Source organism: Streptomyces yamdrokensis (assembly GCF_053890455.1).
In genome coordinates this window covers 2,060,430-2,118,100 of the sequence record NZ_CM132679.1, presented here as the reverse complement: position 1 = coordinate 2,118,100, position 57,671 = coordinate 2,060,430, and the positions used below count along the sequence as shown (strand labels likewise).

Below are 57,671 nucleotides of genomic sequence, written 5' to 3'. Positions count from 1 at the left end.
GGCTCGCTCGTGGACAAGTCCCTGGTGGTGGCGGCCCCTTCGGGGGCAGGCGCCGGCAGGGGCGGTGACGAGATGCGCTACCGGCTGCTGGAGACGGTCGCCGAGTACGCGTCCGAACGGCTCGACGAGGCCGGAGCGCGGCCCGGCGCCGAACGCGCCCACCTCACGTACTTCCGCGAACTCGCCCGCACCACCGACCCCTTGCTGCGCGGCCCGGACCAGTTGGTGGCCATCGAGCGGCTGGAGCGGGAGTACGAGAACCTGCGTACCGCGCTGCGCCACGCCCTCGCCGCCCGCGACGAGCAGGAGGCGCTGTGCCTGACGCTGTCGCTGGCCTGGTACTGGCAGATGCGCGACCAGCGGACCGAGGCCCGCACCTGGTGCCGTGAGGTGATGGCGCTGGGGCCGGACCCGTTCGCCGAACCGGCCCGGCCCGTCCCGTCGTTGTGGCAGAGCTGCATCGCCGCCCCGCCGCCGATGACCGACGAGGTGCTCGCCGAGGCCCGGCGCGGAGTGCATCTGGCCCACATGGCCTGCATAGACACCGAGCTCGACGACTGGATGACACCGCAGGCGCAACACAGGCTGCGGGTCATCGCCGCGGCCTACGAACCCGGTCAGCCGCAGATCTGCCGCCCGCCCGGCGCCTTCTGGGCGTTCGCCCTGCTGCTGAACGGCGAGATGAACACCCTGCACAAGGTCGTCGACGCGGCCGTCCGCACCTGCCGGCAGACACCCGGCTTCGACTGGGAACTGGCCTCCAATCTGCATATGAGGGCCAACTTCCTCGCCAACCGCAGCGACTGGGCCGGCGACGCGCTGCGCGACGCCGACGAGGCCCTGGAGATCTACCGGCGGATCGGCGACGCCTGGGGTGCCGCCGAGGGCCTTGCCGCCCGCGCCGAGGCACGCGAACGCCGCGGCGAGTACGCGCTCGCCGCCGCCGACTACGAGGAGGCGATCCGGTACGCAGAACGCCTCGGCGCCCACGCCCAGACCACGGTGCTCACCGCCCGGCTGGGCGGCGTGCTGCTGGAGGCGGGCCAGGAGGAGCGCGGGGAGCGGCTGCTGCGCGGCATCATCGACCGGCGTGGCGGCGACGGACACGAACCGGCGCTGCCCGCCGCCCGGCTCTTTTTGACCGGATGCCTCGGCATGACCGGGCGCGTCGCCGAGGCGCGCGAGCAACTGCGCGCGCTGCGTGAGGAGTTCCGTATCGCGCACTATGCCGTCTTCGACGCCTTCATCCTCGGCGCCGAGGGCTGGCTCGACATCGCCGACGGACACGACGAACGGGCGCTGGGCACGATCCGCGCGGCGCTCGCACAGTCCAACAACCCGCTGACCCTGGCGATCGCCGTCCATATGCGGGCCTCGCACCTGACCATGGCCGCCATGGCCCTGGCCGGCGTGGACGGCGGACGGCACGCCCGCGACGCGGCCCGTTGCCTCGGTGCCGCCGACGCCTCCCTGCCGCCCCGTCACATCGCCGGGCGCATGGAGCGCGAGGTACGTGAACGGGCCGAGCGGCGGATCCGGGAGGTCCTCGGCGCCGCCGCGTACGCCGCCGCGTACGCGGAGGGCGGCCGCCTCTCCCCGGAGGAGGCCGCCGCCCTGGTCTGACCCGGCACACGGAGCCGGAAGACCGGCTTCCCGGTCAGCTCTTCGTACGGAACTTGTGGATCGCGACCGGTGCCATCACCGCCGTGATCCCCACCGACCAGGCCACCGTCAGCCACAGGTCGTGCGAGACCGGGCCGCCCACCATCAGGCCGCGCGCGGCGTCGGCCAGCGAGGACAGCGGGTTGACGTCGGTGAAGGTCTGCAGCCAGCCCGGCATCGACTGGGTCGGCGCGAAGATCGACGAACCGAACTGCAGCGGCATCAGCACCAGGAAGCCCATCGCCTGCACCGACTGCGCGCTCTTCATCGTCACACCCAGCGTGATGAAGATCCACATGAGGGCCGAGCCGAACAGCACGGACAGCCCCACGGCGGCGAACAGCCCCGGCCAGTGGGTGATGTCGAAGCCGACCAGGACACCGACGACCATGAGGATCGCGGTGGCGATCAGCATGCGCAGTATCTCGACCACGATCTTGGCGAACAGCACCGAGCCCCGGCCGATGGGCAGCGACCGGAAACGGTCCATGACACCCGTGTTGAAGTCCTGGTTGAAGCCGGTACCCACCCCCATGGCCATGTTCATGCCCATCATGGCCATCAGGCCGGGCACGATGTACTGCACGTACGCCTCCTGCCCGCCGCCCAGCGACTGCCCGATCGAGCCGCCGAAGACGTACACGAACAGCAGGGTGAACACGATCGGGAACAGCACGGCGTCGAACATCGACTCCGGGTCCTGCCGGATCCACAGCAGATTGCGGCGGACCAGCGCGCTGGTGTGCCGCAGATGGGAACGCAGCGGGATCCGGCCGTCCCCGGCGGCCACCCGAGCCGTACCGGCCCCATGGGCGGCACCGGCGGCACCGGCCGCCGCGGTCCCGCCGGCCGGGGTGACGTCGGTCTTCGGAGTCGTCGCGGCCGGCGCGGTCTTCGGGGACGTCGCGGAGCTCATGCGGCGGCCTCCTCGTGGGTCTCGGCGGGCACGGTGTCCTGCGGGGCACTGGCACGGTGGCCGGTGAGCGAGAGGAACACCTCGTCCAGGCTGGGCAGTTCGGTGGTGATGGAGGCGAGGGTCAGACCCCGCGCGGTGACGGCGCCGACCACCGCGGTCAGCTGCTCGTCGCTGAGGATCGGGACCAGGACGGCACCCCGCTCGGAGTCCACGGTGGTGGTGGCGAGCCCGGTGATGCCCAGCTCGTCGAGCGCGGCGGCGAGCGGACGCAGCTGGAGCGGATCGGCCGGGCGGATCCGCAGGGTACGGCCGCCGACCTTGGCCTTCAGCTCCTCGATGCCGCCGTTCGCGATGACCTTGCCGCGGTCCACGACGGTCAGCTCGGAGGCGAGCTGCTCGGCCTCCTCCATGTACTGGGTGGTCAGCAGCACGGTCACCCCGTCCCCGACCAGCCGCCTGACCTCCACCCACACCTCGTTGCGGGTGCGCGGGTCCAGGCCCGTGGTCGGCTCGTCGAGGAACAGCACCGCGGGCCGGCCGATCATCGACGCGGCCAGGTCCAGCCGGCGCCGCATGCCGCCGGAGTACGTGGCCGCCGGACGCCGGGCCGCCTCGGTGAGCGAGAACCGCTCCAGCAGCTCGTCGGCGCGGCCACGGGCCTCCTTGCGGGACAGGTCGAGCAGCCGGCCGATCAGATACAGGTTCTCCCAGCCGGCGAGCTTCTCGTCCACGGAGGCGTACTGCCCGGTCAGCCCGATCACCCTGCGCAGCTGCCGGGGCTGGCGGAGCACGTCGTACCCGGCAACGGTGGCCCCGCCGGAGGTCGGGGCGAGCAGGGTGGAAAGAACGCGCACGAGGGTGGTCTTGCCGGCGCCGTTCGGCCCGAGGACCCCCATCACGGTGCCCTCGCGCACATCCAGGTCGACACCGTCCAGTGCCCTGGTCTCGCCGTAGTGCTTGACCAGCCCCCGCACGGTGACGGCGTTGCCCGCGCCACCGGAGTCGTTGTCGTTTCGCGTCATGCCCCGACCCTGTCACCCCCCACCGACAAACCCCCGACAGCCGTCCGACAGAGGGCTGTCGGGCAACCGACACCTCCAACAACCCCGCGACGGCCACCGCAACCATCGATTGAGCAACCACGACGGTGAGTACCACTTCCGCGAAAGCGGCGCCGGTTCAGGCGCAGAAAGGGGACGGGCCCGCCGATTGGGGGAAGACCGGCGGGCCCGTCGGTGTGCGGCGATGGCTCAGCGGCAGCGCCACGGCAGCGTGGTTCAGTGAACGGAGTGCTCCTCCTGCGGGAACGTTCCGCCCACGACGTCCTCGGCGAACGCCTTCGCCGCGCCGCCCATGACCTCACGCAGGTTCGCGTACTGCTTCACGAACTTCGGCACCCTGCCCCCGGTCAGCCCGAGCATGTCGGTCCACACCAGCACCTGCGCGTCCGTCCCGGACCCCGCGCCGATCCCGACCGTGGGGATGTGCAGCGTCCGGGTCACCTCGGTGGCCAGCTCGGCCGGCACCAGCTCCAGGACGACGGCGAAGGCGCCCGCGTCCTGCACGGCCTTGGCGTCCCGCAGCAGCCGCTGCGCGGCCTCCTCGCCGCGCCCCTGGACGCGGTAGCCCATGGCGTTCACGGACTGGGGGGTGAGGCCGATGTGCGCCATGACCGGGATGCCGGACTCGACCAGCAGCTCGATCTGCCGGTGCGAGCGCTCGCCGCCCTCCAGCTTCACGGCGCCGGCCCCGGCCTCCTTGATCAGCCGGGTCGCCGAGCGCAGCGCCTGCACCGGGCCCTCCTGGTACGAGCCGAAGGGCAGGTCGGCGACGATCAGGGCGCGGCTCGTGCCGCGCACCACGGCCGCGGACAGCATGGTCATCTCGTCGAGGGTGACGGGGACGGTCGTCTCGTACCCGAGGTGGCAGTTGCCCGCGGAGTCGCCGACGAGCATGACCGGGATGCCGGCCTCGTCGAAGACGGACGCGGTCATCGCGTCGTAGGCGGTGAGCATGGGCCACTTCTCGCCGCGTTCCTTGGCGAGGGTGATGTCACGAACGGTGATACGGCGTGTGCCCTTCCCCCCGTACAGCGCCTTGCCGCCGTCGGAGGGGCGTGACCCTGAGGTCGGGGCAGCCGAAAGCTGCGTCATGGCACGGCTCCTAACACGTCATCTCGAGGCGCCCTGACGGCGTCCCCGGATCCTCTCCATGGTGGCACTTCGTGAGAGCCGGTGCCAGGGGTGGTCTCCGGCGGAAGGGCCGCCGCCGGAACGGTCACGGGCAGCTCCCCCTCGACAGGCCCGCCCCGTACGCCCCGCCCGCCGCAATGTGCGCGTTCCGTCACAGAGCGCGCTTTCCCCGATCCCACCCGGAACTCCCGGGACGGTTCCGCTCGTCCTCGCCTCCGTACGGCCGTCGACAGACGGCGGGAAGGACGCCGATCATCCCCTAGGGTCTACGCACACAGGGGGAGTCGGTGTGCACGGCAAGGTGTGAGGCGACGGTATGGCGCAGCAGGCGTACGTGACGGAGACGGACGACGGTGGCTCGGGGCCCGAGCAGCGCCGGACAACCGGGCTTCGGCGCCTGTGGGACCGCCTGACCAGAGGCTGGCGCGGGGACCCCCGCATCTGGCGCCGGGGCGTGGTCCTCGCCGTCTGCGCGGTGCTGCTCGCCCTCGTCATGGCGGCCCACGCCCGGATCCCCAACGTGGTCGGCAACCTGGGCAGTCTGCTCGAGACGTTCCTGCCGTGGCTGGGGCTGGCCATCCCGGTGCTCCTGGTACTGGCCCTGGTCCGCAGGTCCGCCACGGCGCTGATCGCGGTGCTGCTGCCGGCCGTCGTCTGGCTGAACCTCTTCGGCGGCCTGCTCGTCGACCGGACCGGTCCCGGCGGCGACCTCACGGTGGTCACGCACAACGTCAACGCCCAGAACCCCGACCCGTCCGGCACCGCCCGTGACGTCGCCGCCTCGGGGGCGGACGTGCTGGCCCTGGAGGAACTGAAGGCGTCGGCGGTCCCGACGTACGAGACGGCGCTGGCCTCGACGTACGAGTACCACGCGGTGGTCGGCACCGTCGGGCTGTGGAGCAAGTACCCGCTGAGCGACGTGGCGGCCGTCGACATCCGCCTCGGCTGGAAGCGCGCGATGCGGGCCACGGTGACGACTCCCGAGGCGCAGGTCGCCGTGTACGTCGCCCATCTCCCGTCCGTACGCGTGAAGCTGGAGGCCGGCTTCACCGCCCGCCAGCGCGACAAGAGCGCCGACGCCCTGGGCACGGCCATCGCGAGGGAGCCCCTGGAGAACGTCGTCCTGCTCGGCGACCTGAACGGCACGATGAACGACCGCGCCCTGAACGCCGTGACCTCACAGATGCGTTCCACCCAGGGAGCGGCGGGCAGCGGTTTCGGCTTCAGCTGGCCGGCGGCGTTCCCGATGGCGCGGATCGACCAGATCATGGTCAAGGGGGCCGAACCGGAGAGCTCGTGGTCGCTTCCCGAAACGGCGAGCGACCACCTCCCCGTCGCGGCCCGGGTGAGGATCGCGACGCCGGACGGCTGAGACCGCGGGGCGGCCCCGGGCGGCCCCGGGGCGCGAGTCCGTGGGGCCGCCCCGTGCGTGGGGCCGTCTACTCCCGCCAGCCGCTCGTGATCGGCAGCCGGCGGTCCTTGCCGAAGCCCTTCGGGGAGATCTTCGTCCCCGGCGGGTACTGCTGCCGCTTGTACTCGGCCCGGTCGACCATCCGCAGTGTCCTCTTCACCAGTTCCACGTCGAACCCGGCCGCGACGATCTCGTCCGCGCCCCGGTCCCGGTCCACGTACAGGTCGAGGATCGCGTCGAGGACGGGATAGTCCGGCAGCGAGTCCGTGTCGACCTGGCCCGGCCGCAGTTCCGCACTCGGCGGCTTCACGATCGAGTTCTCCGGGACGGGCGGGGTCTCGCCGCGCGCCGCCGCCGACCGGTTGCGCCATTGGGCGAGCCGGAACACCGACGTCTTGTAGACGTCCTTGATGGGCCCGTACGCCCCCACCGAGTCGCCGTACAGCGTCGAATACCCGACCGCCAGCTCCGACTTGTTGCCCGGCGCCAGGACGAGGTGGCCCTCCTGGTTGGAGATCGCCATGAGCATCGTGCCGCGAAGCCGGGACTGCAGGTTCTCCTCCGCCAGCCCGGAGAGTCCCAACGCCCCCATGTACGCGTCGAACATCGGCTCGATGGAGACGGTCCGGAGGTTCAGCCCCGTCCGCCGCGCCAGTTCCGCCGCGTCGCCCCGGGAGTGGTCCGAGGAGTACTTCGAGGGCATGGACACGCCGTAGACGTTCTCCGCGCCCACCGCGTCGCAGGCGATCGCGGCGACGAGCGCCGAGTCGATCCCGCCGGACAGACCGATCAGCACCGACTCGAAGCCGTTCTTCACGACGTACGCCCGGAGCCCCACGACCAGCGCCGAGTACACCTCCTCGTCGTCGTCGAGCGGCTGCGCGGACGACCCGTGCAGCTCGGGCGCGTACGCGGGCAGCGGTGCCTCGGACAGGACGACGCGGTCGATCCGCAGCCCGTCGTCGACGACCTCACCGGCCGGCGGCGCGTCCGCGGCCGCCCGCGGGAGGTCGAGGTCGAGCACCATGCACGCCTCGGTGAACTGCGGCGCGCGCGCCACGACGTCGCCGTCACGGCCGACGACGATCGAGTCCCCGTCGAAGACCAGTTCGTCCTGCCCGCCGGTCATCGCGAGGTAGGCGGTCGTGCAACCGGCCTCCTGGGCCCGCTTGCGGACCAGTTCGAGCCGGGTGTCGTCCTTCTCCCGCTCGTACGGCGAGGCGTTGACGGAGAGCAGCAGCCCGGCCTTCGCCGACCGCGCGGCCGGGACCCGGCCGCCGTCCTGCCACAGGTCCTCGCAGATGGCGAGGGCGACGTCCACGCCGTGCAGCCGCAGGACGGGCAGGGTCTCGCCCGGCACGAAGTACCGGAACTCGTCGAAGACCCCGTAGTTCGGCAGATGGTGCTTGGCGAAGCTCAGTACGACCTCGCCGCCGTACAGCACGGCCGCGGCGTTGCGCGGCGCACCGGCCGGCTGGCCGTACTTCGGCTGGGCGGCGGCGCTGCGGTCGAGGTAACCGACGAGCACGGGCAGCTCCCCGAAGCCCTCCTCGGCGAGGCGCGCGGCGAGGGAACGCAGGGCCTCGCGGGAGGCCTCCACGAAGGACGATCTCAGCGCGAGGTCCTCGACGGGATACCCGGTCAGCGCCATCTCCGGGAACGCCACGAGGTGGGCTCCCTGTTCGGCACACTGCCGGGTCCGGCGGACGATCGTGTCGGCGTTGCCGGCGAGGTCGCCGACACGCGAGTCGATCTGATTCAGAGCGAGACGAAGTTGAGGCACGCGGCCCAGTGTAATCGTCAACTCGACGCTATGGGGTGGGGCGGGCGGGGGGTGAGCCGTGGATCACCCTGAGCCGGGCCGCCGGGCCGCCGGGCCGTCGCACGGGGCGGCTTACGGCTTACGGCGGATAATTTGAAGACGAGATGCGCATTACCTACCCTCCCCGGTATGAGGCTGCTGCGCTCCACCGACCTGGCCCTGCGGGTCCTGATGCGCCTCGCCGTGGCCGCAAAGGACTCCCAGCCGACGACGCGTGATGTCGCCGGGGCCATGGGCGTGCCGTACACCCATGCCGCGAAGGTCGTCGCCGAACTCCAGCACATGGACCTGCTCACCGCCCGGCGCGGCCGGGGCGGCGGCCTCACCCTCACCGAGCGGGGCCGTACCGCCTCGGTCGGCGCCCTGGTGCGGGCCTTCGAGGGCGAGGGTGACGTCGTCGACTGCGAGGGCGCGGCCGCGTCCGGCACGGGCACGCCCTGCCCGCTCCGGTCCGCCTGCCGGCTGCGCGGCGCGCTGCGGCGGGCCCAGGAGGCGTTCTTCGCCTCGCTGGACCCGCTCACCGTGTCGGACATCGCCGCGAGCCCGACGGGCCCGCTGCTGCTGGAGATCTCCCGCGCCCCTCGGCCGTAGTCCGCGGCCGTGCGGGGCGAGCTCGGCCCTGCTCGGCCAGCCAGAGGTCCGGGCCGAACACCTCGTAGTGGATGTCGGCCGGCGCGACGCCCTTGCCGATCAGCTGCTCCCGCACCGTCCGCGTGAACGGCAGCGGACCGCACAGGTACGCCCGCGTACCCGCCGCGACCGGTACGCCGGTGAGGTCGACGTAGCCGGTGGAGGCGCCGGCCGGGACGTCCTGCTCGTACCAGAGGTGCACCGCCGCGTCCGGCAGCTTCGCCGCGTACGCCTCGTGGTCGGCGCGCAGGGCGTGGTCGGCGGGGGAGCGGTCGCCGTGCACGACGGTGACCGGGGCGTCGTAGCCGTGGTCGCGGATCGCATACGGGCCCCTCCGTGACGAACCCGGGCCCGAGCGGGCAGGATGGGCCGCAGGGTGATACGCCTGGCGCGGACGGGCCCTTCGCACCGCTGTGGAAGCCCGTGGGACGATCAAGGTCGGCAACACGCGCGAAACCCGGATGTGGTGGGATGGCCGAAGTGCCCGACCGCCGCCCGAGGAGGCCACCCGGTGCGGGAGAGACTGGCGGCCTGACCGGCGAGGATGGGGAAGCGGAAGATGGACAAGCAGCAGGAGTTCGTGCTCCGGACGTTGGAGGAGCGCGACATCCGGTTCGTACGGCTGTGGTTCACGGACGTGCTGGGCTTCCTGAAGTCCGTGGCCGTGGCCCCGGCCGAGCTGGAGCAGGCGTTCGACGAGGGCATCGGCTTCGACGGCTCCGCCATCGAGGGCTTCGCCCGGGTGTACGAGTCCGACATGATCGCCAAGCCCGACCCGTCGACGTTCCAGGTCCTGCCGTGGCGCGCCGAGGCCCCCGGCACGGCCCGCATGTTCTGCGACATCCTGATGCCGGACGGCTCCCCGTCCTTCGCCGACCCGCGCTACGTCCTCAAGCGCGCGCTGGCCCGCGCCTCCGACCAGGGTTTCACCTTCTACACCCACCCGGAGATCGAGTTCTTCCTGCTGAAGGACAAGCCGGTCGACGGCAGCCGCCCGACCCCGGCGGACAGCTCCGGCTACTTCGACCACACCCCGCACAACGTGGGCATGGACTTCCGCCGGCAGGCGATCACCATGCTGGAGTCGATGGGCATCTCGGTGGAGTTCTCCCACCACGAGGGCGCCCCCGGCCAGCAGGAGATCGACCTCCGCTACGCGGACGCGCTGTCCACGGCCGACAACATCATGACGTTCCGTCTGGTCATGAAGCAGGTGGCGCTGGAGCAGGGCGTGCAGGCCACGTTCATGCCGAAGCCGTTCTCGGAATACCCGGGCAGCGGCATGCACACGCACCTGTCCCTCTTCGAGGGCGACCGCAACGCGTTCTACGAGTCGGGCGCCGAGTACCAGCTCTCCAAGGTCGGCCGCTCCTTCATCGCGGGCCTGCTGCGGCACGCGGCGGAGGTCTCCGCCGTCACCAACCAGTGGGTCAACTCCTACAAGCGCATCTGGGGCGGCTCCGAGCGCACCGCCGGCGCCGGCGGCGAGGCCCCCTCGTACATCTGCTGGGGCCACAACAACCGCTCGGCCCTGGTCCGCGTCCCGATGTACAAGCCCGGCAAGACCGGCTCGGCCCGCGTCGAGGTCCGCTCGATCGACTCCGGCGCCAACCCGTACCTGACGTACGCGCTCCTCCTGGCCGCCGGCCTGAAGGGTGTGGAGGAGGGCTACGAACTCCCGCCCGGCGCCGAGGACGACGTCTGGGCGCTCTCCGACGCCGAACGCCGCGCCCTCGGCATCGAGCCCCTCCCGCAGAACCTCGGCGAGTCCCTCACCCTGATGGAACGCAGCGACCTGGTCGCCGAGACCCTCGGCGAACACGTCTTCGACTTCTTCCTGCGCAACAAGCGCCAGGAGTGGGAGGAGTACCGCTCCGAGGTCACGGCCTTCGAACTGCGCAAGAACCTGCCGGTGCTGTAACGCGCGCAGGGAGCCCTGGTCCCGGCCCGTACGCGGTCCGCGGAACAGGGCTCCCTGCGGCCTTTGGCGGGGCCGGGGCGTTGCCGGTCCTACCCCTTGAGGTTCCGGCCGGAGTCACGTGCCTGCTCGGTGACCTCACCGGTCCGGCCGCGTGCCTCGTCCTGGGTGGTGCGTGCGGCCTGCGCCGCGGTGTCCTTCACCTCCGCGGCCGCGCTCTGCGTCACCTCCCGGGCGCCTTCCTTGAGGTGCTGCGCGGACTCCGCGGCGGCCTCCTTCACCGGCTGCAGGGCCTCGCCGCCGCGCTCCATCAGCTCGGTGGCCTTCTGCTGCTCGGTCCGGGACGCGGGCACCATCGAGGACGCCAGCAGACCGACGCCGAAGGCGACCAGGCCGGCGGCCAGCGGGTTGCCCCGGGTCTGCCGGCGGGCCATGTCGGGCGCCTGCTGCACGGCGTCTCCCGCCTGTCCGGCCGCGGCGCGAGCCGAATCGGTCGCCTTCCCGGCGCCTTCCTGCACCGAGCCGGCCGCCGACTGCGCGGTGCTCGTCACACCGTGCGCGGACTGCGACGCGGTGCCCATGACCCGGTCGCGGACGCCCGACACCCTGTCGCGCATCCGGTCCGCGCGGCGGCGCACCACCCGGCCGGGGCTGGTCCGATCGGCCAGCTGGTCCACGTTCGTGGAGAGTTGTTCGCGAGTGGCCTCTATCTCGGCCCTCACCTGGTCGGGTGACGTGCCCATTCCGCGTTCTCCTTCATGGTCTCGACGGTCTGCTCGGGCTTCGGGGAGACGGTGCGCATCCGCGCGCGGCCCTTCTGGTACAGCACGGCCGCGACGACGGCCCACACCGCGGCGACGATCAGTGCGGCCCAGCCCCCGTCCATCACATTGGCCAGCCCCAGTACGGCGGCCAGCGACAGGAACAGCAGCACCAGGTAACCGGCGAAGCCGGCGCCGCCGTACATCCCGGCGGCCTTGCCCGCCCTGGCCCCCTCCTCCTTGATCTCGGCCTTCGCCAGCTCGACCTCCTGCCGGAACAGGGTCTGGAGGTCGGAGGTCACGCCGGCGAGAAGCTCGCCCACGGACTGCTCCTGCTCCGGCTCCTGCGGCTCGGTCGAGCCGGGCACGGGTGACATGGAGGACATCTCACACCTCCGGGTACGCGCGACCCGGTGCACCGGCCGGCGGGGGACCCGGGGGCAGCGGCTGGGTGGGGGGCGCGCCCCGCCCGTCCCACCCCTGCGACCCGGAGGTCTGCTCCTGCCCGGACCCGTCGGATTGCGACGGGGTCCGGGAGGCGGCGCCCGACGCCTTCGCCAGCCGCCCGACGGCCAGTCCGGCCAGCAGCGCGCCGCCGAGGAAGGCCCCGGGGCGCCGGCGGGCGAAGCTCTGGAGGTCGGAGACGAGACCCTGGGCGCCCTGCTCCTCCAGGTAGTCGGCGGCACGGCGGCCCCGGTCGGCCGCCTGGGCCGCGAAACCACGGGCGGCGGAGTCGTTCTCGGCGTGGTCGGCGAGGTCGGCGAGGTCGCCCGCCCATCCCCGCAGTGTTTCGGCCGCGCGCCTGCTCTGCCCCTCGGCCTCCTCCATCGCCCGGCTCCGCAGGTCGTGGACGGCGCTCCCGGCCTGCTGCCGGGCCTCGCCCGCCACAGTCCGGGCCTGCTCCGCCGCGGTGTCCGCGACCTGGCCCGCGGCCTGCTTGGCCTGACCGGCCGTCGCGGAGGCCTCTGTCCTGACCTTTTCTCCGGTATCCCTGGTTCCGGTGTGTACGGACTCACTCATCGGCGGCTTCTCCTCATCGGATGTCCTGCGTGAGGTCCCGTGTCCCGGACGCCCCGGCGCCTGCCGGAAGTCGTACACCGGGCATCCCACGTGACCGTCCGTCCCGTCACGAGTGGCCATTCGTGGGCATTTGACACGTTTCGCCCGTATGGAATTTCGGCTGGAGGCCGCCGGGCCGACCCCGGCCGGTCGGCCTCGAGGACGTCCGCCCGGGCGGACGACGGCGCGATGACTCCATCGCGGGCCCGCCTCGGCACGCGGCGGAGGTCTCCGCGGTCACCGACCGGGAAGGGGCGACCCCTACCAGCTCGTCCGGGGCGGCTCGGCCCGCGTGGAGGAGGGCCACGGCCTCCCGCCCGGCGCCGAGGACGACGTCCGGACCCGCTCCGACGCCGACTCCGAACGACGTGCCCCCGGCATGGAACCCCTCCCGCGGAACCTCGGCGAGCACGTCCTCGACCTCCTCCCGCGCGACAAGCGCCAGGAGTGGGAGGAGTACCGCAGCGAGGCCACGGCCTTCGCACCGTGGAAGAACCTGCCGGTGCTGTGCCGCTCCGCCGCGGCGCCCGGGGGTGGGAGCACCGGCTCCCACCCCCGGCCCGCCCTCCGAGGACGTCCGCCCACGCGGCCGGGGCGAGGACGACGGCGGGGGGACGGCCGCCCCGACGCAGTCGTTCGGGACTTGCGGGCTGCGCGTCCGGCAGGCGGGCGGTACGGCTGCTCGCGCATCCTTTCCGACGATCCCCGATCGTGTCACCGGCGCCGGCGGGTGCCCCCGCCGTGCCCTACTCCTGACGTCCCGCCGCCTCCGCCAGCAGCTTGTGCAGGGGCTCCGTCGCGCGGCGGCGGTACTCCTGGACCGCCCAGCCGTTGCCGTCCGGGTCCTTGAAGTACATGAACGTCGCGCCGTCGTCCGGGGTGTACACGACCGGTTCGGAGATCTCCAGGCCGCGGGCGGTCAGCTCCGCGTGGGCCGCCTTGATGTCGGCGACGCACAGCTGCAGGCCCTGGTACGAGCCCGGGGCCGGGCGGGCGTCGCCCGCCATCTCCCAGATGCCGTCGCCCAGTGCGATCGAACAGCCGGAGCCCGGAGGCGTCAGCTGGACGATGCGCATGCCCGGCATGACCTCCTGGTCGATGTCGACGTGGAAGCCGACCTTGTCCCGGTAGAAGTCCCTGGCCCGGTCGATGTCGCTGACGGGCAGCGGAAGCACTTCGAGGGTCATGGCCATGTTCATCGGGGTTCCTCCGGCTGAGTCGGTGCGTTCGGTGCGTTCGGTGCGTTCGGTTCGGGCTCCCGGCGTCACGCGAACCGCCATCTGGTCTGGCTGAACGGCTCGCCCTTACCGAAGCCGAAAACCGTGCGCGGCGCCACCGAGAACACGACGGCGTGTCCCGGCCCGTGGTGGAAGAGGCCGTCCCGCACTTCGAAGTGCCAGAAGCTGCCGTACTTCGCCTCCCAGGCCGCCGCCAGTTCGCGCAGCCGGCCGTCGTCGGCGACCCGTACGGCCTCGCCCTCCACCGTCAGGTCGTAGCCCTCGTTCCACGTGTTGGTGCCGGTGGTCAGGACGACGTGCGGGTTCGCCTCCAGGTTGCGGGCCTTGCGCTCCTGTGGCCCGGTGCAGAAGTGCAGCGCGCCGTCCGACCAGACGGCGGGGAGCGGGGTGACGTGGGGACGGCCGTCGGGGCGGACCGTCGAGATCCAGAAGAGCTCCGCCGCGGCGAGCCGCCCCTGCGCCTCGGCCCAGGGGAGCGCGGTCGCCTCCGGGTCGCTGTAGCGCGGGTCGAGACGGGCCTCGGGGGAGGCGGGAGAGTCGGAAGTCCCGTTCGTCGGGGGTGGTGGTGTGTCGGTCATGACGGCCTCACCGGTCGGGGTCGGGGTGACGGGGGAGTTCCTCCCCGGAGGGTTTGACCCCGCCCGCCCCCGGAACTCATCGCGCACCGCACGGCCGTCGCGCCCACCGTCCCGGGCCGGGTCGTGGCGGGGCGGATAGGCTCGTCGCCTGTACGGGCCGGTGACGGGCCGGTGATGGGCCCGAGGCGGGCCGAGGACCGAGGGAGACCGGGATGACGTCGGTGCCGGGGCGCAGGAGCAGTACCTTCACACGGCTGCTGCGGCACGGCTTCACCGACCCGTCGGCGGCCGAGCGGCTGCTGGAGGGCCCCGAGCTGGCCGCGGTGCGCAACGACCCGGTACTCCTCGAGGCGCTCGGCGGCACCGCCGACCCCGACCTCGCGCTGCTGGGACTGGTCCGGCTGCTGGAGGCGCAGACCGGCGCCACCGGCCGGCAGGAGCTGCTGGACACGCTGATCGCCGCCAAGCCGCTGCGCGACCGGCTGCTCGGCGTGCTCGGCGCCTCCGAGGCCCTGGCCGACCATCTCGCCCGGCACGCCGACGACTGGCAGGCGCTCGTCACGTACGAGGCGCGGGACCTGCACCCCGGCGTGACCGAGTTCGAGCACGGTCTCGCCGCCGCCACCGACGCCGTGTCGCTGCGCGTCGCCTACCGGCGGTGCCTGCTGTCCATCGCCGCCCGCGACGTCTGCGGCACCACCGAGGTGTCCGAGTCCGCCGCCGAACTCGCCGACCTCGCCACCGCCACCCTGCGCGCCGCCCTCGCGCTCGCCGAGGCCGCCGCGCCCGAGGACACCGCCCTGTGCCGGCTCGCGGTGATCGCGATGGGCAAGTGCGGCGGACACGAGCTGAACTACGTGTCGGACGTCGACGTCATCTTCGTCGGCGAGGCGGTGAACGGCGCCGACGAGGACAAGGCACTGCGCGCCGCCACCCGGCTGGCCTCCCACATGATGCGGATCTGCTCCGAGAACAACGTCGAGGGCACCATCTGGCCCGTCGACGCCAACCTGCGGCCCGAGGGCCGCAACGGCCCCCTCGTCCGCACCCTCGCCTCGCACCGCGCGTACTACCAGCGCTGGGCCAAGACCTGGGAGTTCCAGGCGTTGCTCAAGGCCCGCCCGGTGGCCGGCGACCCCGCCCTCGGCGAGGAGTACGTCGCAGCCCTCCGCCCCCTGGTGTGGCAGGTCGCCGAACGGGAGAACTTCGTCGCCGACGTGCAGAAGATGCGCCGCCGGGTCATCGACACCATCCCCACCGCCGAGGTCGACCGCCAGCTCAAGCTCGGCCCCGGCGGGCTGCGCGACGTCGAGTTCGCCGTACAGCTGCTCCAGCTGGTGCACGGCCGCACCGACAGCTCCCTGCGCAGCGGCACCACGCTCGACGCGCTGGGGGCCCTCGCCGCCGGCGGTTACGTCGGCCGCGCCGACGCCGCCCAGCTCGACGGCGCCTACCGCTTCCTGCGCTCCCTGGAACACCGCATCCAGCTCTTCAAGCTGCGCCGCACCCATCTGGTCCCGGAGGACGACGCGGACCTGCGCCGCATCGGCCGCTCCCTGGGCCTGCGCACCGACCCGGTGACGAGCCTGGTCCGCGAGTGGCGGCGGCACGCCTCCGCCGTACGGCGGCTGCACGAGAAGCTGTTCTACCGGCCGCTGCTCGACGCGGTCGCCCAGCTCGCCCCCGGCGAGGCCCGGCTCAGCGCCGTGGCCGCCCGCGAACGGCTGGTCGCCCTCGGCTACGCCGACCCGGGCGCCGCCCTGCGCCACCTGGAGGCGCTGGCGTCCGGCGTGACCCGCAAGGCGGCCATCCAGCGGACCCTGCTGCCCGTACTGCTCGGCTGGTTCGCCGACTCCGCCGACCCGGACGCCGGCCTGCTGAACTTCCGCAAGGTCTCCGACGCGCTCGGCAAGACCCCCTGGTACCTGAGGCTGCTGCGCGACGAGGGCGCCGCCGCCGAGAACCTCGCCCGGGTCCTGTCCGCCGGACGGCTCGCCCCCGACCTGCTGATGCGCGCCCCCGAGGCGGTGGCCCTGCTCGGCGACGGTGAGGCCGGCGGCCTCAGTCCCCGCTCCCGTGCCCACCTGGAACAGGAGATCCTCGCCGCCGTCCGCCGCGCCGACGGCGCCGTCCAGGCGGTCACCGCCGCCCGCGGGGTCCGCCGCCGCGAGCTGTTCCGCACCGCCGCCGCCGACATCGTCGGCTCCTACGGCACCGAGTCCCAGCCCGCCGAGGCCGACCAGGGCGCCCTGGTCGACCTGGTCGGCGGCGCCGTGTCGGACCTGACCGCGGCCACCCTCGCCGGTACGCTGCGCGCGGTCGTCCGGGAGGGGTGGGGGGACACCCTCCCCACCCGCTTCGCGATCATCGGCATGGGCCGCTTCGGCGGCCACGAGCTGGGCTACGGCTCCGACGCGGACGTTCTGTTCGTCCACGAACCGCGCGACGGCGTGGACGAACGGGAAGCGGCCGACGCCGCCGGCAAGGTCGTCTCCGAGATGCGCCGCCTGCTCCAGATCCCCAGCGCCGACCCGCCCCTGCTCATCGACGCCGACCTGCGCCCCGAGGGCCGGTCCGGGCCGATGGTCCGCACCCTGAAGTCGTACGAGGCGTACTACCGGCGCTGGTCCCTGGTGTGGGAGCGGCACGCGCTGCTGCGCGCCGATCCGGTCGCCGGTGACGAGGACCTCGGCCGTCGCTTCGTCGAGCTGATCGACCCGCTGCGCTACCCGCCCGCCGGAATCGGCGAGGACGACGCGCGCGAGATCCGGCGTCTGAAGGCCCGCATGGAGTCCGAGCGGCTGCCGCGGGGCACCGACCCCAAGCTGAACGCCAAGCTCGGTCCCGGCGGCCTGTCCGACGTGGAGTGGACCGTGCAGCTGACCCAGCTGCGGCACGCCGCGCACGAGCCGGGGCTGCGTACCACCCGCACCCGTGAGGCGCTGGCGGCCGCCCAGGCGGCCGGGCTGATCCCCGCGGACGAGGCGGCCGTCCTCGACGAGGCCTGGGTGCTGGCCACCGGCGTGCGCAACGCGGTCATGCTGGTCCGGGGCCGGGCCGGGGACACCTTCCCCACCGACCCGCGGGAACTGGCCGCCGTCGGCCGCTACCTCGGTCACGGTCCCGGCCATGTGGGCGACATGCTCGACGCGTACCGGCGCACGGCCCGCAGGGCACGGGGCGTGATGGAGGAGCTGTTCTACAGCGGGTCGTAGACCCCGCGGTGCGGGACGCCTCAGTGGCGCGGGGCCGCCTTTGGCGCCTGCGTGCGGGCGGACGCGCCCGCGGTGGGGGGACCGTCCGGTGCCTTAGGGGTACGAGGGCCCACCACGCCCGTGCTCCCGCCGCCCGTGCCCCGGCTGCCGCCGTCCGCCACCACGACGGCCCCGCCCGTGCCGGGCCGGCCCGGGAAACCACTGAGCCGGCCGCCCCCGTCCCGGCCGTCCGGTACCCCTCGCGGCAGCGCGTACGGCCTGCTCCCGTACCAGAGGGTCGCCAGCGCGTAGCCGAAGGCGAGGCAGAGCAGGCCGCCCACCGCGTCCAGCCAGAAGTGGTTGGCGGTGGCGACGATGACCACCAGCGTGCCCGCCGGGTAGAGCAGACCCAGGACCCTCGCCCACGGGACCGTCGCCAGCGCGAACACGGTCAGCCCGCACCACATCGACCAGCCGATGTGCATCGAGGGCATCGCGGCGTACTGGTTGGACATGTTCTTCAGATCGCCGGAGGCCATCGAGCCCCAGGTCTCGTGGACCACCACGGTGTCGACGAAGCCGCCCCCGGGCATCAGGCGCGGCGGGGCGAGCGGGAACAGGTAGTAACCGGCCAGGGCGACGGCGGTGGTCGAGAACAGCACCAGCCTGGTCGCCGCGTAACGCCCGGGATGACGACGGTAGAGCCACACCAGGACACCCAGCGTGACCACGAAGTGCAGGGTGGCGTAGTAGTAGTTCATGCCGACGACCAGCCAGGTCACCGAGTTCACCGCGTGGTTGACCGACTGCTCGAAGGCGAGACCGAGTTGCCGCTCCAGGTCCCAGAGCCAGTCCGCGTTGCGCAGCGCCTTCGACCTCTGCTCCGGCACCGCGTTGCGGACGAGCGAGTACGTCCAGTAACTCACCGCGATCAGCAGGATCTCGAACCACAGCCGCGGACGGCGGGGGGTGCGCAGACGACGCAGGAGTCCTTGCCCCGTCCCGTCCTCGACGGGGTGCGCTGCGGCCTGGTCCCGGCCATCCAGCGTGGTCACCCTCGTTTTCCCCATGGGCACAGAGTCTGCCAGAAAAGCCCCACCCGCAGATCATCCTACGGTCGGGGCGGCCCCGCACGTTCTCTCCGGGAAGGAGCACCGCCGCCTCATCCTGGAGCAGGGTGCGAGGACCGGCCGCCTGCGACCTGGGAAGGACACGGCGCCCCGGACGGGCTCCGGGCGGATGCGCGGCGTCACGGCTCCCCGGGCGCGGCCGGAGCCTGCTCCCGGGGAAGCCGTGGCGCCGGACCGGTTCAGGGGCGGGGACGGGTGGCGGTGTCGAGGTAGAAGGCGTCGATGCTCTGGACGGCCTGCTCGAACTCCTCCAGGTTGACGGGCTTGGTCACGTAGGCGTTGGCGTGACTGCTGTACGCGCCCGTGACGTCGTCCGGTGCGGTGGACGTGGTCAGGACGACCACCGGGATCGTCTGCAGGTCGTCGTCGTTCTTCAGGACCTTGAGCAGATCGCGGCCGTTCATCCGGGGCATGTTCAGGTCGAGGACGATGAGGTCGGGTCGCGGGCTGTCCGGGGCCCGCAGGTGTTCCAGCGCGGCGACCCCGTCGGTGACCTGGACGAGGTTGCGGGCTCCGCGCTCGGAGAGGGCTTCCTCGATGAGCATGGCGTCGGCAATGTCGTCTTCGACCAGCAGGACGTCGAAGGGGCGGGCGGGGGTGGTCATTGTCGGATGCTCCGTGGGTTTCTCGGGGGAATGGTGGAAAAGCCCCGGCCAGCGGCGCCGGGCGCCCTGCCGGGTCATACCGCAGGCGGCACCGATCTGCGGGTAACCGGCACCGGCGCGGGCGGCAGCCACGGCCGCTTCCTGCTGGAGCCGTTCAGCGGCCTGCTTGAGGTGATCCAGCACGTGGAGCAGAGCCAGGGCCTGTGCCGGGTCGTCCGGCGCCGGGTGCGAGGGGGCTCCCAGAAACCGGCGGGCGAGGCGCTGCGCGAGATCACCGACGGCCGCGTCCGTGAGGGAGGCGGCCTCCTGCGGGGTGATCCACGGTACGAAGTCCTTGCCAGGCATGTCCGGAACTCTAGGACCCGGAGCCGCTCCGCGACAACAAGGGTTGTCACCCTCTAAAGTGTGCTGGCCCAACTTTCACACGACTGCCACACCGAGGAGCCCCCCACGATGACCGTCGACGAGAGGCGATCGCACACGCGAGGCTTTTCCACGTGGACGACCAAGCGGTGGCTTCGCGTGGGGACGGCCCTTTCCCTCGTGGTCCTCACCCTGCTCGGAGCAGCGGGCGCATGGGTCCTGGGGCGGACCGAGTCGATCAGTGACGAACTGGTGGACGTGCGCGCCTCCGCGCTGACCGTCGCGATCCGTCTGGAATCGGCCGTGCTCAACCAGGAGACCGGAATCCGCGGCTACGGGCTCACCGGCATACCGGAGTTCCTCACTCCCTATGAGGAGGGTCTCACCGAGCAGGAGGCGACCGTCGCGCAACTCACCGAGCTGCTCGAGGACGATCCCACGGGCCTGGACGACCTGAGGACCGTGCAGGACACCGTGGCGACGTGGCAGGAGAAAGTCGCCCGGCCCGTCGCCACCGCGCCCGCCGGCTCACCCTCGCCGACGGCCACCCAGCGGGCGACGGAGGGCAAGGCGGCCTTCGACGACGTACGTGCCGCCCTGAGCGGCCAGCAGGAACAGCTGCGCGCGGACCTCGCACGGGTGAGGGACGACCTGGTGAGGACGATGGCCCTGAGGAACGGGGTGTTCAGCGCCATCGCGGTGCTCATCGTCGTCCTCACGGCTCTGATCTTCGAGGGACTGCGCAGGGGCATCAACACGCCGCTGGAGCGGCTCGGCGCGGACGCCCGCGCCGTCACCGGCGGCGACTTCGAGCATCCCATCAGCCCGACCGGTCCCGCCGACCTGCGGCGCCTCAGCCGTGAGATCGACTTCATGCGAAAGCGTCTCGTACGGGAACTGGCCCTCAGCGAGGACACACGGCAGCGTCTGGACGCGCAGGCCGCGGACCTCCAGCGCTCCAACGCCGAGCTGGAGCAGTTCGCGTACGTGGCCTCCCACGACCTGCAGGAGCCGCTGCGCAAGGTCTCCAGCTTCACCCAGCTCCTCCAGCGGCGCTACGGAGGGCAGCTCGACAGCCGGGCCGACCAGTACATCGACTTCGCGGTCGACGGGGCGAACCGCATGCAGACCCTCATCAACGACCTGCTCGACTTCTCCCGGGTCGGGCGGCTGCACAACGCCCACGAGAGCGTCGATCTGGGCGAGGTGCTGGAACGGACCCTGTCCGCGCTGAGCGTCGGCATCGAGGAGGCCGGAGCGGAGATCACCCACGACCCGCTGCCGACCCTGGTCGCCGACCCCACCCAGCTGGGCATGCTCTGGCAGAACCTGGTGGGCAACGCCGTCAAGTTCCGCCGCCCGGGCGAAACGCCGAAGATCCACATCACGGCGGCCCCGGAAGGCGAACTGTGGCGGTTCACCGTCACCGACAACGGCATCGGCATCGCACCGGAGTACGCCGACAAGGTGTTCGTGATCTTCCAGCGGCTGCACACCAAGGACACCTACACCGGGAGCGGAATCGGCCTCGCGATGTGCAAGAAGATCGTCGAGTTCCACGGGGGCACCATCCAGGTCGATCCGGAGTACGACGACGGCGCACGCATCGTCTTCACCCTCGCGCCCCGGCCGCCGGAGAGCCCCGTCCCGCCCACCGTGCCGGAGGCCGTCCCCGCCGACGCGGAACCCGTGCGATGACGACGGACACGCCGGCCGTGCCGGAGGCGCCCTCCGAGGGGTCGGTGTACCGCATCCTGCTGATCGAGGACGACGCGGGCGACGCCCTGCTCGTGGAGGAACTCCTCCACGACACGGGGATGCGGTTCGCGCTGACCACCCGGACCACTCTGGCCGAGGCGCGCGCCGAGCTGGCCGGCAGTCCGATCGACTGCGTTCTCCTCGACCTGCACCTGCCCGACGTGGCGGGCGTCGACGCGGTCACGGCCGTGCGGGGGCTGGCCCCGCACACCGCGGTGATCGTCCTGACCGGGCTGTCCGAGGACCGGGCGGGCACCGAGGCCATGGCCGCCGGAGCACAGGACTACCTCGTCAAGGGCAAGGTCGAGGCGGACCTGCTGCGAAGGGCGCTGCGCTACGCCGTCTACCGGAGCCGGACGGAACGCGCGAGTGCCGAGGCCCAGGCCACCCGGCTGCGGGCGGAGGAGAACGCCCGTCTGGAACGCGGCCTGCTGCCCCAGCCGATGCTCGACACCTCCACGGTGAGGGTGACGTCCCGCTACCTGCCCGGTGCCGAGATGGCCCTGCTCGGCGGGGACTTCCTCGACGTGGTGGAGGGGGACGACGGGCTGCTGCACGCCGTCGTGGGCGACGTCAGCGGGCACGGTCCCGACGCCGCGGCGCTGGGTGTCTGTCTGCGGATCGCGTGGCGCTCCCTGGTACTCGGCGGGTACCGCGGAGACGACCTGCTGCACCTGATGGAACGCATCCTGATCGCCGAACGCGACAGCCAGCACCTGTTCGCCACCTGCACTCTCCTCACCCTCGACCAGCGCTCCGGCACCGCCGTCCTCCACCTGGCCGGCCACCACGAGCCCCTCCTCACCACGGCCGGGGGAACCCGGGAGGTGAGCGCCGAACACGGCATCGCCCTGGGCATCGTCCCCGGAGACGGCAGCTGGCCCTCCACCGTCGTTCCGCTCCCGGCCGCCGGGGCCCTGACCGTCTACACCGACGGCCTCATCGAAGGGCACAACGGGACGAAGGGCGAGCGGCTCGGCGTCGAAGGGCTGCTCGCGCTGATCGGGAACCTGCCCCCGGCGGATCCGGAGGACCACGTCGACCTCCTCATCAAGGAAACCCACGCCCTGAACGCCGGCCGGCACTCCGACGACCTGGCCGTGCTCCGCCTCGACTGGGGCGACCTGCCCGCCGACCGCTGAGGGCCCCGTGCGCCGGCAGCGGCCCGGCGGCCGCGACGCCGTCCGCGGGACGGGCGGCACGAGCGGTCCGGCGGCTGTCGGCGCCGCGCTCCGACCGGGCCTGCCCGGCGGATCGGGGCCGGGGTGGGCAGCGGCGGCTCTCCCGCCGGGGCGAGCGGGGCCGGTGCGTGCGGGTGCAAGACGCGGGAGGGCGACGGTACCGCGCGGTCGGGGGCGCCCCCGGCCGAAGGGCCCGGGGAAGTGCGCGCCGCGGTCCCCGCCTCTTCGGTGTGCCCCGCCGGGCGGCTCTAGGAACGGCTCCGGTCCCCGGGGGCCGAGGCCGTCGAGCCGCGGACCACCAGCTCCGGCATGAACACGAACTCGCTGTGCGGGGCGGGCGTCCCGCCGATCTCCTCCAGCAGGGTGCGCACCGCGGCCTGGCCCATCGCCGGGACCGGCTTGCGGACCGTGGTCAGCGGCGGGTCGGTGAAGGCGATCAGCGGGGAGTCGTCGAAGCCGACCACGGAGATGTCCGTCGGCACCTCGAGACCGCGCTGCCGGGCCGCCCGTATCGCACCCAGCGCCATCATGTCGCTGGCGCACACCACCGCCGTGCACCCGCGGTCCATGAGCGCGTCGGCGGCGGCCTGACCGCCCTCCAGGGTGTACAGGGAGTGCTGGACCAGCTCGGTCTCCACGGCCCGGGCGTCCAGGCCCAGTTGGTCCTGCATGGCGCGTGCGAAGCCCTCGATCTTGCGCTGCACGGGCACGAACCGCTTCGGTCCGAGCGCCAGCCCGATCCGGGTGTGCCCGAGGGAGGCGAGGTGGGTGACCGCGAGTGCCATCGCCGCCCGGTCGTCGGGGGAGATGAACGGCGCCTGCACCTGCGGCGAGAAGCCGTCGACCAGTACGAACGGCACGCCCTGGGCGCGCAGTCGCTCGTAGCGCTGCATGTCGGCCGTGGTGTCCGCGTGCAGGCCGGAGACGTAGATGATGCCGGCCACCCCGCGGTCGACGAGCATCTCCGTCAGCTCGTCCTCCGTCGACCCGCCCGGGGTCTGGGTGGCCAGGACCGGTGTGTAGCCCTGGCGGGTCAGCGCCTGCCCGATGACCTGGGCCAGGGCCGGGAAGATCGGGTTCTCCAGCTCGGGAGTGATCAGCCCCACCAGGCCCGCGCTGCGCTGCCGCAGCCGCACCGGGCGTTCGTAACCCAGGACGTCGAGGGCGGCGAGGACGGACTGGCGGGTGGTGGCGGCGACGCCCGGCTTGCCGTTGAGCACGCGGCTGACGGTCGCCTCGCTCACCCCGGCCTGAGCAGCGATGTCGGCAAGACGTGTGGTCACAGCACCGGACCCTATCGGCCGCCCCACTCCTTGCACACCGGCCGGACGCCTGGTGCGTGCCGTCGAACGGCCCGTCGTGGGCTGCTGCGTCATCGCGGTCCCTCATGTCGTGGTCGGCATGTCGTACTCGACACGTCGTGCTCGGCGTCCGTACCGCAACGGATGATTCCCCCGACGGAAACGGATGGCAAGTACTTGCAGAGTCTTGCACAACTGTCCGAACCTCCGTCCTGGCGCCGGAAACCCGGCGGTGGCACGGTGATCGGGGCGCCGCGGGGAGGGGGCGTGGAGCGGTCACGACGGGGTAACCGTCGGGCTTTCTTGCAAAATTTTTCAGCAAGGTCTTTCGAATCGGTTGCATCGCTGTTACGTTCACGTCGCCCGGCGGCCCCATCGGCGCGGTCGGCACGTAGGCAGGACGGCAGACGGGGCCGACCTGCGTGACACGGGCTTTCACCCTCAAGGAGAACTCATGCGGCGTGGCATAGCGGCCACCGCGCTGGTGGCGTCCCTCGCCCTCACGGCGACGGCCTGCGGCGGAGACAGCGACAGCGGCGACTCGGCGGACGGCCCGGTCACCATCACCTGGTGGGACACCTCCAACGCGACCAACGAGGCGCCGACGTACCAGGCCCTGGTCGAGGAGTTCGAGGCCGCCAACAAGGACGTCAAGGTCAAGTACGTCAACGTCCCCTTCGACCAGGCGCAGAACAAGTTCGACACCGCCGCCGGTTCCAAAGGCGCCCCCGACGTGCTGCGCTCCGAGGTCGGCTGGACCCCCGCCTTCGCCAAGAAGGGCTTCTTCCTGCCGCTGGACGGCACCGAGGCGCTGAAGGACCAGGCGGAGTTCAAGTCCAACCTGATCGAGCAGGCCACCTACGAGGACAAGGTCTACGGCGTCCCGTTCGTCACGGACACGCTCGCGCTGGTCTACAACAAGGAACTCTTCGAGAAGGCCGGCGTCGAGGCCCCCAAGACCTGGGACGACCTGAAGAAGGCCGCCGCCACCATCAAGGACGAGACCGGCGTCGACGGCTACTGGGGCTCCACCGCGGGTTACTACGCGCAGCCGTTCCTCTACGGCGAGGGCACCGACATGGTCGACGCCGACGCCAAGAAGATCACCGTCAGGTCGCCCGAGGCCGAGAAGGCCTACGGCACCTGGCTGGACCTCTTCGACGGCAAGGGCCTGCACAAGGCCGACACCACCGCCGACGCCTACACCCACATCCAGGACGCGTTCGTCAACGGCGAGGTCGCCGCGATCATCCAGGGCCCGTGGGAGATCACCAACTTCTACAAGGGCTCGGCCTTCAAGGACAAGGACAACCTGGGCATCACCACCGTCCCGGCCGGCTCCACCGGCACGGCGGGCGCCCCGACCGGCGGTCACAACCTCTCCGTCTACGCCGGCTCCGACGCCGCGAAGCAGGAGGCCGCGCTGAAGTTCGTGAACTTCATGACCTCGGCCGCCTCCCAGGAGACCATCGCCCTGAAGAACTCCACGCTGCCCACGCGTGACGACGCCTACACCGGCAAGGTCAAGGCCGACCCGGGCATCGCCGGCTACCAGACGGTCCTCGAGGCCGCCCAGCCGCGCCCGGCCCTGCCCGAGTACAGCTCGCTGTGGGTTCCGATGGACGACGAACTGCCCCAGATCGCGGGCGGCAAGGAGTCCCTGGACAAGGGTCTGGGCGACGCCGAGACCGCCATCGCCAAGCTGGTGCCGGACTTCAGCAAGTAGAGCCCGCGTGGCCGCCGGGCCCCTCTCCGGGAGGGGAGGACCCGGCGGCCACCGGCCTGTGTGCCGAACCCCTTGAACATCCAGAAGGTGCCGAACCATGACAGTCGCCATCGACCGTGCGACCGGCAAGCGCAGCGGTGACCGCCCGCCCCGCGCCGGCCGGACCGGCCGCCTGAAGCAGGCCTACCAGAAGCACTGGTACGCGTTCGCCATGATCGTGCCCGTGGTCGTCGTGCTCGGCGTCCTCGTGCTGTATCCCCTGGCGTACGGCTTCTACCTCACCCTCACCGACGCCAACAGCCTCAACTCGGCCCGCACCATCGGCGTCAACGAGATCGAGGCCACGTACAAGTTCATCGGTCTGGACAACTACGCCGACATCCTCTGGGGCGAGACGGCGTACGACCGCTTCTGGTCGCACTTCGTCTGGACGATCGTCTGGACGGCGGCCTGCGTCGGCCTGCACTACACCATCGGTCTGGGCCTCGCCCTGCTGCTCAACCAGAAGCTGCGCGGCCGCACCTTCTACCGGCTGATCCTCATCCTGCCGTGGGCCGTGCCGACCTTCGTCACCGTCTTCGGCTGGCGTTTCATGCTCGCCGACAGCGGCATCATCAACTCGGGCCTGGAGTCCCTGGGCCTGCCGACACCGCTGTGGCTCGAGGACACCTTCTGGCAGCGGTTCGCCGCGATCATGGTCAACACCTGGTGCGGCGTGCCGTTCATGATGGTCTCCCTGCTCGGCGGGCTCCAGTCGATCGACGGGACCCTGTACGAGGCGGCCGAGATGGACGGCGCGAGCGCCTGGCAGCGGTTCCGCCACGTCACCCTGCCCGGCCTGCGCTCGGTCAGCTCCACCGTCGTGCTGCTCGGCATCATCTGGACCTTCAACCAGTTCGCCGTCATCTTCCTGCTGTTCGGCAACACCGCGCCGGACGCGCAGATCCTCGTCACCTGGGCGTACCAGCTCGGCTTCGGGCAGCAGCCGCGCGACTTCGCACAGTCCGCGGCCTACGGCATGCTGCTGCTGGCCATCCTGATCGTCTTCACCTCCTTCTACCGCCGCTGGCTGAACCGCAATGAGCAGCAGCTCGCGATCTGAGGCAGGAGCCCCCATGAGCACCCTCGACACCCCACCGTCAGCAGTGGTGACGGGCACGCCGGCCGGGAGGAGCGCGCCCCGCCGGCCCGGGACACGGCGGCGCGGTGAGGTCAGCCGCGGCGGAGCCCTCGGTTCGCACGGCATCCTGATCGTGGCGAGCGTCGTCGCCCTGTTCCCGGTCGCCTGGCTGGTCTTCCTGTCCCTCGGCCCGGACAAGGACGACTATCTGCGCCCCGGCGGCATCTGGGGCAAGATGACGCTGGACAACTACGCGTTCGTGCTGCAGGAAACGAACTTCTTCGACTGGCTGAAGAGTTCGCTGATCGTCTCGCTCGGCACGACCGTCATCGGCGTCCTGGTCGCCGCCACCACCGGGTACGCGGTCTCCCGGATGCGGTTCCCCGGGTACAAGAAGTTCATGTGGGTCCTGCTGGTCACCCAGATGTTCCCGGTGGCCGTCCTGATGGTCCCGATGTACCAGATCCTGTCCGACCTTCAGCTGATCGACACCTACTTCGGCCTCATCCTCGTCTACTGCTCGACCGCGGTGCCGTACTGTGCGTGGCTGATGAAGGGCTATTTCGACACCATTCCGTTCGAGATCGACGAGGCGGGCCGGGTCGACGGGCTGTCCCCGTTCGGCACGTTCGTGCGGCTGATCCTGCCGCTCGCCAAGCCGGGCCTGGCGGTCGCCGCCTTCTACAGCTTCATCACCGCGTTCGGCGAGGTCGCCTTCGCCACGACGTTCATGCTGGACGACGAGAAGTACACGCTCGCCGTCGGTCTGCAGAGCTTCGTCAGCGAGCACGACGCCCAGCGCCACCTCATGGCCGCCACCGCGGTCCTGATCGCGATACCCGTCTCCGCGTTCTTCTACCTCGTGCAGAAGAACCTGGTGGCCGGCCTCACCGCGGGCGGCACGAAGGGCTGACGCCCTCCGTACGAGGACTCCCGCGCGCCGCGGCGCGCGGGGAGGCGGTCGCGGTGCACGAACATCCGACCCCGCCGGCACCGCGGCCGCCTCGTCTCCCGCCCCCGCGCCCTCGGCCCCACTCGCCTCCCTGACCGACCCCACGTACTCAAGGACGACATGAGCCAGCAGCACGCCGCCGCCCAGGCCCCGACCTCCACGACCGACGCTGCCGTCGCCACCGTCGCCAGGCGCCACGACTGGTGGCGGGACGCGGTGATCTACCAGGTGTACCCGCGCAGCTTCGCCGACAGCAACGGCGACGGCATGGGCGACGTCGAGGGCATCCGCTCCCGCCTGCCGTACCTGCGCGACCTCGGGGTGGACGCCGTGTGGCTCAGCCCCTTCTACGCCTCCCCGCAGGCCGACGCCGGCTACGACGTCGCCGACTACCGCGCCGTCGACCCCATGTTCGGCACCCTGCTCGACGCGGACGCGCTGATCCGGGACGCCCACGACCTGGGCCTGCGGATCATCGTCGACATCGTGCCCAACCACTCCTCCGACCAGCACGAGTGGTTCAAGCGGGCCCTCGCCGAGGGCCCCGGCTCGGCCTCGCGCGACCGCTACCACTTCCGGCCCGGCAAGGGCGCCGGCGGCGAACTCCCGCCCAACGACTGGGAGTCGATCTTCGGCGGCCCCGCCTGGACCCGGGTCACCGAGCCCGACGGCACCCCCGGCGAGTGGTACCTGCACCTCTTCGCGCCCGAGCAGCCCGACTTCAACTGGGACCACCCGGCCGTCGGCGACGAGTTCCGCTCCATCCTGCGGTTCTGGCTGGACATGGGCGTGGACGGCTTCCGCATCGACGTCGCGCACGGCATGGTGAAGGCCGAGGGCCTGCCGGACCTGGGATCCCACGAGCAGCTGAAGCTGCTGGGCAACGATGTCATGCCGTTCTTCGACCAGGACGGCGTCCACGACATCTACCGCCAGTGGCGGCTCATCCTCGACGAGTACTCCGGCGAGCGCATCTTCGTCGCCGAGGCCTGGACCCCGACCGTCGAGCGCACCGCGAACTACGTCCGCCCCGACGAACTGCACCAGGCCTTCAACTTCCAGTACCTGGGCACCCACTGGGACGCCGAAGAACTGCGCGAGGTCATCGACCGCACCCTGGACGCGATGCGCCCGGTGGGCGCCCCCGCCACCTGGGTGCTGTCCAACCACGACGTCACCCGGCACGCCACCCGCTTCGCCAACCCGCCCGGCCTCGGCACCCAGATCCGGCTGCCCGGCGACCGGGAACTGGGCCTGCGCCGGGCCCGCGCGGCGACGCTGCTGATGCTGGCGCTGCCCGGCTCCGCGTACGTCTACCAGGGCGAGGAGCTGGGCCTGCCGGACGTCGTGGACCTGCCGGACGAGGTGCGCCAGGACCCGGCGTACTTCCGGGGCGCGGGCCAGGACGGCTTCCGCGACGGGTGCCGGGTGCCGATCCCGTGGACCCGCGACGGTTCCTCGTACGGCTTCGGGGGCGGCGGCAGCTGGCTGCCGCAGCCGGAGGGCTGGGGCGAGCTGAGCGTCGAGGCGCAGACCGGAAAGGCCGGTTCGACCCTGGAGCTGTACCGGAGTGCGCTCGCCGTGCGCCGGGACCAGGCCGGCCTGGGCGCGGGCGACGCGGTGGAGTGGCTGGCGGCCCCCGAGGGCGTACTCGCCTTCCGCCGCGGGGAGTTCGTGTGCGTCGCGAACACCACGGGCCAGGCGGTGACCACCCCGGCGTACGGGCGAGCGCTGCTCGCCAGCGGTGACGTGGAGGGGGCGGACGGCCAGGTGAAGGTGCCGGGAGACACGACGGTGTGGTTCACCACGGGCTGAGGCCTCACGGGCCGGGCACAGGGTCCGCCGCTCCCCGGCCGGGGAGCGGCGGACCCTGTGCCCTGTGCCGGTGTTACCTGCTGCGCTGCCACGATTATCTAGGGCTGTCAACCTCTGCTGCAGATCAGCGTGCTGACTTGAAGTAAGGCAAGTCAGGCAAGTTGGTGAAGGACCACCCTGGAACTCGATGCGATACGCATGCTTCGCGTTCCTCCACCGCCAGATGCAGGAGGGCACTGTCGGCCCCGTCCTCCCCGTCACCGAGGGCGGCCGGGTGTCCGGGGCGATCGGGCCCATGGAGGCCACGGCGCCGACTACCAGCTCCTGCAGACCGAAATCGGCGGAGCAGCCTCCGACCGCCTCTGCCGAGCCGAAGGACTCCACTCCCTCGGCTTCGTCTGCACCGCCAAGCTCTAACCCGCCCCGCGAGGGGGAGAAGCGCTCACCGGCACGGACGCGGTCTGCCCCGGCTGACGCCCCAACCGTGCTGATCAATGCCGTTCAGTGTCAACACCGCGCATATTGCGACGACTTGCTGCCTTCTGGCTTCCGGAGCCGCTGATGAATGAGCGGGCGAGCCTGGCGAGCCGCGCCGAAAAGCCAGGACTGGGTCCGGCGCCGATACATCTCAGGCCACCTCGGCCGGGGTGCGCCTATCCGTTCGATGGCGTTGGCAAGGGCAAGGAGAACACGCCCCCTTTCTCCTGGGCGCGCGGCGGGAGAAATGGCACCCAGCCCCCGTGTGCACCCGATGGAGCCGGCAGGCAACATGATGCAGTCCGAGCGCTCACCGTTGCGCGATGTGGTGCACATCACTTCACCGTCAACCGCCAAGCACCGTAACTTTTAAGACAACTTGCCACAGTTCTAATTACTTTCCTCCTCGATATGTTCACATCTGCATCGCATAAGTGGTGCTGATGAAACGTAAGAAACCGGGGAATGATGACGGTTCACATACCCGCGCCAGAAGAGCGCGGGCGGCTTTGGTCTGGGAGAGGTCCGCGCTATGTAGCGGGCAGCCTCACCCTGGCCCTTGCCATCGGATTGATCGACGGCACCGCTACAGCAGCCACGAAGCCCCAGGCTCGGACAGCGCAGGAGAAGCCCGTAGTCACACAGGCTGCGGACATCACCTCCGCGCGGGTGGCGGCGCGTCTCTCCGGCAAGCGTGTCGAGGCTCTGTCGGAGCGCACGGAGACCTCCACCACCTGGGCGAACAAGAACGGTTCCCTCACCACCGAACTGTCTGCCGGTCCCGTTCGGTTCGAGGACGAGTCCACCGGCGACTGGCGCGATGTCGACCTGGACCTCGTCGGCGTCTCCGGTGGTGACGTGGAGCCGAAGGCCCACCCCCGTGGTCTGAAGCTCGCGGGCAAGACCGGCACACCGCCCTCCTCGCTGCGTGCTGGTCAGCAGGCCAAGGCCACCGACCTTGTGACGCTCGGCGAGGGCGACGAGCAGATCACGCTGCAGTGGAAGGGCGGCCTGCCGGCCCCCAAGCTGGAGGGCGCCCGCGCCGAGTACGTCAACGCCGTGCCCGGCGCGGACGTCGTGGTCGAGGCGACCCGTACCGGCTTCGAGCAGTACGTCGAGATCAAGCAGCGTCCCGCTACGGATGGGTACACCTACACGCTGCCGCTCAAGGCCAAGGGCCTCAAGGTGCAGCAGCAGGCCGACGGCAGCGTGCTGTTCGCCGACAAGAAGAACAAGAAGCAGGCCGTGATGCCTGCTCCGGTGATGTGGGACGCCACTGTCGACGAGCGCTCCGGTGAACACACCCGCCGGGTGCCGGTGGCGATGAAGGTCGTGACCAAGGGCTCCTCGGTCGACCTCGTCATCACCCCGGACGCGAAGTTCCTCGCGGACCCGGAGACGAAGTACCCCGTCACGGTGGACCCGTCCACCTCGGCCCTGTCGAACGTGTTCGACACCTACGTCCAGCAGGGTGAGACCCGCGACTGGTCCACCGACACCGAACTGGACCTGGGCAACCCGGGCACCACCAACGCGGACGGCACCCCGCGTACCGCGCGTTCCTTCATCTCCTGGAACACCTCTCCGATCCAGGACGCCCTGGTCCTGAACGCGAAGCTGTCGCTGTGGAACTTCCACTCCGGCAACAACGTGGACTGCAAGGCGTATCCGTGGGAGGTCTGGTCCACCGGAGCCGCCTCGACCTCCTCGCGGTGGACCGCGCAGCCGGCGTGGACGGCGAAGAAGGCCACCTCCACCGAGACCAAGGGCAATGCGTCCTGCACAGCGGCTCCCGACGGGTGGATCAACGCAGACGTGTCCACCCTGGTGCAGGAGTGGGCCTCGGCCAAGGCCACCCGCGGGCACATGGGCCTGCGCGCCACCAGCGAGAGCGTGATCGCGCAGTGGAAGCGGGTCAACTCCGCCAACGCGACGGCGAATCCGCCGAAGCTGGTCGTGAACTACAACTACCGGCCGCGTACCGGGACCAAGCAGGAGGCCGGTCCGCCGTACTTCTCCTACGGCGGCGCCTACACCGTCAACACCCTCACCCCGACGCTGCGCGACACGTTCGTCGACGCGGACGGTGACAAGGTCAACGGCACCTTCCAGATCTTCGACAACGCCACCAACGCCCAGGTCGGCGATGTCATCGTGTCGAAGTATGTGCCTTCCGGACAGGTCACCTCCGTAGCCGTTCCGGCGGGCGTGCTGACGAACGGCAAGACGTACAAGTTCCGCACGTCCCCGTACGACGGAGCGCACTACAACGTGGGCTGGTCCGCGTGGAAGACCTTCACCGTCGACACGCAGGCCCCTTCCGCACCCTCGAAGATCGTCTCGACGGACTACCCGTCGGACAAGTGGGTCAAGGGCACCGGACAGGCCGGCACGTTCACCGTCACCCCGCCGAGTGCGGACCACAACTGGCTCGAATGGTCCCTGGACGGCGTTACCTGGACCAAGGTCGCCACGAACGGTGCCACCACGGACAAGCCGATCTCACTCGCGCCCGCACGTGACGGCACCCACACGCTCCAGGTGCGGGCTGTCGACAAGGCGGACAACAAGTCCGAGGCGATCGAGTACACCTTCCACGCCGGACCCGGCGGGTTCATCCAGCCCGGTGAAGGCGAGCGCACCGCCCGCCGACTGCCCCTGGTCGCCGAAGCCGACGCCGGCAAGTACAACGCCGTGTCCTTCTCCTGGCGCCGCTCCGAGGCCGACCCGTGGGTGAAGATCCCGGCAGGCGACGTCACCTCCGGCGGAACCCCGCTGACCGCCTGGCCGGTCCCTGTGACGAGCGGCAAGAACGCGCCTCTCGTGTGGAATGCGACCAGCACAGTCGACCCCGACGGCAGTGTGCAGATCAAAGCCGACTTCACCGGCCCCAGCTCCGCCTCGGGCAGCACCGAGCCGCTGACCGCCGTCGTGGACCGCAACGCCTCGGGAGCTTCGGCAGAGGACGTCGGCCCCGGATCTGTGAATCTGCTGACCGGTGACTACACCCTCTCGTCCACCGACGTCTCCGGATTCGACCTCTCGGTGGCTCGCACAGCCTCATCGCGTACCCCGCACAAGGGTGCGACGCAGGAGGGCCAGGCGCCGATCTTCGGCAAGGAGTGGGTGACCGGCACCGTCGCGGAGATGACGGACTCGGACTTCTCCCACATCCTGAAGGTCTCCGACACCGCCGTGGCCGTCGTCGATTCCGATGGTGAGGAGACCCACTTCGCCGCTAACGCGGCCAAGACCGGGTGGATCCCCGAGCCCGGCTCGGAAGATCTGACCCTCAAGGGCAGTGTGACCGGAGCGTTCACGCTCACGGACACCGAGGGCACGGTGACCGAGTTCACCAAGCCCGACGCGGCGACCACCACCTGGCAGGTCTCCAGCACCCTGCTGGACGGCCTGTCCAACTCCACCACCACCGTCATCTCCGAGACGGTGACCGTCGACGGCAAGAAGCTGGCCCGCCCCAAGCGGATCATCGGCGCCACCTCGGCCACGACCGCCGCCGCCTGCACCGCCGACCCGGCGACCAAGGGCTGCCGCGTGGTGGAATTCGTCTACGCCACCGCCACCACCGCCACGGATTCGGTGTTCGGCGACTACAGCGGACAGGTCAAGGAGATCCGCCTGTGGTCCACCGCCCCCGGCGCGGCCGCAGCAACCTCCAAGTCCGTGCAGGCGTATGTGTACGACAGCACGGGCCGCCTGCGTCAGGCGTGGGACCCGCAGATCAGCCCTTCGCTGAAGTCCGAGTACGCCTACGACAGTGCCGGACGGGTAACGACGTTCACGCCGCCCGGCGAGCTGCCCTGGACGTTCACCTACGGCAAGGCCGGCAACGCCGCCACCGCCGGTGAGGGCATGCTCCTCAAGGCATCCCGCCCCGGGCTGAAGCAGGGCACCGTCGACACCGTCGAGGGCGAGGCGCACTCCAGCGTCGTCTACGACGTGCCGCTGACCGGCACGGCGGCCCCGTACAAGATGGGTGCCTCCGATGTGAAGGCATGGGGCCAGCTGGACGCTCCTACGGACGCGGCAGCGGTCTTCCCGGCCGACGCCGTCCCCGCGTCCCACACCGGCAGCACACTCACCTCCGGTGACTACAAGCGGGCCGACGTGCACTACCTCGGCGTGTCCGGACGCGAGATCAACTCCGCCACACCCGGCGGACACATCTCCACCACCGAGTACGACCAGTTCGGCAACACCGTCCGTGAACTGTCGGCCTCCAACCGGGCCGTCGCCCTCGGGCTCACCGCGGACGACAAGGCCGTCCAGGCCGACCTGGGCATCGCCCAGCTCACCGCCGGCGAACGCGCCGACCTGCTGGCCACCCGCTCCCTCTACAACGCGGCCGGTACACGGGAGCTCGAAGAGTTCGGACCGCTGCGCCGGATCGACCTCACCGCCGACCTGAAGTCCGGCACCACCACCCTCGTCCCGGCAGGCACCTCGGTGACCGCCCGGACCTGGACGCTCAACGAGTACGACGCCGGACGTCCGACCGACGGCACCGCCAAGGTCAAGGACCAGGTCACCAAGGTCACCACCGGGGCGCAGGTGCGTGAGCACCCCGGCGTGCAAGGTGAGCCCCGTGTGTCCCAGACGGTCTACGACTGGGCCAAGGGCCTGCCCACCCAGAGCATTCAGGACCCGGGCGGGCTGGCCATCACCACCAAGACCGAGTACGACGCTCAGGGCCGTACGGTCAAGCAGCTCCTGCCGGGTGGGAGCGGCACGGACGCCGCCACACGGGTCACCACATACTGGTCCGCGACCGGAACCGGCGCGTGTGCCGGGCGCCCGGAGTGGGCCGACCTGGTCTGCTCCACCGGCCCGGCCGGTGCGATCACCGGCGGCGGCACCAACCCGACCGGACTGCCGACCACCACCACCGAATACAGCTGGTGGGGCAGCCCGGCCAAGGTCACCGAGTCCGCAGGCGGCTCCACCCGCACCGCCACGACGACATACGACGGTGCGGGCCGGGAGACCAAGGTCGCCATCACCGGCGGCATCGGCCAAGCGGTCCCGGAATCCACCACCGAGTACGACCCGGCCACCGGCAAGGCCGTCAAAACCACCTCGCCGACCGGCGGCACCATCACCAAGGCGTACGACAAGCTCGGCCGCCAGATCTCCTACACAGACGCCGACAGCGGCACCACCACGACTCAGTACGATCTGCTCGGACGTCCCGCCAAGGCCTCCGACAACGTCCCCTCCACCGTCACGTTCACCTACGACACGGCCATCGAACCGCGCGGCCTGACCACGAAGACCACCGACTCCATCGCCGGTGTCTTCCAGGCCACCTACGATGCCGACGGCTCCGTATCCAGTGAGAAGCTGCCCGGCGGCTACACCCTCAAGCAGACCGAGGACACCACCGGCGCGGCCGTCGACCGGACCTACACCCGCGACAGCGACGGCACGATCGTCTACTCCGACACCGTGACCGAGTCCATCCACGGCCAGGTCGCCTCCCACGCGGGCTGGTCCGACCAGAACTACCGCTACGACAACACCGGCCGGCTCACCACGGTCGAGGACACGTGGAACACCGAGTGCACGCGCCGCGGCTACACCTTCGACGCACGCACCAACCGCAAGTCCCTCACCTCAGCCAAGAGCGCCCCCGGCGCTGACTGCCCCACGACAGGAGGCACGACCACCAGCCACACCTACGACAGCGCTGACCGCATCGTCGACACCGGCTACACCTACGACGCATTCGGCCGCACCACCACGGTCCCGGGCAACGGCACGATCGGCTACTACGCCAACGACCTCGCCTACCAGCAGACCGCGGGCGGCAAGCGCCAGACCTGGCAGCTCGACGCCAACCTGCGCTTCCGCTCCTGGAAGGTCGAGACCGGCAGCGGCACCACCTGGACGCAGGAACAGTCCAAGATCAACCACTACGACAGCGACGGCGACAACCCCCGCTGGATCACCGAGGACACCACCAGCGGAGCTCTGACGCGAAACGTCGACTCCGCCTCCGGAGACCTCGTCGCCACCACCAGCAAGACCGGCAACACCATTCTCCAGCTCACCACCATCCACGGTGATGTCGCCCTCCAGCTCCCGCTGGACACGTCCAAGGCCCCCGTCGCCCTGGACGGCGACGAGTACGGCAACCCCCGTGTCGGCCAGGCGGCCACCCGCTACAACTGGCTGGGCGGCAAGCAGCGTTCCGCCGAGACCCTCACCGGTCTGACCCTCATGGGTGTGCGCCTCTACAACCCCGCCACCGGACGGTTCCTGTCCATGGACCCGGTCTACGGCGGCAACCTGAACGCCTACGAGTACGCGCATGCCGACCCCCTCAACCGCTTCGACCTCGACGGCAGGTGGAGCTGGGGCAAGAAGCAGTGGAATCGCTTCAACAACAAGAGGCACCGCGTCGGACGCAACCCCAACTGGCGTTCGATCTACTGGTCTGGCAAGTTCGCCGTCAGCACGGCAGCGCTGTTCTCACCGTTCGGCCGTGCGAAGACCGCCAGGAACGTGTGGAGGGCCGCGAAGAGTCCCCGTAAGACGGTCAAGCGATGCGGCAAGTCCGCAGGCAGGTTCATTCACTGCGCCGGTGCCGGATGGGGAGCTCAAACGGCAGTCGGCGATTTCAGGAACTGGAACAAGAACCGCCGCTTCCGTAACGCCTGGAACGACTCGTTGACCCACTCGGGTCGGCGCTCGGTCTGCCGGAAGTACACGGGCAGAAACAGCTGTAGGTAGCTAACGTTCTGCTGGCAGGGGGCCTGCGTCGCAGGCGCACGCAGACCCCCTGCCGGCAACTCCGGCACATGTTCAATAGAGCAAGGAAGGCATATGAAGTACAAACTGACGTCCCTTCTCATCTTCGTCCCCTTCATGATTACCAGCGGGATAGACCGCTTTCAGCAGACAGGATGGCGGCCGGTCTGGGGAGTGCTTGAGATCATCCTGGGACTGGCCATCTCAGTGGGCGCTGCCAGAGAAATCCGGGATGGCCGGAGAAGGCGGCGGGCAGACGGACAGCCGCGGCGAGAACAGTAAACACGCCGAGTTACCTTCGGCGGACAGCTGCTTGGCAACTTCTTGTGCGGCCGCGACACTGATCAATAGGCGGCAAGGGGAATTCTCTGCGGCTGCAGCGCCACGACCGGAGGTTCGGCTGCTTGAAGGCATGAAGGCGGCTGAACCTCGCTTGCCCCCGCCACCGGCCGAATGCAGACGCAATCCGCGTTCAAATGGCGATCTGGTTCCCTCGACAACCTCGTCCGCCGGGGCCAGCTTCTCAGTCGACACCCGGCCCGAACCGACGCCGCCGTCAGGGACGAGACCAGCCGCCTACAGTGACCGCGCCTGCGTGTGAATGTACGGGCACGAGGAGGCCTCCGTCTCTGCGGCCGGTGGGGCAGTGATCGTCCGTGCCGGAGACCCGGACGTGCTCGCGACAGTCTCCTCCATGGCCCGTTGAGGCAGAGCTGCAGGTTCCTCGACGTCACCGGCACGGGTGCAGCTCCGACTGAACCTGACGCCACAACCGTGCTGATCAGCGCGGGTGAGCGTCAACACGGCATGTCTGAAGGCACCTTGGAGAATCAGACGGTTCGCATTCACCCGATTACTCTGTGCGCTCATTCCATCGGTTCATTGAGGAATCCGTATGAGCTACACAGACCAGGACGTGCGCGAGGGCCGCCGGCTGATGAACGAGGGCTGCGAGAACCGCCTCGTCATCGGCGACAAGCTGCTGACCGTCGCGGCCCCGGGCGGCGAGGACAGCGCCTTCGACCAGTACTGCGACGAGATCGGCCTGAGCCCCAAGACCGCCCGGCAGTCCGGCACACCGCCCGCATGTGCACCCCGCCCGTGCGGCAGCTCGTGGCCGACAGCGGCGTCCACGTCAGCTACAGCGCGCTTCGCGAAGGGGCCCGCCTGGCCCCCTCCGGCAAGCCGTACGACGAGGGCTACAGCATCCTGCGCACGCTGCTGCACGAAGCGTGCGAGGCCGGGACCGGCCGCATCAGTGCTCCTCAGTACCGCCAGGCCCTGGGCATCGGTCCGGCCCTGCAGGACCTGTTGGACCCCTCCAACAGCACATCCTTGGCGGACTATCTCGCCTCCCTTGCGCCCCAGGAGCGTGATCAGGCTCTTCGGGACCTGGTGGAGAAGAAGGCGGAGGTGCACGACGCTCTGAAGCGGGTCATGGACGATAAGCGTCGCCGGGACCGCGAGACCCGCGGCCCCGAGTGCGGTGGCGGGAAGCCCGACAAGGCCGCGGTCGTGGCCCGGGACCTGCAGCGGGCTCATCGCGTGAACTCCCCGTGGTGGTGGTGACGGCCCGGGGCGGGCCGTGCGGGATGCGTTCGACGCTGGCTGTCCAGGGGGCCGTCCCACAGGAGTCCCGGTGCGGATTGGACACATCGCGGCGAAGCGGGCTGGTGGGCGTTAGGGTTCACGTCACGGCCGGGGTGTGTGTCCACCGGGGTGTCCAGGGGCGGGGTAGACATCCGTGCCCGGGTCGCGCGGGAGGGAAAGGCGTCGTGATGACGGGACCGGCGGCGCAGGAACCGGAGTACGGCGAGTTGATCGCCGAGCTGGCTGCGTTCCGCAACGAGCGTCTGCGGCGTCAGCCGTCGGACCGCGCTCTAGCTGGTGCCGTCGGGGTCAGCCCGACCACGATCGGGGATTGGCTGCGCGCCGACCGGTTCCCCCAGCAGAGCGATCAGCTGCTGAACCTGGTGCGGGCCGTGCGGGCACAGGCCGAGCGTGCCAGGCTGGCCGGTGATCCGGCGGCGGCCGCGGTGCTGGACGGGCAGAAGTGGCGGCGCGCCTACCAGGCCGAGGCCCGCCGGCGTGCGGACGGCACGCGTACCGCGGTCGAGGCCGGGCATGGCCGGGCGGTGCTGGAGCGGATGCGTCCGGGCATGCCGCTGGCGGAGGTGGTCGACCCGTTCCATTTGGAGGTCGGCCTCGGGGAACATCGGTACAGCGGTTATCGGTGAGAACGATCTTGTTCAGGGCGCGAGGGCGCTGACCCTGTTCTCGTACTCGCGGCGGGCCTTGCGCTGGGCCGGGACCGCGGAAAGGTCGTGGCTGCCGTCGAGCGGCTGACAGCGGGCGAGGAGCCCTCGGTGCACGGCGGGGACGGCGCTGACGCGCAACGTCGACGGGCGCGCCCACACGCCCGCCCCGGACTTCAACGTCGTCGCCGTGCACGACATGGACGGCAACGAACCGTTCTACGCGTACACCGGCCGACACGATTCACCGGTGCGGTCACGCCATCTACGCGGACGACGACCCGCAGATGATCGAGCCGACGACCACGTACACCGTCGGCTTCCACGTCAAGGAGCGCTCCGGAGGGCGGGAGTTGGCCATCACAGGCATGCCGCCTCGCGCGGCGGCCCGGGTCCTCAACGACGTCACAGACCGGCTGTGGTCCGTGCCCGGGGCCTGGCTGCAGCCGGACATGATCCTCGTCGACGTCCAGGGCTGCACGGCCAAGCTGCGCCCCGTCGACGACCCGTCGACCCCCGCCCCGACGACGCCCGCACCTTCGCTCCCGGCTACAGCCACGACGTGCTGTGGGTGTTCGACGCCGACGGGGTCGCGCCGTCGTTCGCGTACACCGGCCTTGGGGACCATCGGAACAGCCATTAGCGCTAAGCCGGTGATCTTGGTCCCTGGGCCGTCGCCCGCGCGTCACCGCTCTCAGTCCTCATCCCCCGCTGTCGTCTCGCTGACGAGCCGGAGGGCGGGGCGCGGCGGGGCGAACTCGCCGAGTTCCAGTGCTGCCTCGCGCCAGTTCGCGGCGAGCTGGAGCAGCCGTTCGCTGTCGTGGCGGTAGCCGGGCGGCGGGGTGTTCGGGACGGCCGGCCAGAGGATGGTGGCGGCGAACCGGAGCCCGTGCATGGCGGCGGTCGCGTGAGCGTCGATGCTCCCGCCTTCCAGGCGCCGCAGCATGTCGAGCCGGGCGGCGGCGGCGAGGAGTTCGTCGTACACCTTCGCGTATTCCTGCGCGCGAACGGTGGCGAGGTCATCCACGTCGGGTGCCTGCGGCGTTCGGGTGGGGCTGGGCCTGGAGCCGTTCGCGCAGATCGATCTCTTCGGGGGTGAGCGGGTCCCCGGACCGGCGGATGCGGACGGGCTTGGGCCGCAGCGGCAGGCCATCGTCCGCGGCGGCCTCGGCCTCGGCGAGCGCCCGGTACAGCGAGGCGACCGAGGGGGACTTGCCCGCGTTCTTCCCGACCTTGATGGTGAGCTTCTTCGCGATCTCCGGGACAGGGACGTCCTTGTCCGGGGTCCCCGTAGTAATCGCCGAAAAAACAACGGATATCTCTGACCAGCAGTGATACGGCCTGTCTCGCCGATCAGCCTTCCTGCCCGACGGGTTCGGCAGCGGCGTCTTCGCGGTGTTTGCGTAGTTCCCGGTACAGCGTGGAGCGGCTCACCCCGAGTTCGGCGGCGACCTGCTCGGGAATCGCACCGTCCCTGATCCGCTGGGCGGCTCCGGCGCGGGTGGTCGCGTTGAGCTTCGCCGGCCGCCCGGTGGGCAGCCCGCGTGCCTCCTTGGCCGAGCGGGCCCCGGCGGCGCGCTCCAGCATGTAGATCCGCTCCATCTGAGCGAACATCGCCAGCAGCGCGATGGCCATGTCGGTGCCGGGGCCCGGCTCGCTGGTGTCCACGGCGAGCTTGTCGCCGAGCGTGCGCAGGAAGACGCCGCGCTCGGTGAGATCGTGCACAAGGTTCAGGGTCTCGCGCATGTTGCGGCCCAGCCGGTCCAGGGTGAGCACGTTGATCCGGTCACCGGGCCGGGCGGAGCCGAGCAACGCGGTCAGGCCCTCGCGGTCTATGTTCGCGCCGGTGCGCTTGTCGACGTAGATGTGCTCCTCGGTGACACCAGCGGCGCGCATTGCGTCGATCTGCCGGGCGAGGTCCTGCGCGGTCGTACTGACTCTGCAATACGCGAGATCCACGGGGCCCACTGTCCCATAACTCGACGCCGTGACACAGCTTCTGACACATCGTTGTGACACCAGCTTTTGACACAGTCCGACCTGCGGGGACGTGATCACTGCGCGGCCGCGGATGGCCTGTGTCACATCCATGCTTGTGGCACAGGGTCAGAACTGCCCGGTTTCGCCACCGTCACGTTCCCGGAGGGCATGAGCGGGATTGCTTCGGACGATTCCCGTCATTGGGTTGTTCTCGCCCAGCACCCGCACAGTGTCGGTGAGGGTCTGTGGCTACGGGCCTGCTTCTCTACTCCTCGACTCTGACACCGTGGGTGCGTCGGGTGGTGGGGGCGTTGACGGCTTGCCCTATGGCGGGTGTCCGGGGTGGCTCAGGTCGGGCGGGGACGCGGACGCTCCGCCCGCCGTCTGGAGGCCGGGGTGCTTGAAGGCGAGTTTGAGGGTCAGGGGGGTCAGGGGTCTGGTCGCTGTCCTTGAGCCGCAGGGTGAGCAGCGGGCCGTCGAGGGTGTCCGTGTCGAGTATGGCCCCGGTGTAGTGCGCTGTCGCTTCCAGCACCGGGACCAGGCCGGGGTACTCCTCCCTCGATGCGTCGAGCCGCTCCTGCACCGCATCCCACCAGAGGTGCGGGGGGTGCGGTTTGGTGCTGGGGGCGCCCGGCTCGAACCGCTCGGCACACTGTCCGTCCCGCCAGTACGCGAAGCCGTTCATACCGTCCCCGCCCCGCAGGACGCTGAAGGTCTCCGTGCCACGGGACAGTGCGGACAACGGGCCGGGCATCTGCCCCATGACCCCGTAGTCCTCGAAGCAGAACGACCAGTCGCCCAGCTGCCCTGCCTGCAGTACGGACCCCACCGGCAGGTCGCCGTCGGTCAGTTGGGCGGCCTGCTGCCGGGTGAGAAGCCGGGCGGTGCCAGCGTCGGCCCCGTAGCGGGCGAGCACCTCTAACGGAGTGATGCCGTGGGTGATGGTCACGCACCACATAACGGCACGCGGATCCCCGGCCCATGCCCATGGCCCGGTCGTGGAGTCATTCACTGGTGCCCCTTCGGGTTCTGTCAGACGGGGCCCCGAGCATCATCTTCGGGGCCCCGGCGTGGTGCTTCTGTGTCCTTTGTCAGTCGACGACGGAGACGTTGTACTTCTCCGTGTCGAGGATGCGCGCGTTCTTCACGAGCGAACCGTACTTGCCGCCGGCAGACGTGTTGGCCTCCAGGGCGACATGGGCACGCACACACGGTTCGTCGTAGGTGATCGGCTTGTCAGCGCGAGCCGCATAGGTCCACCACTGCCCGTCTTCGTACCGCGGGATGATGTCGGCGCACTGAGCACCGTCGGTCCCTCCCTCGAAGGAGCCGGCGAAGGGGAACTCGTCGCACGAGTCCGTCGGGATTTCGTCGTACATCTTCACGAACGGGTCGCTGCTTCCCTCCTCGCAGGTGCGCTTCCGGTTGGCTTCGTTGAGGCCGTCCGCCCGAGTCAGCGGGGCCCAGTTGCGCAGGCGGCCCTGAGCGAAGCTGTAGGCCGCCGAAGCTGCAGCGTGCTTCGGGTCGGACAGCGAGTAATCGAGCCTGGCGCGCACATCGGAGAAGACGCAGCCGGGTGCGGTGAGCTCGGCGTCGCAGCGAAGATTAGCCGTGGACGGACTGTCCCAGTTGACGTTCGGCTTGGTGGGGATGGTTCCCGTCGCGGTGATATACATGTGGTAATTGGTGCGAATGTTGTCCCGCGTACCGGAAGCTACGTTGCTGGTGTAGGTGACCGATCCGGATGCCTCTGCGCCTTGGCCGAGAGTCTTCGTCCCAGCCCATGGGCGGTTGCTGGTCGGAGAGCAACTCGAGGTGCAGCCCACGTCGAAGGCGATGTTGACGTTCTTAACCTGGCCGGTCACCTTGGTCACCTTGACGGTGATCAGTTCGTTCCAGGTGAGACTGTTGTACTTGAGGTCCATGCTGCTCTTGACATCTATCAGAGCGGTGCCCAGGACTGCGCCCGTATCGCTGGACAGCGTGAAGGTCACCTCCGTGCCGTTCAGGCATATGCCGCCAGTCCGGGTCCAGGTCCACTTGCCCGGCTTGGTGATGTCGCAGGCCTCGACGGCGTCGGCATCCTCAGCAGTCCGCGCTGCGACGGTGCCGGATATCTCCATCGGCCTTGTCTCGACGCACGTCTTGACCGCGCCGCCCAGGGCTGCACGTTCGGAGGCAGGGACGGGAGAACACGACTCCTCGATGCTGATCTTCGCCTGGCCCTGCTCAGGCTCCGTCGGCAGGTCAACGGTCTTGGCGACACCGAGCGCCTGCTGTCTGTTCTTTGACTGCTGAGCCTCGTCGGCAGCCGTGGCACTACCTGCCACGGCAAAAGAGGCCACTGCTGCCAGCGAGGCTGCTACTGAGAGCAGCCGCCGGGTGTGACGACGCATCAACTTTTCTCCCTCGCACACACTCAGGACACCCACACGGATATGCGGGATTCGCGAGGGACGCTACGGACGGTTGTGGCACATGTGTGCGAAGTGACTGAAGATCGACACCCGGGAATCGATTTCTGACTCAGGAGACACCCTTGCAACTGCTGCAACTGCTGTGCAGACAGCTACCGCAGCGATGGACGCCCAGACCGCCTCGCCGAACGCCCTGGAGGAGACGCCCTAAGCTGACGTGATCCCCGTGATGTGGATCCGGACGAAGGAAAGCCCGTGGCGTTCAGGGCCGCTCGCGGCGGCGGGCCCGCAGCGGCCGGTAGCCGGCCGGGTCCAGCTTGGCGAGTTCGGTGTCGACCTCGACGTTGATCGTGCCGTGGTAGTTGACGTTCTCGCTGTGCGCGGGGGAGATGTGCGCGAGGAGTTCGTCGTCCACCGCCCGGCCCTCGGCCCGCATAGCCGCGACGGCCAGGCCGTAGTGCTCGCTCGTCCAGGTCACCACGGAGTTGGTCAGCACGGTCAGGCACCAGGCCTGTTCGGTCTGCCCGGCCAGGAACCGCTCGCGGATCTTGCCCTGGTGGGCGTAGTGCAGGTCCCGGCGCAGGGAGTGCAGGGACTCGCCCTTGTTGAGCTGCCGGGCGATCTTGCGGCGGTAGGTCTCGTCCGCCAGATGGCGGGCGGCGTAGACGGTGCGCCGAAGCGCCCCGTACTCCTTAAGGGCGGCAGCCAGGGTGTTCTGCCGCGAGGACGCGGAGAGCTTGCCGACGATCAGAGAGGCGGTGGCATGCCCGAACTTGATCGACGCTGCCAGGCGCAGCAGATCGTCCCAGTTCTCCTCGATCAACCCCATGTTGATCTTCTGGGTCAGCAGCGGTCCCGCGACCGGCCAGAGCGCGGCGACATCGCGCTGCGGGTCCATCCGGTACAGGGTGATCTTCCCCAGGTCCCGGATCCGCGGCGAGAGCTGCATCCCCACCAGGTCGAACAGCGCGAAGTTGACCAGCGTCACCCCGTGCGTGTCGGTGGCATGCTCGGTGATCGGCAGATCGGTCTTGTTCCCCATGATCTCGTCCAGCACGTACTGGGCCTCGCGCCGCGTGACCACGATGACCTTCGTACCGAACGTCGAGTGCTGGTCCGAGACATGAGTGTAGGTGGACAGGCCCTGCCCGGCGAAGTACTTCTTCATCCTCCGCGCGGTGGTCGACTTGCCCTGCACCGGGAACCGCTGCCCGTCCGAGGAGGACAGCGTGCCGCCGCCGAACACCTGAGTCATCGGCAGCCGGTGGTGATAATTCACGATCGCGGCGTTCGCCGCGGCCAGGGTCTCCTCCCGGATGTACCACTCCTGGGTCCAGGCCAGAATGTCGTAGGAGATCCCGCACGCCTCCGCCATCCGCACCAGCCCCAGATTCGTGGCATTGGCTACGAGCACGGCCAGCAGGTTGCGCTTGAGCTCGGGGGAACGCGACTGCTTCCCGCCGGCATGGGTGATGCAGTCCAGGAACCCGGTACGGCGATCCAGCTCCACCAGCAGCGAGGCGATCGGGGCCAGCGGCAACAGCTCGGACAACTCGTCGCGCAACGAGGCGGCCTCGGCGGGCACGTCCTCGGCCGACAGCGGAGGGATGATCAGCTCCCCCTTGTCCGACAGCCGTACTTCCCCAGTGCTCGCCTTGCGGTTGCCCAGGACCTTCTCCAGGTCCCCCATCGCCGCCTGAAGCTCTTCCTTGCACCCGTCCAGCGCGGCCCCGGCCGACGCGGGCTTTCCGACCAGCTGGCAGAACTGGTCGCGCTGCACCGTCCACTGCTCGGGCGTGAACAGATACGAGGCCGGATCGGCGTACCGGCGCGACGAAGGCACGTACACATCGCCCGAGCGCAGCCCGTCGCGCAGACCGAGCAGCACCGTCAGCTCCCAGAAGTGCCGGTACGCCGTGACATCCCTGGACTTCGCGGCCTGCTCCAGGTAACCCGCCCAGCGCACCGGCACGAAGTCCGCCGGCGAGTGGCCGGGGACCTTCCGCGCTCCGGTCGCGTTCAGCTCCTTGAGGATCTTCACGGCCTCCATCAGCGACTCCGCAACCGTGCCTCCCTGGAAGGAGATGGCCCGCAGCACGTCCGGGGTGAACTGCCGCAGGTAGGTGTAGGAGTCGTCCAGCATCGCCAGGTGGCCGTGATCGCGCGGCAGCCGGGGTGAGGACCCTGCCGCCGCGGCCCGCAGCCGCTCCATGCCGATGGTGTTCCGCAGCCGTCCCCCGACCTGCTCGTCCTCGATTCCCGGGTCCAGGAGCACCGGCAGGATCTCGTCCAGCAGCGCCTGACGTCCCTCACCGGCCGCGGCCCGCGCTGCCAGCGCGTCGCGCATCTTGGTCCGGGCCCGGCTCCCCCGGGCGGAGACGGCCTGGTCGAACAGGCCGATGACCTCGTCCAGCACATCGGCAGCCGACTGCGCCAGGACTGTCAACAGGATCGGGTGGCGGCGCTGGGGTTCGCGCCGGTCCAGCGACTGCGGGGTCAGCCGGCGCCCCACCTGTGCCAGAAACCGGCGCCGCTCGGCGGGCAGCCCGGTCAGATCCAGAGCGTGAGCGTCCAGACCGCGCAGGAACCCCAGCTTCTCCAGTTCCCCCTTGACCGCGTTCGCCGAGTCCCCGGTCGCACCGGTGGACAGCCAGTTCAGCCGTGTCGCCCCGATCAACGGATCCACGCTCAGCAGGCCGTCGAGCTCACCCATCAGCTTGGGGGTGAGCAGGTGCCTGACCCGCTGGTAGGTTTCCCGGCCCGCCTCCGCCCGCGCGGTGGCCACCCGCTCCAGCAAACTGACCACCCCGGGCCGTACCACCCGCGAGGCCGCCAGATGCTCGCACGCCAGGCGGAACAGCAGCGAGGGCGAGTCGTGTTCCATCGCTCGTGCGAGCAGGAACTCGTCCAGCTCCTTCAGCTGTATCGCCTTGGCACTCTTCCAGTTCAGGTACCCGGTCACCTCCCGCAGGTGATCGGTCCGGGTCTGTTTGCGCTCGCCGTAGAGCCGCAGTTCGCCGACGGGTATCCGCAGGCGTTCCGAGAGCCGGGCGACCGCCGCCGGCGGGGCCGAGGCGACGTCATCCGGTACGAACCCGAGCCAGGGCAGCGTGCACAGCTGGACGGCCAGCCCGATCCGGTCCTTGGGGCTACGGCCGCGTCCCGGGTCGATGAATCCCACGTCCGCCGGGGTCAGCGTGAAGAACCGGATCAGCTCTTCCTTGTTGATCTCCGGGAAGCCCCGCAGCCGTTCCAGCTCGTCATCCGCGAACACACGGGTCGCCACCCGGAACCTCCACCGCAACCGCCCACGCCTCATGGGCACCGTGCGCCACACCGTAGAAGCCAGGGCGGGGCACGGTCAGGAAGTTCACCGAAGTGCCCCGTCTACATCGAGGCTCCCTCGGCTCAGAAGATCAGCGCCGAGGTACGTTCCCGCAGGCCAGAGATATCCGTTGTTTTTCGGCGAATACTACGGGGACCCCCACCGGCACGATCCTGCTCATCGGCACCTGCGCCTGGGCCGCCTTCGTCGACGGCATACGAACCAGCGGGCGCTGACGCGGGTCACCGCAGTGGCCCCGGGGCCGCGTCGTTCTCGCGGGGTGCCCGGTTCGACCAGGCGGACAGTGGCGAACCGACGACACGTCGAAGCTCTGGCCGGGGACGACGACTTGGGGGAGCTGTCCGTCTTCAGCCGGAGCTTCGACGCGTCCGCCGCGGGCACCATCCCGCTCGTCACACCACCGTGACCAGGAATGAGCCTCGATCACGACGGATTCGGATCAGCTGACGGCAGAGGCCACCCGGTCTTCATGTCGCGTCACGACACCATGACCAACAGGTGGCCTCGCCCATGCCCATGTCCCGGCGCCTCCACCCCGCCCGTCGCCCCGTCAGATCACGAAGGGCGACCGGATTACCAGGCCGGAATCCCTGGACTTCAGGCCAGGGAGCACGTCAAGATCCCCGCTGGCTGCGCTGCAGAGCCTTCGCGGCCGCGCGCCGGTCGTCGGCCAGGACGTCGACCGGTGTCCCGGCGCCCTCGCTCGGGGTGTCCTGCCAGGCGCGGAGCTTCTCCACCAGCGCGGTCAGCCGCGGGTCACCGGGCTTGACGTCGATGTAGAAGAGGGACTCGTCGGTACTGTGGTCGTCGCCGCCCCAGCGCACCACGCCGTCGAGCTCGGCGAGGATGTCGTGGATCACCACGAGCTGCGGCGGGAAGAACCCGCCCTTGGCCCCCGCGGGATAGAACTCCGGACGGATCCGCACGGCCGTGCCGGAGGCCTGGTTGCCCTCGGGCAGCCCCTTGTGGACCTTGCCCGGACTGCGCCAGCCGGTCACCTCGCCCTTGCGGAGCTGGTCGACCTCGTAGTGGAAGCGGCGGATCACATGGACCAGCACGAGCTCCACTTCTCCGATGCGGACGGCGACACCGCTGAGCGGGGTGCCGGGGACGGGGCGGGTCCAGATGCTCCCGCCGCCGTCCGTGGTCTTCTCCATCTCCCAGCCGTTGGGGCTCGGCCGACCGCTGCGCACCCGGCTGCGGTTGCGCTGGTAACGGCTCAGGGCCTTGCGGATGTCCTCACCGGTGGGTGTGGTGGCCGAGGAGTCGGCGTACGCCGGTGTGGAGAGCACTACCGACCCGGCCACGGAGGCCAGGAGTGCCACGCCGGCCACCGCGCCCGACCGGGCGAGCAGGCTGCGACGGGACAGATCGGACTTGGTCATGGGTTCCCTTTCGGAATGGTCTGCTCTGTGCGGCGTCCGGTTCCCTCGCGGGTCGCACCGGCCGCCGCCCCGGTGATCAGGGCCAGCGAGGCCAGCGCTCCCACGGCAGGGTTGATCCAGGGCGGGATGGTGGAGTAGCTGCCGCCTTCGTCGACGCGGCAGACGAAGCGAAGCGGGACGAAGCTCGTGTCGTAGCCGTCGACCCGGGCGGCCTTCGCCTCCCCGCCCGCCTTCACACATGCCTTGCGCAGGTACACGCCCTCGTCGGAGGGCATGTGGAGCATGCCCCACAGATACACGCAGACGGCCGCGCAGATACTCAGGACGATGCAGGCCCTGAACCAGAGTCTGCCGGTGCCCGGCAGCTGCTTGCGGAGTGCCACGGACGAGCACAGGTAGCCGACCAGGCTGACGATGACCACGAGTCCGATCAGCAGGACGAAGACGAACGCGATCGTGCCGATGCCGCCACCCGCACCCACGCTCTCGCCGGAGGCCCGTGCGACCGGACGCACGGCGGGGGTCACCGCATCATCCTGTTGTACTTCTCGAAGATGTAGTAGAGCGGCATGCGCTGGTGGGCGTGGGTGAAGGCGGGCTCGTCCGGCCCCTGGTACCGGCGCAGAACCTCGTAGATCTCCGAGTCCGTGTAGTCGAGCGTGGGGATCCGGTCCATGGGCTCCTCCTCGTCACCGTCCGGCTTGCCGTCGGCCGCCCAGATGTGGGCGTGGCCGACACTGGTGAGGGCGAAGTCGTTGTCGGTGCGGAGCATGTCCCACACGCTGAAGACGTCTGCGTCCTTTGCCGCGTCCTTCGGCGTGCCGGTGACCAGCCCTCGGCGGATGGAGTTGTTCCAGGCGTGGATGCCGGTGGCGCCGAACATCTGGGCCACGCCGGTGCTGCTGTCCCGCAGTTCTTCGACCTTGGGCAGGTCCTTCGCCCAGTCCGGTACGACGCCGGTGTGGTAGAACCACACCGCGACGTCCTTGCCGAGGTCCTCGTTGCCGTAGTGCCGGAATTCCCAGAACGCCGTGGTCTGGATGAGCGCCTTGCGCATGCTGTACGCCCGTGCCGTGTTGGTCACCGCGATGTCGCCCGCGATGATGGTCTCCAGGCACTCGGTGGTGGTGTAGAAGCGTCCGTCCGACTCGGGGAAGCCGATGGACTCCATGTAGTTGCGGATGTCGGTGAGCAGCCCGGGCCAGTACGCCGTGTTGAACAGGACGTCCTGGCTCTTCGAGGCGGGCGGGTCGAAAGAGCCCTGGCCCGTGTCGCGACCGGAGGCTATGTTGACGTCGATGTTGATGGCACCGGACCCGGAACCGACGGTCCGGGTGACGATCTGGTCGTAGGCCCAGTCGGCAGGCAGCGGGTAGCCGAAGTTGCCCGAGAATCCCGACGACATGTCGGAGACGAACGAGGCCGTCGCGTGTCCGGCCTCCCCGACCCGGGTGCACACGTTGCGCGGCCCGTAGACACCGACCTCGAAGGCGTTCCCGTTGCCCGCCATCGCGTCCTCTATGCCCTTGAAGTACGGGAGCACATTGCCGGTGACCTCGTAGTCAAGGGCGTCGAAGTCGACCGCGAAAAAGATCCGGGTCCCCCGCTTGAACCCGTGGTCGAGGGCCGCGTTCACGGCCGCCTGCCCCGCGGCACGTCCCAGGGGATAGGTGAACCCGTCGGCGTCCCGGCCATAGGTCTGGTAGATCGGGAAGCAACGCAGTCCGTTGTCGGCGATGGTCTGCAACTCACCCGGCTGGATCGCCTTCTCGGGCAGGCTGGTGGTGCTGGGGTTGGTCAGGTAGCGCCCGACGTACTTGATGCCCGCCGCCTTCAACGTTTGGGCCCGGTCCGGGGTGATCCTGGTGACGCCGTCGCAGGCCTCGCCGTCGCGGTCCTGGTCCCCGTAGGAGACCAGGAGAGAGGCCCAGGTGGAGAAGTCTCCGCTGCCCGTCACGGGCAGCTTGACGAACGCCTGGAAGTCGCTGACGGCGGCTGCCAGCGCCGAGGTGAAGGTACTGGTGAAGGAGACCGGGCGCTGGTTGAGGACCATCCCGGCGGAGAACAGCTGCACCCACACGCCGGTGGAGCCGGGGGACACCTTGTGCTCCCGCAGTCCCGCCCGCGTCCCCGGCCCGAACACGCCGTTCGCCACGCCGTCGGCCATGCCCAGGGTGTACTGGACGGCGAACAGCATGGACTTGGCGACATCGCGCGAGTGGTGGCCGTCGCAGGGGATGAGGTAGTAGTCCCGCCGGCCCACGAACCGGCCGTTGAGCCACTGCTGCACGCTCCGGATGGCACCCGAGCCGCCGTTGACGGTGACGTAGGCGTCCATGTTGAGCAGGCCCTTGAACACCTTCGGTGTCAGATCGCCGCCCGGGTGGGTCTGGTCGACGCCCATGTCGGCCTTGAGCTGGCTCAGGGAGGCCTCGACGCGGGAGCTGAAGGTCCCGTCGATGCCGTCGCCGTCGTAGCCCTTGCAGTACAGGCCCGCCTGGATGATCCGGCAGAAGTCCCCCGAGGGGACCGTCGACGCGTTGATCGCCGGGTACTTCGCCTGGAGCGTGGACAGGGTGGTCGGGCCGAAACTGTTGGAGAGGGAGCCGATTCCCAGCTCGTATTGGAGTGCCCGGGTGAGGGCGTACATGGTGTTCCAGCCTGTCTGTCCGTTTTCCTCCACCCTCATGCCGATGACACTGCCGTAGGTTTCATTCACGAACCGCTGCGCTCGGAGCACCATTTCGTCGGCCATGCCGCACATCCTTACTGAGAGTGAAAGTGAGTGGAGCCGAGAAGGCGCTGTCACATTATTGAAGTCAGGCAGTTACGACAGATCGTCAGGTCAGGTATCGCCTCATGTCGTCCTAGTGGTCGGGCCGTTGTCAGACCGGCGTGGCCGTGTCGGCGGCCTGCTTCGAGGTGGTAAAGCGCTGGTTCGTCTCGGCGTGGTAGCCGGGTGCGGTGAGGCAGCATGCCCGGCTCCGACACGCCGGACACACACTTCACCACGACAGCAGACGTGAATGACGGTTCGTCGAAGCTCCTTCGGCTCAGGGCGACTTGCCCGGTCATTCGCGCCGACGGAGCTTCGGTCCTTTGGTCACGCCCCGCTCATCTGCGGAAAAGCCCGCCGTTCCCACGGTGTGTCAGTCCTGCACGCCATTCGGGGCGAAAAACTCGGAAGCGCTCCTGAACGGTTGCGTAAAAATATTCCCTTTTCCGTTTTCGGCCGACGGCGGGAGTGAACTCTTCGACGTGAATCTTCGGAATCTGCGGAACCGGCCCCATGCCTTTTGAGCCGGTCGCCGCATCATCCCGTCCGGTTTCGCCCGGAGGGACATCCTGGAGCCAGAACCGGTCGTGCGCGGTCCAGCCCTCACCGTCAGCGACGGCGATACGGACCGAGTGGGTCGCATCCCGCTCGTAGGCGTCGGCCACCTCGGTCTCGGTACGCACGCCGCTGCTTTCCGGCGTGGCACGCACGACCAGGTCTCCGTACTGCAGGGCACGCGTACGGCCTTCGGAGCGCACCGAAGCCACAGGCGGTGGACGCGCTTGCGGACTGCTCTGCCCCGCGCTCGGGGTCGCCGGCCGCGACGCGGGGATCCCTGTCAGCGGCGCCGTCCGTACACCAGGCGGTCAGCACACACGCCGTTACCGGGCACAGTGCCCGGACCGGGTGTTACCGCACCACCTTTCACCGGGCAGAAGCCGCCACCTGCTTGCTCGCAGCAGCGACTTCCTTGCCGTGCTGCTCATCGATGCTGGTCAACGGGCTCTTGTTGTCGGTTATCTGCTTGTCCTGGATCGCCGACTCCACACCGAACCAGATCTTCACCAGATCCGTCTGCTTCTTGCAGTCGATGTCGTCGACCGCCAGCGCGATGGATTCCTGCGACGGCACCCCGTCGATGGTGACACCCCGGTCCATCGCCTTGTACGGATCGGCGAGTCCCGTGTGTCCCTTGCCGTCCATGCACGAAGACCACGCGGCGATGGCCTTGGTGACCTTGTCGTCCTCCATCGACTGCATCAGGCTGTCGCCGGCGAGCTGCGCCACGACGATCGGGTCGGCTTCCCCCACGCCGAGTTGATCCTTGGACCAGCCGATGCAGCCGCCCGTCTTCAACTTCTTTCCGTTGTGTTCCGCCCGGGCGGGCTTCGTGCCCTGGCCGGGGTTGGCGAACGGCTCTCCCGCCTTGACTCCCTCAGGGGCCTTGGGAAGTTCGGGCTTGGTGTGGCCGGTCAGGACCTCGACCTCGACACCGGACAGATCACGCAGGGTCTGCCTGGTGTGCTCCTGCAGCGCCGGGGGGAGCTCGTAGCCGTACTTCTCGGCCTCGGCCCGGTCGGTGATGCCGTAACGGCGTTCGATGTTGGCGTCGTTGTCGCTGGGAGGCGGGTTGGCACCCGCTCGCGGCAGCGTCAGGTCGATGCCGTAGTCCTTCATGCAGGACTGCTGCAGATCGTTGGCGGCCTGCTCGATGGTGACCTGGTCCTCGTAGGAGGCCATGTACGCCTCCAGTGGAAGGGTCAGGTTCTTGGTCAGGCCACTGGTGGGGATCTTCTTGGGCCAGTTTTCCTTGTTCACGATCGGTTTGCCGTCGGCCGCGTTCTGCGTGGTGTCCGGAGTCGTGCCGGAGGAGCAGGCACTGACCAGGAGAGCTGAAGCGGTGAGGGCCACTGCGGTGGCGGTCCGCTTGATGTGCTTCACGGGGGTTCCTTCTTATGCGAAGTGGGAGGACGCGTTGTTGTTCTTCAGGGCGGAGATGAGGTTGGTGATGTTGCAGTCTCCGTAGGGCCCGTTCTTCGCGAAGTACTGAGATGTGCCGCCGTAGCCGGAGTTGTAGTACACGCGGTAGTTGTCGTCCCGGGCGCAGTTCTCCACGGACGCCGCGTTGTTCTTCATGTACTGGCCGTTTCCGTTGCCGCCGTTACCGAAGACGTACCGGTAGGTCGTCAGCGACGATCCCTGGTACTGGCTCGTACCCCAATGGTCGGACACGTTGCTGTAGTACAGCGTGAAGGCCGACCTGTAATAGCCATCCTGGATGGCAATGTCCTTCGAGTTGTAGAACAGTCGCAAATCACCATACGAGCAGTTGATCCAAGGAACGTCACAGTTGTCCGTGACGGTGTACTCCGCCGCATGTGCCGGACCGGCGGTCGCCATCACAGCCGCTACGGCCGCGAAGGACGTGGCGCAGGCGGCCATCTTCTTCTTGAAGCGGATACTCCGCATCGCATCTCCATCGATAGATCATTTGTGCGAAATGGATCTTCACACGCAGGAGGATGCCGTGCCCAGGGTGTGTCAATTCAACGGCTGAACTTGATTGTTGAGTGGCTTGTTAATGGCCGGAGCGGGCCCAATGAGCCCTTTTCTGTAGTTTTTCGTGATGTCCTGTGATCTTCTGTCAGGTGGTGCGGCTGTGTTCCAGCTGGAGCGGGAAGAGAGTGGCTCGGACGATGCGGGTGATGGCAGACGGGTCGAGGCCGGCCCGGCGCAGGGCTTGAAGGTGACCTTGAGCAGGGCGTCGGCGCGGCGACGGCCTGCACGTTCCCGCCGTGGTGCCGGTGCTTCCCGGACCACCACGGGTCGGCCTTGTCGGAGTCGGTGGCGGCCACCCTGTCGGTGCGGATCACCGTGCCGTCCAAGTTGAGGTGGGTGTAGCCGGCCGCCATCGCGCGCTCCAGCGCGGCCGACAGGCCGGTACGTGGCCGGCGAGCACGGCCGGTCCCTCGTACGGGTGGCGGCAGGTCATGGGCGGCGGGATGCGACCTGCCGGATTCTCGCCAGGCGGTCGTCCACGCGACAGTCGGTGCGTGACGCTACGCTCACCAGGGGTGACGGTTTTCGTCGCGCCGGATCGAAAACGATCGACGAGGCGCTGCAGAACTTCGGTGAGGCGGGATCCCGGCTCTCCGGCAGGAACAGCCGCCGGTCGACGGCCGCCGACGCGCCGTCGGAGGCCAGGTGCAGCGGCACCCCGGCCTGCCGGTTGCCGTCCTTGCCCAGCCGGGCGGGCATCGGTTCCACCGACTCGCGCCGCCCGTCGCGACGCGAGCGGTCGAGGTACGGGCACCAGGGATCCGCGTGCCGCTGTCTGCCGGAGCCGGTCCTACTGGAGTTCGCTGAAGTGTTCGGTGGCTCGGGTGCGTCCGGCGACGATGATGGTGTCGTCCGCTTCCACGACGGTCTCGGGGGTGGCGTAGGTGAAGCCCTCGCCGGGACGTTTGATGGCGACGACGGTGATGCCGTGGCGGGTGCGGACGGCGCTGTTGGACAGGGTGAGGCCGATGATGTCGGCGGGCGGGTTGGTCTTGACCATGGCGAAGTCGTCCTCGAACTCGATGTAGTCGAGCATGCGGCCCCGTACGAGGTGGGCGACGCGCTGGCCCATGTCGTGTTCGGGATAGACGACGTGGTGGACGCCGAGCTGGGTGAGGATGCGGCCGTGGGCCTCGCTGATGGCCTTGGCCCAGACGTTCTCGATGCCGAAGGAGATCAGCAGCGAGGCGGTGAGGATGCTGGCTTCGAGATCGCTGCCGATGGCGACGACGGCGCGGTCGAACTCGTGCACCCCCAGCTGGCGCAGGGCGTCCTCCTTGGTGGAGTCGGCGCGCACGACGTGGGTGAGGGAGCCGGAGAGGGCCTGGACGGCTTCGGCGCTCTCGTCGATGCCGAGGACCTCGGTGTCCTCGTCGACGAGTTCCAGGGCCAGGGCGCGGCCGAAGCGGCCCAGGCCGATGACGACGACGGAGCCCTGGGGCCCGGTACGCCGCTTCCTGGGGGTGGTCTTCCTAGCCAATGACGGGTCGCTCCTCGGGAAGGTCGTACAGGCGGACACGGCTGCGCAGGGCGAGTGCGGAGGCGACGGTGATGGGGCCGAGCCGGCCGATGAACATCAACGCGATCAGCAGCAGTTGCAGGCCGGGGTGCAGGTCGGCGGTGATGCCGGTGGACAGGCCGACGGTGGCGAAGGCGGAGGTGACTTCGAACAGTGACTGGTCCAGGCTGTAATCGCTGAAGACCATGAAGATCACGGTGGAGGTGGCGACGGCGGCCACGGACAGCAGCACCACGGTCAGGGCCTGGCGCTGGAGGTCACCGTGCAGGCGGCGGTGGAAGATGTTGACCGCGCCCTCGCCACGGATCTCGGCGTATATGACGAAGAACAGCACGGCGAAGGTGGTGACCTTGATCCCGCCGGCGGTGCCGGCGCTGGCGCCGCCGATGAACATCAGCACGTCCGTGCCCAGCCAGCTCGCCGGGTTCATCTGGGAGGTGTCGATGCTGTTGAACCCGGCGGTGCGCGCCATGACGCTCTGGAAGAACCCGGCCAGCAGTTTCCCGGGGGCGTCCAGGGGGCCCAGGGTGGCGGGGTTGGACCATTCGATCGCGGTGACGAAGGCGCTGCCCCCGGCCAGGAAGACACCGGAGGCCCACAGCACGATCTTGGTGTGCAGGGACCAGCCGCGCGGCTTGCGGAACCGGCGGCGCAGCTCGAACAGCACGGGGAAACCCAGTCCGCCGGCGATGACCGCCAGCGCGATGGGCAGACAGATCCACGGATCGGTGACGAAGCCCATCAGGCTGTCCGAGTACAGGGCGAATCCGGCGTTGTTGAACGCCGAGACGGAGTGGAAAACGCCCAGCCACACCGCCCGCGGCCAGGACTCGTCGTAGGCGGCGGCGAACCGCAGGGCCAGCACCAGGGCGGTGATGGCCTCCAGCAGCAGGCTGACCTTGACCACACCGGTCACCACCGAGCGGACGTCGCCCAGCCCCAGGGTCTTGGTCTCCGCGGCGGCCGTCAGACGCGCTTTCAGGCCGATGCGGTGCGAGACCAGCAGGACCAGCAGGGAGGCGAAGGTCATGATGCCGAAGCCGCCCACCTGGATGAGCGCCAGGATCACCGCCTGCCCGAACCCGCTCCAGTAGGCGGGAGTGTCCACCACGATCAGACCGGTCACACACACGGCGGAAGTGGAGGTGAACAACGCCTCCACCGCACCGGCCCCGCCGGGCCCGGCCTTGGCCGCGGGCAGCATCAGCAGGCCGGTCCCGGCCGCGATCGCCGTGGCGAAGCCCGCCACGACCACCTGCGCCGGATGCCGAAGACGCGGCCACCGAAGCGTCACCACACCAAGCCCTCCGCCCTGCGGACAGGCACCACGATTGTTCGCACCGGAAGACGATAGACAACGCTCGCACCGTTCTCGGCATCAGGCCCCGCCGCGAGCCCTCCGCCGTGTCCGGGCCTGTGCCGTGCGGCTGACGCGCTCCGGTTCGCTTCCGACGGGGGTTCCTGCTCGCCCGGCCTCGGGCAACCCGTCAGCCCTTTGAAGTTCTTGCCGCAACTGCGGACCGACTACTGCCCTTTGTTCGGTGAACGTTTTAACATCTGCGTTGCCGCAAGGTTTCTGAAGATTTCAGCAAGAAGCTTCAGTCGCTCTGCGCACTCCCCGCACCCTTCGATGGAGAAGGAACCCCACATGGCACGCAGGACCCTCGCCGGGGCCGCCGCACTCGCGGTCGCCTCGGTTGTCATGACCCCGACTGTCGCGCAGGCCGCGCCGCCCGGGAACAAGGACGTCACCGCCGTCCTCTTCGAGTGGAACTTCAACTCGGTCGCCCGCGAGTGCACCACCACCCTCGGCCCCGCCGGGTACGGCTCCGTCCAGGTCTCCCCGCCCGCCGAGCACATACAGGGCTCGCAGTGGTGGACGTCGTACCAGCCGGTCAGCTACAAGATCGCCGGGCGGCTCGGCGACCGCACCGCCTTCCGGAACATGGTGAACACGTGTCACTCGGCCGGCGTGAAGGTCGTCGTCGACGCCGTCATCAACCACATGTCCGCGGGCAACGGCACCGGAACCGGCGGCTCGGCGTACACCAAGTACAACTACCCCGGCCTGTACTCGTCGCCCGACTTCGACAACTGCACCTCGCAGATCAACAACTACCAGGACCGCTGGAACGTCCAGAACTGCGAACTGGTCGGCCTCGCCGACCTCGACACCGGCGAGAACTACGTCCGCGGAGCCATCGCCGGGTACCTGAACGACCTGCTCTCCCTCGGGGTGGACGGCTTCCGCGTCGACGCGGCCAAGCACATGCCGGCCGCCGACCTGGCGAACATCAAGTCCCGGCTCTCCAATCCCGGCGTCTACTGGAAGCAGGAGGCCATCCACGGCGCCGGCGAGGCCGTCCAGCCCAGCGAGTACACCGGCACCGGCGACGTCCAGGAGTTCCGCTACGCCTTCGACCTCAAGCGGGTCTTCAACAACGAGAACCTCGCCTACCTGAAGAACTACGGCGAGGGCTGGGGCTACATGAACGGCGGTGTCTCCGGCGTCTTCGTCGACAACCACGACACCGAGCGCAACGGCTCCACGCTCAGCTACAAGGACGGCGCCACCTACACCCTGGCCAACGTCTTCATGCTGGCCTGGCCCTACGGTGCCCCCGACATCAACTCCGGGTACGAGTTCTCCGACCACGACGCCGGCCCGCCCAACGGCGGTCAGGTGAACGCCTGCTGGCAGAACGGCTGGAAGTGCCAGCACGCCTGGCCGGAGATCAAGTCCATGGTCGCCTTCCGCAACGCCACGCGCGGCCAGGCGGTGACCAACTGGTGGGACAACGGCGGTGACGCGATCGCCTTCGGCCGGGGCAACAAGGGCTTCGTGGCCGTCAAC

The 57,671-nt window shown here is 69.8% G+C and carries 43 protein-coding genes and 4 pseudogenes (2 of these 47 cut by a window edge); 18 read left to right on the top strand and 29 right to left on the bottom strand.

What is annotated here, in order from left to right:
* Positions 1 to 1,623, top strand: partial view of an ATP-binding protein gene (locus ACWZEH_RS08855; RefSeq protein WP_456197189.1) — the 3' end only. 1,761 nt of this gene lie to the left of the window's left edge; only the last 1,623 of its 3,384 coding nucleotides appear in the window; its start codon lies off the left edge, out of view; its stop codon occupies positions 1,621 to 1,623.
* Between the two features lie 34 nt (positions 1,624 to 1,657).
* On the opposite strand, the gene ACWZEH_RS08850 is transcribed toward ACWZEH_RS08855, so the two are convergent.
* The 3 genes from ACWZEH_RS08850 to panB form a co-directional block, all read right to left on the bottom strand.
* Complete coding sequence (locus tag ACWZEH_RS08850) at positions 1,658 to 2,578, bottom strand: ABC transporter permease (RefSeq protein ID WP_456197187.1); 921 nt, start codon at positions 2,576 to 2,578, stop codon at positions 1,658 to 1,660.
* Positions 2,575 to 3,600 carry an ATP-binding cassette domain-containing protein gene (locus ACWZEH_RS08845; RefSeq protein ID WP_456197185.1) on the bottom strand — a complete coding sequence of 342 codons (1,026 nt, stop codon included), beginning with the start codon at positions 3,598 to 3,600 and terminating at the stop codon, positions 2,575 to 2,577. The genes ACWZEH_RS08850 and ACWZEH_RS08845 overlap by 4 nt, the downstream gene beginning before the upstream one ends.
* 255 nt (positions 3,601 to 3,855) lie before the next feature.
* Positions 3,856 to 4,731 (bottom strand): 3-methyl-2-oxobutanoate hydroxymethyltransferase, encoded by an 876-nt coding sequence (gene panB / locus ACWZEH_RS08840; protein WP_456197183.1) that lies wholly within the window; start codon positions 4,729 to 4,731, stop codon positions 3,856 to 3,858.
* A 355-nt stretch (positions 4,732 to 5,086) separates the two neighbouring features.
* Here panB and ACWZEH_RS08835 point away from each other — a divergent pair, with 355 nt between their 5' ends.
* Positions 5,087 to 6,142 (top strand): endonuclease/exonuclease/phosphatase family protein, encoded by a 1,056-nt coding sequence (locus tag ACWZEH_RS08835; RefSeq protein ID WP_456197181.1) that lies wholly within the window; start codon positions 5,087 to 5,089, stop codon positions 6,140 to 6,142.
* A gap of 67 nt (positions 6,143 to 6,209) precedes the next feature.
* On the opposite strand, the gene ACWZEH_RS08830 is transcribed toward ACWZEH_RS08835, so the two are convergent.
* A complete protein-coding gene (locus ACWZEH_RS08830; protein WP_456197179.1) occupies positions 6,210 to 7,964 on the bottom strand; it encodes an NAD+ synthase in 1,755 nt (584 codons plus the stop codon).
* 168 nt (positions 7,965 to 8,132) lie between these two features.
* Here ACWZEH_RS08830 and ACWZEH_RS08825 point away from each other — a divergent pair, with 168 nt between their 5' ends.
* Positions 8,133 to 8,594 carry an RrF2 family transcriptional regulator gene (locus ACWZEH_RS08825; protein WP_456197177.1) on the top strand — a complete coding sequence of 154 codons (462 nt, stop codon included), beginning with the start codon at positions 8,133 to 8,135 and terminating at the stop codon, positions 8,592 to 8,594.
* A 31-nt stretch (positions 8,595 to 8,625) separates the two neighbouring features.
* Here the strand turns inward: ACWZEH_RS08825 and ACWZEH_RS08820 are convergent.
* Positions 8,626 to 8,940: pseudogene (locus ACWZEH_RS08820) on the bottom strand (ferredoxin reductase domain-containing protein); the annotation flags it as partial.
* A gap of 252 nt (positions 8,941 to 9,192) precedes the next feature.
* Between ACWZEH_RS08820 and ACWZEH_RS08815 the strand changes: the two are divergent.
* Positions 9,193 to 10,554, top strand: a complete 1,362-nt coding sequence (locus ACWZEH_RS08815; protein ID WP_384015140.1) for a glutamine synthetase family protein — start codon at positions 9,193 to 9,195, stop codon at positions 10,552 to 10,554.
* A gap of 89 nt (positions 10,555 to 10,643) precedes the next feature.
* On the opposite strand, the gene ACWZEH_RS08810 is transcribed toward ACWZEH_RS08815, so the two are convergent.
* The 3 genes from ACWZEH_RS08810 to ACWZEH_RS08800 are packed head-to-tail and all read right to left on the bottom strand — an operon-like array spanning position 10,644 to position 12,332.
* Positions 10,644 to 11,294 carry a DUF3618 domain-containing protein gene (locus tag ACWZEH_RS08810; RefSeq protein ID WP_456197175.1) on the bottom strand — a complete coding sequence of 217 codons (651 nt, stop codon included), beginning with the start codon at positions 11,292 to 11,294 and terminating at the stop codon, positions 10,644 to 10,646.
* The gene (locus ACWZEH_RS08805; protein WP_456197173.1) at positions 11,270 to 11,689 is read right to left on the bottom strand and encodes a phage holin family protein; all 420 of its coding nucleotides are present in this window, start codon (positions 11,687 to 11,689) and stop codon (positions 11,270 to 11,272) included. The genes ACWZEH_RS08810 and ACWZEH_RS08805 overlap by 25 nt, the downstream gene beginning before the upstream one ends.
* A gap of 10 nt (positions 11,690 to 11,699) precedes the next feature.
* The gene (locus ACWZEH_RS08800) at positions 11,700 to 12,332 is read right to left on the bottom strand and encodes a hypothetical protein (protein WP_456197171.1); all 633 of its coding nucleotides are present in this window, start codon (positions 12,330 to 12,332) and stop codon (positions 11,700 to 11,702) included.
* Positions 12,333 to 12,639: 307 nt separating this feature from the next.
* Here ACWZEH_RS08800 and ACWZEH_RS08795 point away from each other — a divergent pair.
* A pseudogene (locus ACWZEH_RS08795) lies at positions 12,640 to 12,879 on the top strand (glutamine synthetase); the annotation flags it as partial.
* A gap of 238 nt (positions 12,880 to 13,117) precedes the next feature.
* On the opposite strand, the gene ACWZEH_RS08790 reads toward ACWZEH_RS08795, so the two are convergent.
* Both ACWZEH_RS08790 and ACWZEH_RS08785 read right to left on the bottom strand, forming a co-directional pair.
* The gene (locus ACWZEH_RS08790) at positions 13,118 to 13,564 is read right to left on the bottom strand and encodes a VOC family protein (RefSeq protein WP_456199508.1); all 447 of its coding nucleotides are present in this window, start codon (positions 13,562 to 13,564) and stop codon (positions 13,118 to 13,120) included.
* 71 nt (positions 13,565 to 13,635) lie between these two features.
* The gene (locus ACWZEH_RS08785; protein WP_456197169.1) at positions 13,636 to 14,187 is read right to left on the bottom strand and encodes a pyridoxamine 5'-phosphate oxidase family protein; all 552 of its coding nucleotides are present in this window, start codon (positions 14,185 to 14,187) and stop codon (positions 13,636 to 13,638) included.
* 212 nt (positions 14,188 to 14,399) lie between these two features.
* Here ACWZEH_RS08785 and ACWZEH_RS08780 point away from each other — a divergent pair, with 212 nt between their 5' ends.
* Complete coding sequence (locus ACWZEH_RS08780; RefSeq protein WP_456197167.1) at positions 14,400 to 17,402, top strand: bifunctional [glutamine synthetase] adenylyltransferase/[glutamine synthetase]-adenylyl-L-tyrosine phosphorylase; 3,003 nt, start codon at positions 14,400 to 14,402, stop codon at positions 17,400 to 17,402.
* Between the two features lie 20 nt (positions 17,403 to 17,422).
* Here ACWZEH_RS08780 and ACWZEH_RS08775 read toward each other — a convergent pair whose 3' ends face one another.
* Complete coding sequence (locus tag ACWZEH_RS08775) at positions 17,423 to 18,451, bottom strand: phosphatase PAP2 family protein (protein ID WP_456197165.1); 1,029 nt, start codon at positions 18,449 to 18,451, stop codon at positions 17,423 to 17,425.
* 239 nt (positions 18,452 to 18,690) lie between these two features.
* Positions 18,691 to 19,461 carry a response regulator gene (locus ACWZEH_RS08770; protein ID WP_456197163.1) on the bottom strand — a complete coding sequence of 257 codons (771 nt, stop codon included), beginning with the start codon at positions 19,459 to 19,461 and terminating at the stop codon, positions 18,691 to 18,693.
* 108 nt (positions 19,462 to 19,569) lie between these two features.
* Here ACWZEH_RS08770 and ACWZEH_RS08765 point away from each other — a divergent pair, with 108 nt between their 5' ends.
* Together ACWZEH_RS08765 and ACWZEH_RS08760 are read left to right on the top strand one after the other, a co-directional pair.
* The gene (locus tag ACWZEH_RS08765; protein WP_456197161.1) at positions 19,570 to 21,177 is read left to right on the top strand and encodes a sensor histidine kinase; all 1,608 of its coding nucleotides are present in this window, start codon (positions 19,570 to 19,572) and stop codon (positions 21,175 to 21,177) included.
* Positions 21,174 to 22,379, top strand: coding sequence for a PP2C family protein-serine/threonine phosphatase (locus tag ACWZEH_RS08760; RefSeq protein ID WP_456197159.1), 1,206 nt, complete (start codon positions 21,174 to 21,176; stop codon positions 22,377 to 22,379). Before ACWZEH_RS08765 ends, ACWZEH_RS08760 begins: the two co-directional genes overlap by 4 nt.
* Before the next feature lie 287 nt (positions 22,380 to 22,666).
* On the opposite strand, the gene ACWZEH_RS08755 is transcribed toward ACWZEH_RS08760, so the two are convergent.
* On the bottom strand, positions 22,667 to 23,701 hold the full coding sequence (locus ACWZEH_RS08755) for a LacI family DNA-binding transcriptional regulator (RefSeq protein ID WP_456197157.1): 1,035 nt from the start codon (positions 23,699 to 23,701) through the stop codon (positions 22,667 to 22,669).
* 472 nt (positions 23,702 to 24,173) lie between these two features.
* Between ACWZEH_RS08755 and ACWZEH_RS08750 the strand changes: the two genes are divergently transcribed.
* The 8 genes and pseudogenes from ACWZEH_RS08750 (at position 24,174) to ACWZEH_RS08715 (ending at position 38,817) form a co-directional block, all read left to right on the top strand.
* Positions 24,174 to 25,445, top strand: coding sequence for an extracellular solute-binding protein (locus ACWZEH_RS08750; RefSeq protein WP_456197156.1), 1,272 nt, complete (start codon positions 24,174 to 24,176; stop codon positions 25,443 to 25,445).
* A gap of 97 nt (positions 25,446 to 25,542) precedes the next feature.
* The gene (locus tag ACWZEH_RS08745; RefSeq protein WP_456197154.1) at positions 25,543 to 26,547 is read left to right on the top strand and encodes a carbohydrate ABC transporter permease; all 1,005 of its coding nucleotides are present in this window, start codon (positions 25,543 to 25,545) and stop codon (positions 26,545 to 26,547) included.
* 13 nt (positions 26,548 to 26,560) lie between these two features.
* Positions 26,561 to 27,478 carry a sugar ABC transporter permease gene (locus tag ACWZEH_RS08740; RefSeq protein ID WP_456197152.1) on the top strand — a complete coding sequence of 306 codons (918 nt, stop codon included), beginning with the start codon at positions 26,561 to 26,563 and terminating at the stop codon, positions 27,476 to 27,478.
* A gap of 159 nt (positions 27,479 to 27,637) precedes the next feature.
* Positions 27,638 to 29,332 carry a glycoside hydrolase family 13 protein gene (locus tag ACWZEH_RS08735; RefSeq protein ID WP_456197151.1) on the top strand — a complete coding sequence of 565 codons (1,695 nt, stop codon included), beginning with the start codon at positions 27,638 to 27,640 and terminating at the stop codon, positions 29,330 to 29,332.
* A gap of 202 nt (positions 29,333 to 29,534) precedes the next feature.
* A pseudogene (locus tag ACWZEH_RS08730) lies at positions 29,535 to 29,749 on the top strand (GNAT family N-acetyltransferase); the annotation flags it as partial.
* A gap of 528 nt (positions 29,750 to 30,277) precedes the next feature.
* Positions 30,278 to 36,562, top strand: coding sequence for an RHS repeat-associated core domain-containing protein (locus ACWZEH_RS08725; RefSeq protein WP_456199506.1), 6,285 nt, complete (start codon positions 30,278 to 30,280; stop codon positions 36,560 to 36,562).
* Between the two features lie 1,104 nt (positions 36,563 to 37,666).
* Positions 37,667 to 38,149: a hypothetical protein gene (locus ACWZEH_RS08720; RefSeq protein WP_456197149.1), complete on the top strand. Its 483-nt coding sequence runs from the start codon at positions 37,667 to 37,669 to the stop codon at positions 38,147 to 38,149.
* A gap of 209 nt (positions 38,150 to 38,358) precedes the next feature.
* Positions 38,359 to 38,817, top strand: coding sequence for a hypothetical protein (locus tag ACWZEH_RS08715; RefSeq protein ID WP_456197147.1), 459 nt, complete (start codon positions 38,359 to 38,361; stop codon positions 38,815 to 38,817).
* Positions 38,818 to 38,829: 12 nt separating this feature from the next.
* On the opposite strand, the gene ACWZEH_RS08710 is transcribed toward ACWZEH_RS08715, so the two are convergent.
* From ACWZEH_RS08710 to ACWZEH_RS08685, 6 genes are all read right to left on the bottom strand, one after another.
* Positions 38,830 to 39,036, bottom strand: a complete 207-nt coding sequence (locus ACWZEH_RS08710) for a hypothetical protein (RefSeq protein WP_456197145.1) — start codon at positions 39,034 to 39,036, stop codon at positions 38,830 to 38,832.
* Between the two features lie 493 nt (positions 39,037 to 39,529).
* Entirely contained in the window at positions 39,530 to 39,862 is a 333-nt protein-coding gene (locus ACWZEH_RS08705) for a hypothetical protein (protein ID WP_164608372.1), read from the bottom strand.
* Between the two features lie 326 nt (positions 39,863 to 40,188).
* Positions 40,189 to 40,794, bottom strand: coding sequence for a recombinase family protein (locus ACWZEH_RS08700; protein ID WP_456197143.1), 606 nt, complete (start codon positions 40,792 to 40,794; stop codon positions 40,189 to 40,191).
* A 286-nt stretch (positions 40,795 to 41,080) separates the two neighbouring features.
* Positions 41,081 to 41,773, bottom strand: coding sequence for a DUF6461 domain-containing protein (locus tag ACWZEH_RS08695; RefSeq protein ID WP_456197141.1), 693 nt, complete (start codon positions 41,771 to 41,773; stop codon positions 41,081 to 41,083).
* 133 nt (positions 41,774 to 41,906) lie between these two features.
* Positions 41,907 to 43,211 (bottom strand): hypothetical protein, encoded by a 1,305-nt coding sequence (locus tag ACWZEH_RS08690; protein ID WP_456197139.1) that lies wholly within the window; start codon positions 43,209 to 43,211, stop codon positions 41,907 to 41,909.
* 283 nt (positions 43,212 to 43,494) lie between these two features.
* Positions 43,495 to 46,518 (bottom strand): Tn3 family transposase, encoded by a 3,024-nt coding sequence (locus tag ACWZEH_RS08685; RefSeq protein WP_456197137.1) that lies wholly within the window; start codon positions 46,516 to 46,518, stop codon positions 43,495 to 43,497.
* Between the two features lie 343 nt (positions 46,519 to 46,861).
* Here ACWZEH_RS08685 and ACWZEH_RS08680 point away from each other — a divergent pair, with 343 nt between their 5' ends.
* Entirely contained in the window at positions 46,862 to 46,984 is a 123-nt protein-coding gene (locus ACWZEH_RS08680; RefSeq protein WP_456197135.1) for a hypothetical protein, read from the top strand.
* A gap of 208 nt (positions 46,985 to 47,192) precedes the next feature.
* Here ACWZEH_RS08680 and ACWZEH_RS08675 read toward each other — a convergent pair whose 3' ends face one another.
* From ACWZEH_RS08675 to ACWZEH_RS08630, 10 genes and pseudogenes are all read right to left on the bottom strand, one after another.
* Complete coding sequence (locus ACWZEH_RS08675) at positions 47,193 to 47,963, bottom strand: hypothetical protein (RefSeq protein ID WP_456197133.1); 771 nt, start codon at positions 47,961 to 47,963, stop codon at positions 47,193 to 47,195.
* Entirely contained in the window at positions 47,960 to 48,490 is a 531-nt protein-coding gene (locus ACWZEH_RS08670) for a hypothetical protein (protein WP_456197131.1), read from the bottom strand. Before ACWZEH_RS08670 ends, ACWZEH_RS08675 begins: the two co-directional genes overlap by 4 nt.
* Positions 48,487 to 50,718 carry a glycoside hydrolase domain-containing protein gene (locus tag ACWZEH_RS08665; protein ID WP_456197129.1) on the bottom strand — a complete coding sequence of 744 codons (2,232 nt, stop codon included), beginning with the start codon at positions 50,716 to 50,718 and terminating at the stop codon, positions 48,487 to 48,489. The genes ACWZEH_RS08670 and ACWZEH_RS08665 overlap by 4 nt, the downstream gene beginning before the upstream one ends.
* A gap of 359 nt (positions 50,719 to 51,077) precedes the next feature.
* Positions 51,078 to 51,449, bottom strand: coding sequence for a hypothetical protein (locus ACWZEH_RS08660; protein WP_456197127.1), 372 nt, complete (start codon positions 51,447 to 51,449; stop codon positions 51,078 to 51,080).
* Positions 51,450 to 51,663: 214 nt separating this feature from the next.
* Positions 51,664 to 52,680: a hypothetical protein gene (locus tag ACWZEH_RS08655; RefSeq protein WP_456197125.1), complete on the bottom strand. Its 1,017-nt coding sequence runs from the start codon at positions 52,678 to 52,680 to the stop codon at positions 51,664 to 51,666.
* A gap of 12 nt (positions 52,681 to 52,692) precedes the next feature.
* Positions 52,693 to 52,971: a hypothetical protein gene (locus ACWZEH_RS08650; protein WP_456197123.1), complete on the bottom strand. Its 279-nt coding sequence runs from the start codon at positions 52,969 to 52,971 to the stop codon at positions 52,693 to 52,695.
* A gap of 491 nt (positions 52,972 to 53,462) precedes the next feature.
* Positions 53,463 to 53,722, bottom strand: a pseudogene (locus ACWZEH_RS08645) (IS5/IS1182 family transposase); the annotation flags it as partial.
* Positions 53,723 to 53,727: 5 nt separating this feature from the next.
* The gene (locus ACWZEH_RS08640; RefSeq protein ID WP_456197121.1) at positions 53,728 to 53,997 is read right to left on the bottom strand and encodes a hypothetical protein; all 270 of its coding nucleotides are present in this window, start codon (positions 53,995 to 53,997) and stop codon (positions 53,728 to 53,730) included.
* Positions 53,998 to 54,088: 91 nt separating this feature from the next.
* Positions 54,089 to 54,778 (bottom strand): potassium channel family protein, encoded by a 690-nt coding sequence (locus ACWZEH_RS08635; RefSeq protein ID WP_456197119.1) that lies wholly within the window; start codon positions 54,776 to 54,778, stop codon positions 54,089 to 54,091.
* Entirely contained in the window at positions 54,771 to 56,111 is a 1,341-nt protein-coding gene (locus ACWZEH_RS08630; protein WP_456199504.1) for a TrkH family potassium uptake protein, read from the bottom strand. The genes ACWZEH_RS08635 and ACWZEH_RS08630 overlap by 8 nt, the downstream gene beginning before the upstream one ends.
* 354 nt (positions 56,112 to 56,465) lie before the next feature.
* On the opposite strand from ACWZEH_RS08630, the gene ACWZEH_RS08625 reads away from it, so the two are divergent.
* On the top strand, positions 56,466 to 57,671 hold the 5' portion of the coding sequence (locus ACWZEH_RS08625) for an alpha-amylase (RefSeq protein WP_456197118.1). It continues 168 nt past the right edge of the window; 1,206 of the gene's 1,374 nt are visible here — the first part of the coding sequence; it begins with the start codon at positions 56,466 to 56,468; the stop codon falls past the right edge of the window.

Bases quoted from the DNA above. Each gene is read 5' to 3' on its own strand.
- ACWZEH_RS08850 (WP_456197187.1), bottom strand. From the start codon at position 2,578: ATGAGCTCCGCGACGTCCCCGAAGACCGCGCCGGCCGCGACGACTCCG.
- ACWZEH_RS08845 (WP_456197185.1), bottom strand. From the start codon at position 3,600: ATGACGCGAAACGACAACGACTCCGGTGGCGCGGGCAACGCCGTCACC.
- panB (WP_456197183.1), bottom strand. From the start codon at position 4,731: ATGACGCAGCTTTCGGCTGCCCCGACCTCAGGGTCACGCCCCTCCGAC.
- ACWZEH_RS08835 (WP_456197181.1), top strand. From the start codon at position 5,087: ATGGCGCAGCAGGCGTACGTGACGGAGACGGACGACGGTGGCTCGGGG.
- ACWZEH_RS08825 (WP_456197177.1), top strand. From the start codon at position 8,133: ATGAGGCTGCTGCGCTCCACCGACCTGGCCCTGCGGGTCCTGATGCGC.
- ACWZEH_RS08815 (WP_384015140.1), top strand. From the start codon at position 9,193: ATGGACAAGCAGCAGGAGTTCGTGCTCCGGACGTTGGAGGAGCGCGAC.
- ACWZEH_RS08810 (WP_456197175.1), bottom strand. From the start codon at position 11,294: ATGGGCACGTCACCCGACCAGGTGAGGGCCGAGATAGAGGCCACTCGC.
- ACWZEH_RS08805 (WP_456197173.1), bottom strand. From the start codon at position 11,689: ATGTCACCCGTGCCCGGCTCGACCGAGCCGCAGGAGCCGGAGCAGGAG.
- ACWZEH_RS08800 (WP_456197171.1), bottom strand. From the start codon at position 12,332: ATGAGTGAGTCCGTACACACCGGAACCAGGGATACCGGAGAAAAGGTC.
- ACWZEH_RS08790 (WP_456199508.1), bottom strand. From the start codon at position 13,564: ATGGCCATGACCCTCGAAGTGCTTCCGCTGCCCGTCAGCGACATCGAC.
- ACWZEH_RS08785 (WP_456197169.1), bottom strand. From the start codon at position 14,187: ATGACCGACACACCACCACCCCCGACGAACGGGACTTCCGACTCTCCC.
- ACWZEH_RS08780 (WP_456197167.1), top strand. From the start codon at position 14,400: ATGACGTCGGTGCCGGGGCGCAGGAGCAGTACCTTCACACGGCTGCTG.
- ACWZEH_RS08775 (WP_456197165.1), bottom strand. From the start codon at position 18,451: ATGGGGAAAACGAGGGTGACCACGCTGGATGGCCGGGACCAGGCCGCA.
- ACWZEH_RS08770 (WP_456197163.1), bottom strand. From the start codon at position 19,461: ATGCCTGGCAAGGACTTCGTACCGTGGATCACCCCGCAGGAGGCCGCC.
- ACWZEH_RS08765 (WP_456197161.1), top strand. From the start codon at position 19,570: ATGACCGTCGACGAGAGGCGATCGCACACGCGAGGCTTTTCCACGTGG.
- ACWZEH_RS08760 (WP_456197159.1), top strand. From the start codon at position 21,174: ATGACGACGGACACGCCGGCCGTGCCGGAGGCGCCCTCCGAGGGGTCG.
- ACWZEH_RS08750 (WP_456197156.1), top strand. From the start codon at position 24,174: ATGCGGCGTGGCATAGCGGCCACCGCGCTGGTGGCGTCCCTCGCCCTC.
- ACWZEH_RS08745 (WP_456197154.1), top strand. From the start codon at position 25,543: ATGACAGTCGCCATCGACCGTGCGACCGGCAAGCGCAGCGGTGACCGC.
- ACWZEH_RS08740 (WP_456197152.1), top strand. From the start codon at position 26,561: ATGAGCACCCTCGACACCCCACCGTCAGCAGTGGTGACGGGCACGCCG.
- ACWZEH_RS08735 (WP_456197151.1), top strand. From the start codon at position 27,638: ATGAGCCAGCAGCACGCCGCCGCCCAGGCCCCGACCTCCACGACCGAC.
- ACWZEH_RS08725 (WP_456199506.1), top strand. From the start codon at position 30,278: ATGACGGTTCACATACCCGCGCCAGAAGAGCGCGGGCGGCTTTGGTCT.
- ACWZEH_RS08720 (WP_456197149.1), top strand. From the start codon at position 37,667: ATGTGCACCCCGCCCGTGCGGCAGCTCGTGGCCGACAGCGGCGTCCAC.
- ACWZEH_RS08715 (WP_456197147.1), top strand. From the start codon at position 38,359: ATGACGGGACCGGCGGCGCAGGAACCGGAGTACGGCGAGTTGATCGCC.
- ACWZEH_RS08710 (WP_456197145.1), bottom strand. From the start codon at position 39,036: ATGTCGTGCACGGCGACGACGTTGAAGTCCGGGGCGGGCGTGTGGGCG.
- ACWZEH_RS08695 (WP_456197141.1), bottom strand. From the start codon at position 41,773: ATGTGGTGCGTGACCATCACCCACGGCATCACTCCGTTAGAGGTGCTC.
- ACWZEH_RS08690 (WP_456197139.1), bottom strand. From the start codon at position 43,211: ATGCGTCGTCACACCCGGCGGCTGCTCTCAGTAGCAGCCTCGCTGGCA.
- ACWZEH_RS08675 (WP_456197133.1), bottom strand. From the start codon at position 47,963: ATGACCAAGTCCGATCTGTCCCGTCGCAGCCTGCTCGCCCGGTCGGGC.
- ACWZEH_RS08665 (WP_456197129.1), bottom strand. From the start codon at position 50,718: ATGGCCGACGAAATGGTGCTCCGAGCGCAGCGGTTCGTGAATGAAACC.
- ACWZEH_RS08640 (WP_456197121.1), bottom strand. From the start codon at position 53,997: ATGCCCGCCCGGCTGGGCAAGGACGGCAACCGGCAGGCCGGGGTGCCG.